The organism is Mesorhizobium sp. LNHC229A00, from assembly GCF_000502415.1.
GTDB lineage: Bacteria > Pseudomonadota > Alphaproteobacteria > Rhizobiales > Rhizobiaceae > Mesorhizobium.
The window spans coordinates 165905-221607 of sequence record NZ_AYWQ01000009.1; the positions used below are offsets into that span (position 1 = coordinate 165905).

The 55703-nt window shown below is 62.7% G+C and carries 54 protein-coding genes, 3 tRNA genes and 2 pseudogenes (1 of these 59 cut by a window edge); 31 read left to right on the plus strand and 28 right to left on the minus strand.

What is annotated here, in order from left to right; all coding sequences use genetic code 11:
• Positions 1–858, minus strand: partial view of a DUF3971 domain-containing protein gene (locus X742_RS150755; RefSeq protein WP_023773207.1) — the 5' end (the start) only. It extends 2523 nt beyond the left edge of the window; 858 of the gene's 3381 nt are visible here — the first part of the coding sequence; its start codon is at positions 856–858; the stop codon falls past the left edge of the window.
• Positions 859–953: 95 nt separating this feature from the next.
• Here X742_RS150755 and X742_RS150750 point away from each other — a divergent pair, with 95 nt between their 5' ends.
• On the plus strand, positions 954–1421 hold the full coding sequence (locus X742_RS150750) for a peroxiredoxin (protein ID WP_023773208.1): 468 nt from the start codon (positions 954–956) through the stop codon (positions 1419–1421).
• A 39-nt stretch (positions 1422–1460) separates the two neighbouring features.
• Here the strand turns inward: X742_RS150750 and X742_RS150745 are convergent, their stop codons facing one another.
• The gene (locus X742_RS150745) at positions 1461–2600 is read right to left on the minus strand and encodes a GNAT family N-acetyltransferase (protein WP_023773209.1); all 1140 of its coding nucleotides are present in this window, start codon (positions 2598–2600) and stop codon (positions 1461–1463) included.
• Positions 2597–3598, minus strand: a complete 1002-nt coding sequence (locus tag X742_RS150740) for a sterol desaturase family protein (RefSeq protein ID WP_023773210.1) — start codon at positions 3596–3598, stop codon at positions 2597–2599. The genes X742_RS150745 and X742_RS150740 overlap by 4 nt, the downstream gene beginning before the upstream one ends.
• A gap of 300 nt (positions 3599–3898) precedes the next feature.
• On the opposite strand from X742_RS150740, the gene X742_RS150735 reads away from it, so the two are divergent.
• The 6 genes from X742_RS150735 to X742_RS150710 all read left to right on the plus strand — a co-directional run bounded on the left by X742_RS150735 (position 3899) and on the right by X742_RS150710 (position 10298).
• Positions 3899–5203 (plus strand): M23 family metallopeptidase, encoded by a 1305-nt coding sequence (locus X742_RS150735; RefSeq protein WP_023773211.1) that lies wholly within the window; start codon positions 3899–3901, stop codon positions 5201–5203.
• A 191-nt stretch (positions 5204–5394) separates the two neighbouring features.
• A complete protein-coding gene (locus X742_RS150730; RefSeq protein ID WP_023773212.1) occupies positions 5395–6561 on the plus strand; it encodes an ROK family transcriptional regulator in 1167 nt (388 codons plus the stop codon).
• Entirely contained in the window at positions 6558–7331 is a 774-nt protein-coding gene (locus tag X742_RS150725; protein WP_023773213.1) for an ATP-binding cassette domain-containing protein, read from the plus strand. The genes X742_RS150730 and X742_RS150725 overlap by 4 nt, the downstream gene beginning before the upstream one ends.
• A 30-nt stretch (positions 7332–7361) precedes the next feature.
• Positions 7362–8402 carry a sugar ABC transporter substrate-binding protein gene (locus X742_RS150720; protein WP_023773214.1) on the plus strand — a complete coding sequence of 347 codons (1041 nt, stop codon included), beginning with the start codon at positions 7362–7364 and terminating at the stop codon, positions 8400–8402.
• Positions 8403–8518: 116 nt separating this feature from the next.
• Positions 8519–9514, plus strand: a complete 996-nt coding sequence (locus tag X742_RS150715; RefSeq protein WP_023773215.1) for an ABC transporter permease — start codon at positions 8519–8521, stop codon at positions 9512–9514.
• 13 nt (positions 9515–9527) lie between these two features.
• Positions 9528–10298 carry an SDR family NAD(P)-dependent oxidoreductase gene (locus tag X742_RS150710; protein WP_023773216.1) on the plus strand — a complete coding sequence of 257 codons (771 nt, stop codon included), beginning with the start codon at positions 9528–9530 and terminating at the stop codon, positions 10296–10298.
• A gap of 52 nt (positions 10299–10350) precedes the next feature.
• Here X742_RS150710 and X742_RS150705 read toward each other — a convergent pair.
• Positions 10351–10426, minus strand: a tRNA-Val gene (locus tag X742_RS150705).
• A 217-nt stretch (positions 10427–10643) separates the two neighbouring features.
• On the opposite strand from X742_RS150705, the gene X742_RS150700 reads away from it, so the two are divergent.
• Both X742_RS150700 and X742_RS150695 read left to right on the plus strand, forming a co-directional pair.
• A tRNA-Asp gene (locus X742_RS150700) sits at positions 10644–10720 on the plus strand.
• Between the two features lie 306 nt (positions 10721–11026).
• The gene (locus tag X742_RS150695) at positions 11027–11542 is read left to right on the plus strand and encodes a hypothetical protein (protein WP_023773217.1); all 516 of its coding nucleotides are present in this window, start codon (positions 11027–11029) and stop codon (positions 11540–11542) included.
• A 77-nt stretch (positions 11543–11619) separates the two neighbouring features.
• Here X742_RS150695 and rbsK read toward each other — a convergent pair whose 3' ends face one another.
• From rbsK to ugpC, 3 genes and pseudogenes are all read right to left on the minus strand, one after another.
• The gene (gene rbsK / locus X742_RS150690; protein ID WP_023773218.1) at positions 11620–12549 is read right to left on the minus strand and encodes a ribokinase; all 930 of its coding nucleotides are present in this window, start codon (positions 12547–12549) and stop codon (positions 11620–11622) included.
• Between the two features lie 4 nt (positions 12550–12553).
• Entirely contained in the window at positions 12554–13006 is a 453-nt protein-coding gene (locus X742_RS150685; protein ID WP_023773219.1) for an RbsD/FucU family protein, read from the minus strand.
• A 27-nt stretch (positions 13007–13033) separates the two neighbouring features.
• Positions 13034–14075 (minus strand): annotated as a pseudogene (ugpC, locus tag X742_RS01000000170280) (sn-glycerol-3-phosphate ABC transporter ATP-binding protein UgpC).
• A gap of 276 nt (positions 14076–14351) precedes the next feature.
• Between ugpC and X742_RS150680 the strand changes: the two are divergent.
• The 3 genes from X742_RS150680 to X742_RS150670 all read left to right on the plus strand — a co-directional run bounded on the left by X742_RS150680 (position 14352) and on the right by X742_RS150670 (position 18131).
• Positions 14352–16016, plus strand: coding sequence for a sugar ABC transporter substrate-binding protein (locus X742_RS150680; RefSeq protein WP_023773220.1), 1665 nt, complete (start codon positions 14352–14354; stop codon positions 16014–16016).
• Between the two features lie 69 nt (positions 16017–16085).
• The gene (locus tag X742_RS150675; RefSeq protein ID WP_031248099.1) at positions 16086–17207 is read left to right on the plus strand and encodes a sugar ABC transporter permease; all 1122 of its coding nucleotides are present in this window, start codon (positions 16086–16088) and stop codon (positions 17205–17207) included.
• Positions 17208–17213: 6 nt separating this feature from the next.
• On the plus strand, positions 17214–18131 hold the full coding sequence (locus tag X742_RS150670) for a carbohydrate ABC transporter permease (protein ID WP_023773222.1): 918 nt from the start codon (positions 17214–17216) through the stop codon (positions 18129–18131).
• 45 nt (positions 18132–18176) lie between these two features.
• Here the strand turns inward: X742_RS150670 and X742_RS150665 are convergent, their stop codons facing one another.
• Both X742_RS150665 and X742_RS150660 read right to left on the minus strand, forming a co-directional pair.
• The gene (locus X742_RS150665; protein ID WP_023773223.1) at positions 18177–18920 is read right to left on the minus strand and encodes a creatininase family protein; all 744 of its coding nucleotides are present in this window, start codon (positions 18918–18920) and stop codon (positions 18177–18179) included.
• A 3-nt stretch (positions 18921–18923) separates the two neighbouring features.
• On the minus strand, positions 18924–19490 hold the full coding sequence (locus X742_RS150660) for an SIS domain-containing protein (RefSeq protein ID WP_023773224.1): 567 nt from the start codon (positions 19488–19490) through the stop codon (positions 18924–18926).
• Between the two features lie 190 nt (positions 19491–19680).
• Here X742_RS150660 and X742_RS150655 point away from each other — a divergent pair, with 190 nt between their 5' ends.
• Positions 19681–20703 (plus strand): aldo/keto reductase, encoded by a 1023-nt coding sequence (locus X742_RS150655; protein WP_023773225.1) that lies wholly within the window; start codon positions 19681–19683, stop codon positions 20701–20703.
• Positions 20704–20789: 86 nt separating this feature from the next.
• On the opposite strand, the gene X742_RS150650 is transcribed toward X742_RS150655, so the two are convergent.
• From X742_RS150650 to clpP, 4 genes are all read right to left on the minus strand, one after another.
• The gene (locus X742_RS150650; RefSeq protein ID WP_015318196.1) at positions 20790–21062 is read right to left on the minus strand and encodes an HU family DNA-binding protein; all 273 of its coding nucleotides are present in this window, start codon (positions 21060–21062) and stop codon (positions 20790–20792) included.
• Between the two features lie 196 nt (positions 21063–21258).
• Positions 21259–23670 (minus strand): endopeptidase La, encoded by a 2412-nt coding sequence (lon, locus tag X742_RS150645; RefSeq protein WP_015318197.1) that lies wholly within the window; start codon positions 23668–23670, stop codon positions 21259–21261.
• A gap of 273 nt (positions 23671–23943) precedes the next feature.
• The gene (clpX, locus tag X742_RS150640) at positions 23944–25218 is read right to left on the minus strand and encodes an ATP-dependent Clp protease ATP-binding subunit ClpX (protein ID WP_013532190.1); all 1275 of its coding nucleotides are present in this window, start codon (positions 25216–25218) and stop codon (positions 23944–23946) included.
• A 295-nt stretch (positions 25219–25513) separates the two neighbouring features.
• The gene (gene clpP, locus X742_RS150635; protein ID WP_015318198.1) at positions 25514–26143 is read right to left on the minus strand and encodes an ATP-dependent Clp endopeptidase proteolytic subunit ClpP; all 630 of its coding nucleotides are present in this window, start codon (positions 26141–26143) and stop codon (positions 25514–25516) included.
• A gap of 332 nt (positions 26144–26475) precedes the next feature.
• Between clpP and X742_RS01000000170285 the strand changes: the two genes are divergently transcribed.
• Both X742_RS01000000170285 and X742_RS1000000174065 read left to right on the plus strand, forming a co-directional pair.
• Entirely contained in the window at positions 26476–26994 is a 519-nt protein-coding gene (locus X742_RS01000000170285; protein ID WP_245275569.1) for a hypothetical protein, read from the plus strand.
• Positions 26933–27145: pseudogene (locus tag X742_RS1000000174065) on the plus strand (hypothetical protein); the annotation flags it as partial. The gene X742_RS01000000170285 and the pseudogene X742_RS1000000174065, both read left to right, overlap by 62 nt.
• 2 nt (positions 27146–27147) lie before the next feature.
• Here X742_RS1000000174065 and X742_RS150630 read toward each other — a convergent pair.
• Positions 27148–28251, minus strand: coding sequence for an FAD-binding oxidoreductase (locus tag X742_RS150630; protein ID WP_023773226.1), 1104 nt, complete (start codon positions 28249–28251; stop codon positions 27148–27150).
• A gap of 104 nt (positions 28252–28355) precedes the next feature.
• Between X742_RS150630 and X742_RS150625 the strand changes: the two genes are divergently transcribed.
• Positions 28356–29609, plus strand: coding sequence for a cytochrome P450 (locus X742_RS150625; RefSeq protein ID WP_023773227.1), 1254 nt, complete (start codon positions 28356–28358; stop codon positions 29607–29609).
• 44 nt (positions 29610–29653) lie between these two features.
• Here X742_RS150625 and X742_RS150620 read toward each other — a convergent pair whose 3' ends face one another.
• The 6 genes from X742_RS150620 to X742_RS150595 all read right to left on the minus strand — a co-directional run bounded on the left by X742_RS150620 (position 29654) and on the right by X742_RS150595 (position 33987).
• On the minus strand, positions 29654–29998 hold the full coding sequence (locus X742_RS150620) for a cupin domain-containing protein (RefSeq protein WP_023773228.1): 345 nt from the start codon (positions 29996–29998) through the stop codon (positions 29654–29656).
• Positions 29999–30004: 6 nt separating this feature from the next.
• Positions 30005–31285 (minus strand): O-acetylhomoserine aminocarboxypropyltransferase, encoded by a 1281-nt coding sequence (locus tag X742_RS150615; protein WP_023773229.1) that lies wholly within the window; start codon positions 31283–31285, stop codon positions 30005–30007.
• Positions 31286–31441: 156 nt separating this feature from the next.
• Complete coding sequence (locus X742_RS150610) at positions 31442–31963, minus strand: CoA-binding protein (RefSeq protein ID WP_023773230.1); 522 nt, start codon at positions 31961–31963, stop codon at positions 31442–31444.
• Complete coding sequence (locus X742_RS150605) at positions 31960–32736, minus strand: AAA family ATPase (RefSeq protein ID WP_023773231.1); 777 nt, start codon at positions 32734–32736, stop codon at positions 31960–31962. Before X742_RS150605 ends, X742_RS150610 begins: the two co-directional genes overlap by 4 nt.
• Entirely contained in the window at positions 32736–33158 is a 423-nt protein-coding gene (locus X742_RS150600; protein WP_023773232.1) for a VOC family protein, read from the minus strand. Before X742_RS150600 ends, X742_RS150605 begins: the two co-directional genes overlap by 1 nt.
• Before the next feature lie 4 nt (positions 33159–33162).
• Positions 33163–33987 carry an enoyl-CoA hydratase gene (locus tag X742_RS150595; protein ID WP_023773233.1) on the minus strand — a complete coding sequence of 275 codons (825 nt, stop codon included), beginning with the start codon at positions 33985–33987 and terminating at the stop codon, positions 33163–33165.
• Positions 33988–34139: 152 nt separating this feature from the next.
• Here X742_RS150595 and X742_RS150590 point away from each other — a divergent pair, with 152 nt between their 5' ends.
• The 3 genes from X742_RS150590 (at position 34140) to rpsI (ending at position 35832) form a co-directional block, all read left to right on the plus strand.
• Positions 34140–34589 (plus strand): PaaI family thioesterase, encoded by a 450-nt coding sequence (locus X742_RS150590; RefSeq protein WP_023773234.1) that lies wholly within the window; start codon positions 34140–34142, stop codon positions 34587–34589.
• 294 nt (positions 34590–34883) lie between these two features.
• Entirely contained in the window at positions 34884–35348 is a 465-nt protein-coding gene (gene rplM / locus X742_RS150585) for a 50S ribosomal protein L13 (RefSeq protein WP_010915638.1), read from the plus strand.
• 1 nt (position 35349) lies between these two features.
• Positions 35350–35832: a 30S ribosomal protein S9 gene (gene rpsI, locus X742_RS150580; RefSeq protein WP_015318209.1), complete on the plus strand. Its 483-nt coding sequence runs from the start codon at positions 35350–35352 to the stop codon at positions 35830–35832.
• A gap of 98 nt (positions 35833–35930) precedes the next feature.
• Here rpsI and X742_RS150575 read toward each other — a convergent pair whose 3' ends face one another.
• Together X742_RS150575 and X742_RS150570 are read right to left on the minus strand one after the other, a co-directional pair.
• A complete protein-coding gene (locus X742_RS150575; protein WP_023773235.1) occupies positions 35931–36989 on the minus strand; it encodes a glycerophosphodiester phosphodiesterase family protein in 1059 nt (352 codons plus the stop codon).
• A gap of 297 nt (positions 36990–37286) precedes the next feature.
• Positions 37287–38495, minus strand: a complete 1209-nt coding sequence (locus X742_RS150570; protein ID WP_023773236.1) for an acyltransferase — start codon at positions 38493–38495, stop codon at positions 37287–37289.
• Between the two features lie 123 nt (positions 38496–38618).
• Between X742_RS150570 and speB the strand changes: the two genes are divergently transcribed.
• Genes speB through X742_RS150555 form a run of 3 tightly spaced genes read left to right on the plus strand, consistent with a single transcriptional unit; the run spans position 38619 to position 41422 of the window.
• Positions 38619–39626, plus strand: a complete 1008-nt coding sequence (gene speB / locus X742_RS150565) for an agmatinase (RefSeq protein ID WP_023773237.1) — start codon at positions 38619–38621, stop codon at positions 39624–39626.
• Between the two features lie 30 nt (positions 39627–39656).
• The gene (gene argC / locus X742_RS150560) at positions 39657–40583 is read left to right on the plus strand and encodes an N-acetyl-gamma-glutamyl-phosphate reductase (RefSeq protein WP_023773238.1); all 927 of its coding nucleotides are present in this window, start codon (positions 39657–39659) and stop codon (positions 40581–40583) included.
• The gene (locus X742_RS150555) at positions 40580–41422 is read left to right on the plus strand and encodes an aminoglycoside phosphotransferase family protein (RefSeq protein ID WP_198019221.1); all 843 of its coding nucleotides are present in this window, start codon (positions 40580–40582) and stop codon (positions 41420–41422) included. Before argC ends, X742_RS150555 begins: the two co-directional genes overlap by 4 nt.
• 130 nt (positions 41423–41552) lie before the next feature.
• Here the strand turns inward: X742_RS150555 and X742_RS150550 are convergent, their stop codons facing one another.
• Entirely contained in the window at positions 41553–42644 is a 1092-nt protein-coding gene (locus X742_RS150550; protein WP_023773240.1) for a COX15/CtaA family protein, read from the minus strand.
• 153 nt (positions 42645–42797) lie between these two features.
• Between X742_RS150550 and X742_RS150545 the strand changes: the two genes are divergently transcribed.
• Positions 42798–43013 (plus strand): DUF2842 domain-containing protein, encoded by a 216-nt coding sequence (locus X742_RS150545; protein WP_015318215.1) that lies wholly within the window; start codon positions 42798–42800, stop codon positions 43011–43013.
• Between the two features lie 23 nt (positions 43014–43036).
• On the opposite strand, the gene X742_RS150540 is transcribed toward X742_RS150545, so the two are convergent.
• A complete protein-coding gene (locus tag X742_RS150540) occupies positions 43037–44095 on the minus strand; it encodes a polysaccharide deacetylase family protein (protein WP_023773241.1) in 1059 nt (352 codons plus the stop codon).
• Positions 44096–44184: 89 nt separating this feature from the next.
• On the opposite strand from X742_RS150540, the gene X742_RS150535 reads away from it, so the two are divergent.
• The gene (locus X742_RS150535) at positions 44185–45414 is read left to right on the plus strand and encodes a GNAT family N-acetyltransferase (RefSeq protein WP_023773242.1); all 1230 of its coding nucleotides are present in this window, start codon (positions 44185–44187) and stop codon (positions 45412–45414) included.
• Between the two features lie 46 nt (positions 45415–45460).
• Here the strand turns inward: X742_RS150535 and X742_RS150530 are convergent, their stop codons facing one another.
• Entirely contained in the window at positions 45461–47779 is a 2319-nt protein-coding gene (locus X742_RS150530; protein WP_023773243.1) for a Wzz/FepE/Etk N-terminal domain-containing protein, read from the minus strand.
• A gap of 253 nt (positions 47780–48032) precedes the next feature.
• Here X742_RS150530 and X742_RS150525 point away from each other — a divergent pair, with 253 nt between their 5' ends.
• The 5 genes from X742_RS150525 (at position 48033) to X742_RS150505 (ending at position 52759) form a co-directional block, all read left to right on the plus strand.
• Positions 48033–48596, plus strand: a complete 564-nt coding sequence (locus tag X742_RS150525) for a polysaccharide biosynthesis/export family protein (RefSeq protein ID WP_023773244.1) — start codon at positions 48033–48035, stop codon at positions 48594–48596.
• Between the two features lie 10 nt (positions 48597–48606).
• Entirely contained in the window at positions 48607–49737 is a 1131-nt protein-coding gene (locus tag X742_RS150520) for a glycosyltransferase (protein ID WP_023773245.1), read from the plus strand.
• A gap of 87 nt (positions 49738–49824) precedes the next feature.
• A complete protein-coding gene (locus tag X742_RS150515; RefSeq protein ID WP_023773246.1) occupies positions 49825–51360 on the plus strand; it encodes an undecaprenyl-phosphate glucose phosphotransferase in 1536 nt (511 codons plus the stop codon).
• Complete coding sequence (locus X742_RS150510) at positions 51357–52646, plus strand: O-antigen ligase family protein (RefSeq protein WP_023773247.1); 1290 nt, start codon at positions 51357–51359, stop codon at positions 52644–52646. Before X742_RS150515 ends, X742_RS150510 begins: the two co-directional genes overlap by 4 nt.
• A 36-nt stretch (positions 52647–52682) precedes the next feature.
• Positions 52683–52759: transfer RNA gene (locus X742_RS150505), tRNA-Pro, on the plus strand.
• Positions 52760–52852: 93 nt separating this feature from the next.
• Here the strand turns inward: X742_RS150505 and X742_RS150500 are convergent.
• Positions 52853–53314 carry a YbaK/EbsC family protein gene (locus tag X742_RS150500; RefSeq protein WP_023773248.1) on the minus strand — a complete coding sequence of 154 codons (462 nt, stop codon included), beginning with the start codon at positions 53312–53314 and terminating at the stop codon, positions 52853–52855.
• A 203-nt stretch (positions 53315–53517) separates the two neighbouring features.
• Positions 53518–53802 carry a helix-turn-helix transcriptional regulator gene (locus X742_RS150495; protein WP_023773249.1) on the minus strand — a complete coding sequence of 95 codons (285 nt, stop codon included), beginning with the start codon at positions 53800–53802 and terminating at the stop codon, positions 53518–53520.
• A gap of 277 nt (positions 53803–54079) precedes the next feature.
• Here X742_RS150495 and X742_RS150490 point away from each other — a divergent pair, with 277 nt between their 5' ends.
• Entirely contained in the window at positions 54080–54694 is a 615-nt protein-coding gene (locus X742_RS150490; protein ID WP_023773250.1) for a hypothetical protein, read from the plus strand.
• A 186-nt stretch (positions 54695–54880) separates the two neighbouring features.
• Entirely contained in the window at positions 54881–55078 is a 198-nt protein-coding gene (locus X742_RS1000000172625) for a hypothetical protein (protein ID WP_084567499.1), read from the plus strand.
• Between the two features lie 241 nt (positions 55079–55319).
• On the opposite strand, the gene X742_RS150485 is transcribed toward X742_RS1000000172625, so the two are convergent.
• A complete protein-coding gene (locus tag X742_RS150485) occupies positions 55320–55622 on the minus strand; it encodes a hypothetical protein (protein ID WP_023773252.1) in 303 nt (100 codons plus the stop codon).
• Positions 55623–55703 lie beyond the last annotated feature (81 nt).

Below are 55703 nucleotides of genomic sequence, written 5' to 3' on the forward strand. Positions count from 1 at the left end.
GGCAGCGGTGGCGCCGGCATCCGCCAGATTGATGCTGGCATCCAACGCCGTCACCCGGTGCGCCGCGATATTACGGGTGGCGGAGGCTACAACGGTGACTGTCCTGCCGTCGACGTCGGCTTCGGAGGTGAACTCCATGCCGCCCGGCCCCGACTGAACCACGGTGGCGTCGGCGATCTTGATCAGCTTGATCGATCCAGCGTCGGGCAGCACGAACTCGACATTGCTGAGATCGATCCGGCGCATCGAATCTTCCCGCACGGCGTCGAGCGCACGATGGATGTAGCCGAACACCGCGTCCGACAGCTTCTCCGGATCGACGAGGCCGCTCTCGTTGCGCAGCGCCGCGGTCCAGTCGCCGCCGGACGGCATCGCGGCCATGACGATGCGGGCATCGGATATCCTGGCACTGGTCAGCCGCACCTCGCCCCACAAAAGCGGCACCAGGCGGATACCGAAGCGCACACGCCCGGCATCGGCCATGGGTTTGCCGTCCGATGTCTTCAGGCTGACATCGCTCACCTGCAGCGCCACGAAGCTCGAACTGTCGAGCGTGATGCGGGCGGGCCCGACCGCGACATCGACGTCGACGCCCGCCAGCCTCTCGATGGCGCTCTCCGCCTCGACGCGGAGCCGGTCCGAACCAATGCCGGAAAGGCCGACGAGATAGACCGCCGTCGCGGCCAGCAGCATGAACGCGACCACGCCGGCAAACACGCGCGAAAGGATGCGAAAACCGCGGCCGATCGCCGCCTGGCCAAGGGGCGGGACGCGGCACGCGGACGGCAGGGCCCCCAGGTCGGTGATTTCGTCCCGCCTGAACCGGATTTTCTCGTGCTGCGGTTGCTCCTGATCCACGCAATCTTCCGTTGTACAAACTCGCTCGTGGACGAATCCCCGGTCGACACTATATCGGTGTGGCTTCGCGCGTAACCTCAAACAAGGGCATCGATATGGCTGACCTGGAAGTAGCCGATCCCGCGCCGCAATTCGATCTGCCGCGGGACGGCGGCGGATCGCTCAGCCTGGCCGCATCCGCCGGCAAGCCAGTCGTGCTCTATTTCTATCCGCAGGACGATACGACAAGCTGCACGCAAGAGGCGATCAGCTTCTCGCGGTTGAAGCCGGAATTCGAGAAGGCCGGCGCTGTCGTCATCGGCCTGTCGCCCGACAGCGCCAAGAAGCACGACAAGTTCAAGTCGAAATATGATCTCACCATCGATCTTGCCGCCGACGAGGAGCGCAAGGTGATCGAGGCTTACAATCTGTGGGTCGAGAAATCGATGTACGGCCGCAGATACATGGGTGTCGAGCGCGCGACATTCTTGATCGGCAGTGACGGACGGATTGCCAAGATCTGGCGCAAGGTCCGGGTCAAGGGCCATGCCGAGGCCGTTCTGGAAGCCGTTCGCGCGCTTTGAGCGTCGCCAAAGCCCGCGACGCAAAAGACGATCATGGGGCTATTCGTCAGGCACCGCGTCGGCTTTCGGCTGCCGCCGCGTCTTCCAGGATTTCGAAACATGGTCCACATGGTCGGCCAGTGCGGCGAGATGACCGCGCAAGCCGCGCGCACCCATCATCGACGACAGCGCGACCGATTGCGTGGCGAAGCGGCGCTTGAAATCCTCGCCGCCGCAGAGAAAATCAATCGTGGCAAGGCCACGGTCGAGCGACCACTGGATATAGTCCATCATCAGCACCATACCCGGCGAGGCGCGCTCGTGTTCGGGGTCGTAGGTGGTGACGAAAGCCATCATCGTGCCGTGCTGCTCGAAGTTGATCGAGACAGCGATGATCGTGTCGTCAAGCTCAAGCACGAAGATGCGCAACAGCCCGAGGTCGGCCAGCACGGAAATAAGCGCGGTGAGAACCGGCGAGCCCTCATCGAACAGATCCGAAGCGCGGCCATGCCGAACGAGCCAGAGCCGCTTCAGCGTCGCCACCCGCTCGAGCACCGGCTCGCGCGGGTCATCCGCATCCAGCAAGCGGAAACGCAATGCGCCGCTCTCTTCCATGAACTTGCGGCCACGACGATAGTTCTGCCGGCCCTTTTTCGACAACGTCTCGAACCATTCCGCCCCACTCCGCCAGGGACCAGTGACACGATAGCTGATTTCACCGCGGTGGTTGGGCCGAAGCGCCTTGCCATGGGCCGGGCGCAGCAGGGCATGAACACCGGCATCCGGCAGCAGACGGTTGAGGTAGATCAGGTCGAAGCCGCCCTGATCGAAAACATACTGCCAAAGGCGGGAGATCGCCTGCGGGTCGCTGTCGGGTGCAACCAGCGCGTCACCATAGTCACTGTGGTCCTTCGCCGCCCATTCGAGCATGCGGATGCCGGAGCGCCTGAAGGTCGCGAGCGCTATCACGCCCTCGAGCCGGTCGCCGTTCCAGGCAAGCCCAATCCTGAGTGCGCGCCGCTCCTGATGCGGGGTGGTGCGCCACCAGGCCGCGATCCAGTCGGGATGCTGGAAGACAAACCCGCCAGCCCGCTGCCAGAGCGTGCTCCAGGCCGGTGCGATCTCGGCCAGGCGCCCCGCCGATGTCACGATTTCGAAGGTGTGTGTCCGCTGGATGGAAAGCGTGACGGGGGCGTTCATGGCCGTGTCCCTTCCGATGGTCGCGCGGTCCGTGGCTGTCGCTTTCCAGGCCGGATACGCCTGGCAATATGACCCCACATCCGCTTCAGCGGCATGACATAAAGGCCGGCGAGCGACTGGTAGTCGCGCACATCGCGGTCGACCAGTCCGAACTTGAAGTCCTCGTCGGGCCTCGGCACACACAATGTTCCAAAGAGCCGGTCCCAGAACGAGAAGAGCAGCCCGAAATTCTTGTCGTAGTGGCGTGGATCGACGCTGTGATGCAGCTGGTGCCAATGAGGACACAGGATCAAGTTGTTGAGCGGGCCGAACGAGATCTTGAAATGCGTGTGCCTGACAAAATCCATCATCAAGATGTTCCGCATCACATAGACGTTGACGCCAAAGACCGTCAGTTCGACAAGGTTAAGCGAAATCAACGACCAGAGGCCGAAGCACAGCCCCACGATGAGCCCGTCCCAGGCTCGGTTCATCAGCTCGTCGAGCGGATGGACCCTATCCTTGGTGATCCCGACCATCACCTCGGCCGAGTGATGCACCTTGTGCAGCTCCCAAAGCATCGGATAGCGATGCTGGGCGACGTGATAGAGATAATAGGAAATGTCGTAGGCGAGCAGCATGCTGATGGTGAAGATCAGCACCGTCACCGGTCCTGCCGGCCCCTCGATCAGAGGCGGCTGAAACTGGAACAGTGTCGAAAACAGCCAGTTGGTCCCGTAGCCCACCGCCGTGACGAAGACAATTCCGGCGGGCAGCATCAGGAAAGGCATCAGGGCCTTCTTGGTGACCCAGAACAGCAGGTCGGCTTTCGCGGAGGGATGGGTGATGACCTCATGGGGGACGACGAACTCGAAAAACTCCTTCCAGCTCTTCTCCTCGACCGTGCGCCAATAGGCCACGAGCGCGCTGACAAAGGCCGTCAGCAGCAAAAGCCCGGTCGCCAGCAGACTGGCGCCCGAAATCTTGTCGACGATCTTGCCAATCAGGTCGTCCAGCATTCCTACCGCCACGATGAATCCGAAATACCGGCAAGCCTTTACTCGAAAAAAGTCAATTAAACGCAATCGAATACAGTTAAGAAACCTGGACCTTGCTCAGCGCGTGACTGACCGCTGCTGGTGGAACATTGGGGCTCTTCGCCAACGATTTCGCGACGTAGCGCCGTCCCTGGCGATTCCCATGCAACCTCTTGCCTGCATTGCGGGCGTTCGGCGTGGCGCAGCTGATACGGCAAGCCTTTGTTAACCCTAATAATGTGTAATCAGGCTGTCGTGGTGTCGTAACGAAAGCTTGGTCCCGTGAACGCAACCGGTCAGTCCGCAGTCTTCGGCAGGCGCAAGGAACCGCATACGATCATCATCGCCCGGGGCGACCAGATCAGGCACTTCACGATCCGCCCCTGGTTGGCGGCATTCATTGGTTCAGCACTCGCCGCCATTGCCATCGGCTACCTCCTGGCCACATCCTATCTGGTTCTGCGTGACGACCTGATCGGCGCCACCACGGCGCGCCAGGCTCGCATGCAGCAGGCTTACGAGGACCGCATTTCGGCGCTTCGCGCCCAGGTCGACCGCATTACGAGCAGGCAGTTGCTCGACCAGCAATTGATGGAAACCAAAGTCAGCGAACTGCTCGAGCGCCAGACGCAGCTGAGCCAGCGGCATGGCCGTCTCGGCCCACTGCTCGAACGTGCCGAAGGTGAGGTCGGAACGGTGCCCGCCGAAGATCCGGCCGCGGCCGCCAAGCCGGACAAGGGCGCCGAGGTGACCGGCAGCATCGGCCAGCCAGCGCAGAACTACGCGATTGCCAGCTTGGGCGCAGACCTCGGCACCGCCGACACAAGGCCCTTCTCCTTGTGGTCGACCCGCACCGATCCGCTGCCCAGCGACTCAGCCGCCGATCACGCCGACAGGCTGTTCGTTTCGATTAACCAGTCGCTGAAATCCATCGAGAATGAACAGCTCAGCCGCATCAACACGCTCGCTGACAATGCCTATAAAAGCGCCGATGCCATCCAGCAGGCGCTGCGGACGGCCGGGCTGCCGGTCGACAGTGATTTCGGCAAGAACGAAAGCGATGTCGGCGGACCGCTGATTCCGCTCGACTCGTCGATGATCTTCGACAGCAAGGTCAAGGAACTGGACGAGGCGCTGGATGCGCTCGATCACCTAAAGAAGGAAGCGCGCCGGTTGCCGCTTGAAAACCCTGCCCCTGGCCACTCCGTCACCAGTCCGTTCGGCGTGCGCACCGATCCCATTCTCGGGACGGCCGCTTTGCATTCGGGCATGGATTTCAGGGCCCCGATCGGCATGGCGGCCAAGGTCACCGCGCCCGGCATCGTAACCAAGGCCGGCTGGAATGGCGGCTATGGCCGCATGGTCGAGATCGACCATGGCAATGGCTTTGCCACGCGCTACGGACATCTCAGCGAGATCGACGTGACGGTGGGCGAGAAGGTGGACGCCGGCGCCGTCATCGGCAAGACCGGCAGCAGCGGGCGCTCGACCGGCCCGCATCTGCACTATGAAGTGCGTCACAATGGCGAGGCGATCGATCCGCTGCGCTTCCTGACTGTCGGCAGGAAAGTCGCCCAGTATCTCTAACAAGATCGACCGCTGGCTTGCTGAATCCGGAGCCGTCGGTGCCGGTCAGGCACACCTCTCCTCGTCATGCGGTATCCCGCACCGCCGTAAACCGTCATATCCGCGGCTCCCCGCGTTCCGAATCATTTTTGAATTCCATTTGACTGAATAAATATTTGATGCGAACCTTACGTCAGGTGGAGGCGCAAGGCATGGCATTGCGGGGGACCAATCAGGAGTTCGGGCGGCCGTACAACCGGCGCATCGTGCTTGAGTCCATCCGCCGTCATGGCCCGATTGCACGTGGCGACATCGCCAGGCACGTCGGGCTCACCGTGCAGACCGTGTCGACCATCGTTCGCGAACTGGAGGAACAGGGCTACATCCTGTCCTTGCGCGAAGAGCCGAAGGGGCGTGGCCTGCCACCGGCGACGCTGCGCATCAACCCGGAAGGCGGCTATGCCGTCGGCATCCACCTGACGCCGCTTGGAATAGACGCCGCGCTGATCAATCTCAGCGGCGACGTCATCGAGAGTTCACGCCGCGAGGCGTCCAACGCGACGCCCGATCACGCGTTCGACCAGATTGGCGCCATGGTCCGCGACCTGACGGGCAAGCGGCCAGGCGGCCGCGTCATCGGCGTCGGCATGGCGCTTCCCGGCCCGTTCGATGTGGACTCCATGAGCTTTGTCGGCCCGACCACGATGACCGGCTGGAAGCATGTGGCGCTGCGTGAGCGGCTGACGGCCGCGACAAGATTGCCGGCGTTCTTCGAGAGCGACATGGCCGCCGCCGCGATGGGCGAGCGGCTTTATGGCATCGGAGCCCGCCATTCCGACTATTACTATCTCTATTTCGGCGTCGGACTTGGCGGCGCGATGATGCATGACGGCAGCGTTCTGCGCGGCGCCTGGGGCAATGCGGGCGAGATCGGCCACATTCCCGTGGTCCCCGATGGCGAGCTTTGCCCCTGCGGCAACCGAGGCTGCCTCGAGCGCTACCTGTCGCTCGAGGCGCGAGGCCGCCGGGCCGGCAACGACGCCGATTGGGTGGCGCAAGTCGGCCCGATCTTCCGCAACACCATCGCCATTATCGAAAACCTCTTCGATCCAGAGACGGTCGTGCTCGGCGGCCTGGCGGCATCGGAACTGCTCGAGCGCCTGGCGGACGCGGCCGAACCGCTGCACAATTCGGTTTCGGCACGCGCGGACCGCAAGACGCCGCGTGTCGTCGTCGCCGGCGGCGGCCAGCATGCCGTGCTGCGCGGTGCGGCGGCGCTCGCCGTTTCAGGGGTGTTGTCGCCACGCTTCGGCCAGATGTTCGCCGCCGAACGCGAGCGCGGCCGCGACATACTTTCGGCCAGGGAGATTGCCGCATGAGCGAACCTCTGCTGGTGCTCGACAACGTGACCAAGAACTACGGCGCGATCGAAGCGCTGAAGGGGATCAGCTTTTCCATCGGCAAGGGCGAAGTGGTGGCGTTGCTCGGCGACAATGGCGCCGGCAAGTCGACGCTGGTCAAGATCATATCTGGCGGTCTCGAACCGACCTCCGGCCGCATGCTGTTCGAGGGCAAGGAATTCCTGGCCCGGTCGCCGGCGGAAGCCAAGGCGGCGGGCATCGAGACCGTCTACCAGGACCTGTCGCTGTGCACAAATGTCGATGTGGTGGCCAATTTCTTCATGGGCCGCGAGATCACCAGGAAGGTGCTTGGCATTCCGGTGCTCGATGAGCGCGCCATGGAAGCCGTGGTCGGCAAGGCGCTGGCCAGCGCCGGGACCCGCATTCCTTCGCTGCGCACCAATGTCGAGCATCTCTCGGGCGGCCAGCGGCAGGCCATCGAGTTGAACCGCTTCGTGCATTGGGGCGGCAAGCTGGTGCTGCTCGACGAGCCGTTCGCCGCGCTTGGCGTCGAGCAGACGCGGCGCGGTCTCGACATGATCCGCCAGGTGGCGAGCCAGGGCATCGGCGTCGTCATCATCACCCATATCATGCAGCAGGCTTTTCAGGTCGCCGACCGGATCGTGGTCATCCGGCAAGGCGTCGTGGCAGGCGATGTCGCACGCAACAAGACAAGTCCCGATGCGGTGATCAACATGATCACCGGAGAGACGCTTGCCGGTGCCGGACCGGCGGGCCGAGGGACATAGAGGGGTCCGGCTTAACAGGGAGCCAACGACATGAAGCGAATACTTCTTGCTGTCTTCGGTATCCTGGCACTGGCCTTTGCCACGCTCACGCCGGCATTCGCCCAGTCCAAGGGTATTGTCTACTACATGGTGCCGACATTGCTCGACGAGTTCCAGACCGGCTCGGTGAGCGCGCTGGAGCTGTTCCTGAAACAGACCGGCTACGAGATGAAGACGCTGAACGCCGACAACAAGACCGACGCGCAGCAATCGCAGATGAACGACGTCATCGCGCTGAAGCCGGCGGCGATCATCCTGGCCGCCGTCGATTTTAATGCGCTGAAACCATCGATCGAGGCAGCGCGCGCCGCCGGCATTCCGGTGGTCGAGTTCGACCGCCAGATCACGTCGACACCGTCCGACTTCACGTCGGTCGCGGGCACTGTCGAGATCGGCTACGTCGCCGCAGAGCAGGCCGAAAAGCTTCTGAAAGCCAAGAACGGCTCGGTGAAGGGCAAGGTCCTGCAGGTGCTTGGCGATCCCGGCGATCCCTACACGCTGGACATCCAGAAGGGTTTCGAGGAGAAGATGAAGGCGTTCCCGGACGTCAAGATCATCTCGCTGCCGGCCATGCAATGGGAGGCCAGCAACGCCGGCACCATCGTTGCCGACCAGATGTTGGCCAACCCCGACATCGACCTGATCTTCAGCCATGCCGCACACTTGTCGGTCGCCGCCGTCGCCTCGCTCGAGGCCGCCGGCAAGAAGCCTGGCGACGTCATGCTGATGAGCTCGAACGGCGCACCGGTCGGCCTCGACCTGATCCGCAAGGGCTGGCTCAACGTCGAGGTCGAGCAGCCGCTTTACGCACAGGCCGCTGCCGTCGCCATGTTCATGGACAAGGTCGTCAAGAAGGAAGAGATCAAGCCCGGCGAATACGATGTGCTTGGCCTGAAATCGACCCTCACCAAGGAAGCCTGGGGCCCCAACATCAAGATTCCGGGTGCCGCGATCACCAAGGAAAACGTCGACAACCCGGCTTTCTGGGGCAACCAGAAGCCGCCGACGGATACCGTCAAGTCGGTCGAATAGACAGATGGCCCGACCGCTCCGGGCCATACCCGGCCCGGAGCCCTTCCCTGCCCGAATGAAACGAGACGCAGGCAACCTGCCGCGGCCTTGATCCCGCGCGCCAACCGGATCGACACATGAACCCTCGCACACGCCATGCCCTGGAGTTCGTCCTCGACAATCTCGTCTGGTTCATGCTGCTTTTTGTCCTGGTCGTCTTCTCGCTCTTCATCCCGAACTATTTCCAGCTCGGCATCTTCGCCAACATCATCGAGGCGTCGAGCGTGCTCGGCGTCATGTCGATCGGCCTGGCGCTGGTCATCATTGCCGGGCACATGGACCTGTCGGTCGAATCCGTCGCCGCGCTCAGCGCCATGGTGGTGGGCATCCTGTTTTGTTCCTCGGGCATCGGCCTCGGCGTGCGGTTGCACCCGGAATGGCTGATGGTTCCGGTCTCGCTGCTGCTGGCGCTGGCCGTCGGCGGCCTCATCGGCGCCTTCAACGGCTATCTCGTGGTCAAGGTCAAGATGAGCGCCTTCATCATCACGCTCGCCTCCTACATCTGGGTGCGCGGCCTGGTGCTGGTCATTTCGGGCGGCCGCTCGGCACAGGACCTGGCACCCGCCATCCGCTGGTTCGGCATCCAACGCCTGGTCGGCCTGCCGCTTACCGCCTGGATCGCGGTGGCCTGTTTCGTGGTGTTCTCGCTGATCATGGCCAAGACCCCGTTCGGCAGGCACCTGGTGATGATCGGCGGCAATGAAACCGCGACCTTCCGTGCCGGCATCCGGGTGAACCGCAACCTGATCATCGCCTTCGTGCTCGCCGGCGCCATCGCAGGGCTGGCCGGCTGGCTGCTGGCGATCCGCACCTCGGGCGCCACCGCCAATCTGGGCGTCGGCCTTCTGTTCAACGCCTTCGCGGCCGTGGTTATCGGCGGCGTCAGCCTGAAGGGCGGCGTCGGCACCTTGCCTGGCGTCTATGCCGGAGTGCTCCTGCTGTCGGCCATCAACACGGCGATCAACCTGATGGGCCTGCCCGCCAACTTCACCCAGGTCATCCATGGCCTCTTGGTGCTGGCCGCCGTGCTGCTCGACGCATTCAAGCAAACCATTCGCCAAAGACTGGCGTGACAGGACGGCTCGCATGACCGGACGATTGAACGACAAGGTGGCGCTGATCATCGGTGGCGCGCGCGGCATCGGCAAGGGCATCGCGCTGCGCTTCGCCGAGGAAGGTGCGAGGCTGGTGCTCGCCGACTCCGAGACCGAGGCCGGGCAGGCAAGTGCGGATGAGCTCGGCGTCCCCTTCATCCGCACCGATATCTCGCGAATGAGCGACGCCGAGGCCGCCGTGGCGCTTTCGTTGCAACACCATGGCCGCCTCGACATCATCGTCCAGAATGCCGGCATCTATCCCTGGCAGTTGATCGAGAATACCAGCGCCGACGACTGGGACCGCGTCATGGCGGTCAATTTGCGCGGCACCTTCAACGCCAGCCGCGCGGCCCTGGTGCCGATGAAGGCGCAGCGCTTTGGCCGCATGCTCTACACCTCCTCCATCACCGGCCCGCACGTCACCAGCCCCGGCCACGGCCACTATTCGGCTACGAAAGCAGGCATCAACGGCTTCATTCGCGCGGCAGCGCTTGAATTCTCCGGCTATGGCATAACCGTCAACGGCGTCGAACCCGGCAACATCCTCACCGAAGCCATCCAGGAGCACCGCGGCGCCGCCTATATCAAGAACATGGAGGATTCGATCCCGCTCGGCCGGCTCGGCAGCCCGCGCGACGTGGCCAACGCCTTCCTGTTCCTCGCCTCGGACGACGCCAGCTACATCACCGGGACGACCATCGTGGTCGACGGCGGGCAATTGCTGCCCGAGGGGAAGGATTTCCGTATGGTGCCGCCGTGATACCGCATTCGCCAGCGGCCGGCTCTCAGCTGACTTGAAATGCGGGTTTGAATGGTGGGCGATGACGGGCTCGAACCGCCGACATCTTCGGTGTAAACGAAGCGCTCTACCAACTGAGCTAATCGCCCGCTCCGGGCCGGACCTTTAAGCGGTCGGGACTTGCTTCGCAAGGCCAAATGAGTGCGGGATGCCCTGTTCGCAGGCCGGATTTGCGAACAAAATGCCGGCTGTCAAAAAACCTTCTCCTGTTTGGCGTTATGATGGTTTGGTGCGCTTGACACCCGGTAGCGAACCCCTTATCCAGCGCCCCAACGACGAACACGGCTGACACGTGCTCGTCAATGCGCGGGTGTAGCTCAGTTGGTTAGAGTGCCGGCCTGTCACGCCGGAGGTCGCGGGTTCGAGCCCCGTCACTCGCGCCATTTCCCTCAAGGATGATGATCCTTGGCTCCGGGGAAATGCCGACAAATTGTCAAAATTCTCTCCAGGAACAGCGTTCCGAAGGCCTTCTTCGGCAGGTTTTTCTTGGGTCTAAAAGCACCCATGCATGAGCGATGCCGTAACCACGACGCGATTCCTGTGGGTCGACAAGCAACGGACCAAGCGGCCCTGCAGACGCGACCGAATTGGTCGTTGCGAATCTGCTTGCGCAATCGCCCACAAAAGGCTCGATTCATGCCGCAGGCAGCCAGATTGGAGTATGCTGCCGGAATGGCATGGAGGACGTAATGTCAATTGCACCGAACATTTCCACGCGAACGATATTCACGCTGCTTTGCCTGGGCGGCGCGACGGCGGCCGCATCCGTCCTTTTTCCCGCCGCCGCGTCGGCCGACCGGCTGCAGCGATGCGCTCGCGAGGGGGAGATCTGCCGCCTGCCCTATCCCGCCGAGGTCGTCTACGGCGCCAGGGGCCGCACGACCTCGCGTTACATCGAGCGCAACGCGATACCCTGTTCGAACCGCATTTTCGGCGATCCCGCGCCAGGCAGGGAAAAGTTCTGCTTCATTGTGAAGCGCGACCGTGACGAGTCGAACGACGACTACGATCAGCCTCGCCGCGAGCAGTGGGCGGTCTGCGCCGAGGAAGGCGAATTCTGCGACTTCTATGGCCGCAAGGTGGTCAGGTATGGCGCCCGCGGCCGGTTCACGCAGGACGTGTTCCGCAATGGCGTTCAATGCGACAACGATGCATTCGGTGATCCCGCTCCCGACCAGGGAAAGCGCTGCTACGTCATGCAGTAGCTTCTCAATGCCCACTGGCACGGGACCCGGAGGCCAGAACGGTCTGGCTCCGGGGACCCCGCGAGCCCTGAGCAGCCTCAGCGCTTGGCCAGCAACGCCTCGACCTCCTGCAATGTCGGCATCGACGGTGCCGTGCCTGGTCGGGTCACCGAAATGCCAGCGACGGCGCAGGCGAAGCGCACCGCCTCCAGCGGCTCCACGCCTCGTGAGAGTGCTGCGGCCAGTCCGCCATTGAAGGCGTCCCCCGCGCCGGTGGTTTCGACGACAGGGCCGGCACTGATGGCGGAAATATGCTCGGAGCGATCCTTCGTGTGCAGGAGCGCGCCCTTGTCGCCCAGCGTGACGATGACCGTGCCGACGCCCTTTTCGAGCAGCTTGCCGGCGGCGGAGCGGGCCTCGTCGACCGACGAAACTTTCAGCCCCGTCAATTCCTCCGTCTCTGTCTCGTTCGGTGTAAGATAGTCGCACAGTGTGTAGATGCGGTCGGGAAGCTTTGCCGCCGGTGCCGGGTTGAGGATGGTCGTCACCCCGGCCCCGCGCGCGATCTCCAACGCCCGCATCGCGGCATCGATCGGCTGTTCGAGCTGCGTCACGAAAACTCCGGCGCCCCTGATAAGGTCGGCATTGGCTTCGATGTCCTCGGGCGTGATCAGCATGGCAGCGCCGGGGCTGACGATGATGGCATTGTTGCCGCTTCCCTCCTCGACGAAGATATAGGCGGCACCGGTGTAGCTGTCCGGCGTGTCGATGGCGGCGCTCTTCACGCCGGCATCCTTCCAAGTCCGCTTGGCCATGTCGGCGAAGGCATCGACACCGAGGCGGGTCAGGAAAGCGACGCCGGCCCCCAGCTTGCCAGCGGCCACGGCCTGGTTCGACCCCTTGCCGCCTGGCCCCAGCTTGAAGGAATTGCCAAGGATCGTTTCGCCCATGCGCGGCTGGCGCTCGGCCCTGTAGGCAGTGTCGGCGACAAACACACCGAGGATGACGACCGGCTTGCCCGAGGCCATGCCGCTACTCCGCATCCGGCGGCACGACGCCCTTGCGGAAGGCAAAGCAGCCGTAGAAGCGGCGTTCGCCGGTCTGGATGACGCAATAGGCCTGCTTGGCGCGCTCGTAGAAGGCGTAACGCTCGACCGGCACCATCGGCCAGGACTTGCCCTCCGCGGCGTCAATCTCTTTCTGGACTTCCTTCTGCACGGCTGGGATCTCGCCCGGCTTTCCGACGATCTCCATCCGGGCGGCGGAATCATCGACGAAGGTGTCCAGCGGGTAGAGCGACAGAACCGCCTTGACCACTTTCGCGGCCGGCGCATCGATGCGCAGCACCCGACCGAGCGCCGTCTGGCGCGCCACCGAATCGGACGGGAAGTTGGTGTCGGCGATGATCAGGTCGTCGCCATGCCCCATCGCCCGCAATGCCTGGAGCACGTCGGCATTGAGCAACGGATCGATCCCTTTGAGCATGATGGTCCTCGTGAAGTGCGTTTGAGATCAGAGACGCTTGCCGGTCTCGGCGTCGAACAGATGGATATGGTCGAGCCTTGGCCGAAGCTTCAGCGTATCGCCGGGCTTGAAGTCATGACGCTCACGGAACAGCGCCACCATCTCGCCGTCGCCGAAGCGGAGGAACACCAGGGTTTCCGAGCCGGTCGGCTCGACCACGGAAATCTTCGCCGGCACGCCATCGGGATGGATTTCGAGATGTTCGGGGCGCACGCCATAGACGACGGAGCGCCCTTCCTCGACGGTGTTGTTCGGAGCCACCGGGAATAGCGTTCCGGCAATCTCGACGCCGCCCTTGCGCCCGATACCCTTGAGCAGGTTCATCGACGGCGAGCCGATGAAGCCGGCAACGAAAAGGTTCGCCGGCCTGTCGAAAAGCTCCAGCGGCGCGCCGACCTGTTCGATGCGGCCATCGCGCATGACGACGATCTTGTCGGCCATCGTCATGGCTTCGATCTGGTCGTGGGTGACATAGATGGTGGTGGTCTTCAGCCGCTGGTGCAGTTCCTTGATCTCGGTGCGCATCTGCACGCGCAGCTTGGCGTCGAGGTTCGAAAGCGGCTCGTCGAACAGGAATACCTGCGGATTGCGCACGATGGCGCGCCCCATGGCGACGCGCTGACGCTGGCCGCCGGAAAGCTGGCGCGGGTAGCGCTTCAGATAGGGGCTGAGGTCGAGGATGTCGGCGGCGCGCTTGACCCGCTCGGCAACCACGGCCGGATCGGTCTTGCGCAGTTTGAGGGCGAAGGCCATGTTCTGCTCGACCGTCTTGTGCGGGTAGAGCGCATAGTTCTGGAACACCATGGCGATGTCGCGCTTGGCCGGCGGCAGATGGTTGACGATCCGGTCGCCGATGGCGATCGTGCCGCCGGAGACCGTCTCCAGCCCGGCAACCATCCNTTCAGACGTGTGCTCTTCCGATCTCGACAAGCACGACGAACTGGCCATCGGCGATGTCGACGCTGACTTCGTGCAGAACCTTGACGGTTCCAAACGCCTTGGCCACATTGCTGATCGCGACTTGAGCCATCGTTCCCCCATCGGCTCCACTGGCCGTAGGCGCAGAAGCTAACCAACGCGACCGGTCAGGGCAAGTCGGTCTCTTATAGATAAAAACCCGTCGTCGTTGACACGGCGTTTGGTTGTGAGAATAGTGGCGAGCGCCAATCCGAACGCCGGTTCTCTACCCGAAAAAACGGAACGCGAAGCGACGCAGGTTGGGGTCCTGATTTCGCTTCTAAAAGGCCAGCGCCCGGCACGATTGGCACTTTCGATTCACGACTAACGTTCTGGGAGGAAATAGTCCATGCGAGTAGGTCTTTACGACAAACTGGTACGTGCCGGCGCCACAAGGCGTGACATATTGAAGGGCGCGGCCTCGATGGCCGCGATCGCGGCGGCATCTGGCGCCGGACTTGGCGCGCTGACGCGCCCGGCTTCCGCCGCAAGCGAACTGCGCTCGAAAATCCTGCAGATCCCCGGGGTTGGCAAAGGCCAACCGACAGACGCCGATTTCCAGAAGGTCGGCGAGCTTTGCCTGGAGGCGACCAAGGCCAATGTCAAGGAAGGCGAGTTCGCCGGCGTCGAGCTCACCTTCATGGGCCTCAATAACCAGAACCTGCACAACGTCCTGTTCCGTGGTTTCCTGAAGCCGTGGGAAACCTATACCGGCGCCAAGATCAGCTGGATCGACCTGGCGCAGGCCGACTACAACGCCCGCCTGCAGCAGTCGATCGCCACCGGCACCGTCGACTTCGACATCATCGAGATGGGCGCGCCGTTCGAGGGCGACGTCTGCGGCAAGGGCCTGACTTCGGAGATGCCCGACTGGGTCAAGAAGCAGATCGACTTCGACGATCTCGTCAACTACCTCAAGCCGCCCGTCGGCACCTGGGATGGCAAGCAGTACCGGGTCACCATCGACGGCGACGCGCACAATTTCAACTACCGCACCGACGTGTTTGCCGACGCCGACCTCGCCAAGCAGTGGAAGGATGGCGGGGCGACGAGCGAATGGGGCGTGCCTAAGACCTGGCAAGAGGTTCAGGCAGTGACCAAGTTCCTGAAAGGCAAGAAGTTCAAGGGTCAGGACGTCTACGGCTATCTCGACGCGCCCAAGCCCTGGGGCGGGTTCGGCTTTTACTTCCTTGGCAGCCGTGCCACCGCCTACGCCAAGCACCCCGACGACAAGGCCTGGCTGTTCGACGCCGACACGATGAAGCCACGGGTCAACAATCCGGCCTGGGTACGCGCCATCCAGGACGTCATCGACGCCTTGCCGTCGGAGCCGGCCGACCAGATCAATGCCGACCCGAACACCACCGCCTTCCAGCAGTTCCTGGCCGGCACCGGCTCGATGATCCCCTGGTGGGGCGACGTCGGCTCGAACGTCAAGACCAATGACAGCTCGGTCATCGGCGATGTCACCGGCTTCTCGATCCTGCCGGGCTCCGACGATGTCTACAACTCCAAGACCGGCAAGTGGGAGAAGCTCGCCAGCGGCCCGAACAATGCGCCCAACTGCGCCTATCTCGGCTGGGGCGTCTATGTCATGGCCCGCGTCGATAGCGACGAAAAGAAAAAGAAGGCGGCATGGTCGGCCGCCGCCCATCTCGGCGGCAAGGACCTGTCGATCTGGACGGCGATGTATCCGTCGGGCTTCCAGCCCTATCGCAATTCGCACTTCGACATTCCGGAGTGGGTGGCGGCCGGCTACGACGAGGCGTTCATCACCTCGTATCTGAAGTCGGAAGGCGACAGCTACAACCACCCCAACGCGGCGATCGAGCCGCGCATCCCCGGCATCTTCCAGTATTACAGCGCCGCCGAGGATATCCTGGCCAACACCTTCGCCGGCAAGATGAAGGCGCAGGAAGGCGCCGATGCCATCGCAGCCGCCTGGGAGAAGCTGACCGACCAGATCGGCCGCGACAAGCAGATCAAGCTCTACAAGGCTTCGCTCGGCATGTAGGCTACGCTATGAACCGTGGTCCGGCGGCAACGCCGGCCCACAGCCTTCCCTTCCAAACGGGCGAGATTTGTGGCTGACCAGACTTCGACCGCGACCCGGTGGCCGGCAGACGCCACCCCCTATGATCTGATCCCGCCGGGCCGCAGGCGTCTGGGCTGGGCGCTGATGGCGATTGCCACGCTTGGCCTGCTGGCCACGATCGTGCTGCAGATTCTCTACAAGACCGAGGTCGATCCGATCGGCTTCGAGACATGGCGGCCCGTGGTCTACGCCTATGTGCTGTGGGGTGTGGCGATCGGCATCGGCCAGGTTCTGACACGTGGCGAGGACGGCCAGCGCGCGCTGTTCCTGCTGCCGGCCCTGTTGTTCACCATTGCGATGGTGATCTTCCCGACCCTGTTCGGCTTCTACATCGCGCTTACCGACTGGAATCTCTCCTCCTTCAGCGGCCGCCGGTTCAACGGGCTCGACAATTTCTGGCAGATGCTCGCCGATCCCTACTACCGCAACGCCCTGTTCAACATGGTGCTCTATGTCCTGGCGGTGCTGGTCGAATATGTCATCGCCTTTGGTCTGGCGCTGCTGCTCAACGCGCAGATCCGGGCTCGAAAATTCTTCCGGGTGGTGTTCCTGATGCCGCTCATGCTATCGCCGGTCGCGGTCTCGTGGATGATCGGCAAGTCGCTGATGGAATACCGCTTTGGACCGGCAGCCACGCTGGCGCGCCATCTCGGCTGGGAAGACCCCGCCTTCTTCTCGAACCCGATCACCGCCCGCATCTCGATCATGCTGCTGGACGCCTGGACCTTCATTCCATTCATGATGATCATGCTGCTGGCGGGGCTGCAGGCGATGTCGCGCGAGGTGCTGGAGGCGGCACGTGTCGACGGCGCCACGCCCTGGCAGACCTTCTGGCAGGTCACGTTCCCGCTGATGCTGCCGGTGTCGGTGACGGCGGTGATCCTGCGCATCATCTTCAAGCTGAAGCTTGCCGACATCATCATCACGGTCACCTCGGGCGGTCCGGGCGGCGCCACCGATTCGGTCTCGAGCTTCATCTATCGCGAGTACCGCGACCGCTCGAATGTCGGCTATGGCACCATGCTGGCGATGGCGTATCTCGTCATCATCGTGGTGTTCGTGACCTGGCTGTTGAAGTTCGCCAGCCGTTTCGTCCGCAATGTGAATTAGGTAGAGATGAGCGTTCAGACCACCGACTACGTTGCATCCGAAATCCGCTCGCCGGCGAGCTTCCTCGCCAGCCGCGTCTTCATCTATGGCGCGCTCGCCTGCTGGGGCTTCATCTGCCTGTTTCCAATCTATTGGACCATCACCACATCGTTCAAGACGGCGGTGGATGTCACGCAGGGCCACCTCATCCCGTTCGTCGACTTCCAGCCGGATTGGAAAGGCTGGCGATCGCTTGGCCTGTCGCCGGACTCGATCTTCCAGACATCGACCGTGCGCGACGAGTTCCTCAAGCGCTTCATGAATTCGGTCATCACCTCGGTTGGCGCGTCGAGCCTGGCGATCATCATCGGCAGCCTCGCCGCCTATGGCCTGACCCGCTACCGCTACCATTTCGCCTGGTTCAAGAACGAAGACATCTCCTTCTTCTTCCTGTCGCAGCTCATCCTGCCGCCGGTGGTGCTGGCCCTGCCCTTCCTGGTGCTCTACCGCGAAGTCGGATTGCTCGATACCCGTGTCGGGCTGATCCTGCTCTACACGCTGATGGTGCTGCCGATCGTGATCTGGATCATGCGCGACCAGTTCAATTCCATCCCCGTCGAACTAGAGGAAGCAGCCCTCGTCGACGGCCTGTCGATCTGGGGCGCCTTTTTCCGTATCGTCATGCCGATCGCGCTGCCGGGCATGGTGGCCGCCTTCATCCTGGCGATGGTGCTGTGCTGGAACGAATACTTCTTCGCCGCTCTTTTGACCTCGACGGACGCCAAGACTATCCCCGTCATGGTTGCCAGCCAGACGGGCTCGCAAGGCATCAACTGGTGGTCGATGGCGGCGCTTGCCACCGCGGCCATCGCGCCGCTTGCCGTTATCGGCATCGCGCTGGAGCGCTACCTGATCATGGGCATGACCGCTGGCGCGGTGAAGTGACCGGGCGTCTTCACCCTCCCCTCCCTGGGAGAAGGTCGCGCTAGTCTAGGACTTCAGGATCGCGCGCAGATGATCCATGATCATGGCGACGCCCTTCTGTCCAAGTGCTGCCGAACCATGCGCCGCAGTCGCCGTATACCAGCTTTTGTTGTCCGCGAAATGCGCGGCGTCCACCGCTTCCGGGCATAGCGCCAGCATCAGCGATGTCTCGCCGATGCCGGCATGGTCGAACGGATATTTGCCGTTCATGGCGGCAGGCATCAGCGGATGCACCTGCACCCAGTTGAAGAAGTTCTCGCCCTCGGCATGTCCGGCATAGTAGTCAGCCATCGTCTCGGAGCCCCACCAGCCCTCGCCACGCTGCTTCTCGAGGAAGCGGAAGATCGCCTGCCTGCCAGCTGTCTTGAAGGCGAGGTCCGTCGGCATGCCGGCGGCGAAATTCTCGGTCTGGTGATGAATGATGGCGTGGATGTTGCGAAACCCAATGCGCAGCAGGCTGTAGAACAGCGCCTCGCCAAATGGCGCCAGTTGATTGCCGCCGACCTGGACGGAGCCGCTGCCTTCCGGCGGTGCCACCGCGTAACTCGCCGCGCCATAGTAGAAGGGCGGCAGGATGACGACATCGCTTTCTTTTTCGAACAACTCTAGCGTCTTGACGACCGCCAGCGTGTCCATGCCGACGGCCATGTGCTCGCCATGGTATTCGAGCACGCCGAGCGGCAGCGCGACTGGCCAATTCTGGGCGATCGCCTTGCGGATCTGGTGCGGCAGCATCAGTTCATAGCGCATGATCTATTCCATGTTGGTGTGGCGGGCGCGCATGGCTTCCGGCAACGCCGCGGTCATGTCCCTGAGTTTCAGCACCATGATCTCGAACAGCAGGAACAACGCGCCCTCGAACACCGAGCCCATCGGCAGCACCGACGTCTTTTGCGGCCCCTGATCGTCGGCCATGGTCTGCGCCGGGATCAGCAGCGTCAAATCGGCCAGCCCTGCGGCGCTGCCGCCTGCCTGGGCGGTCAGGAGCAGGACGGTCGCGCCTGCCTGGCGCGCGATTCGCATCAGGGTGAGTACGGTCGAGGTTTCGCCGGGCCCGGAACTGACAAGCAGGACATCGCCCTGCCCTACAGGCGGGGTGGTCATGTCGCCGACGACCGAAACCGGCAGGCCCAGATGATAAAGCCGCATGGCGAAGCCCTTCACCTGCAAGGCCTCGCGGCCGCAGCCATGGACGACAATTTGTCTGGCACCGACCAGCATCCCACAGGCGGCGTCGATCCGATCGCCATCGACGCGCGCCAGCACCGCGCCAAGCTCGTCGAGCGCGGTCTTGAACATCTCCGAGCTGGAGTTGCTCACGGCCACGCCGCCTGCGTGCCGGCAATCGAATTGGATTGGCAATTCCTGATCACGCTTTTCCCCGGAACAGCTTGATTTCGTTCATGCTAGCAACCGGGAAAATGCGTGTCCAACGCTCAGCGGCGCTTTTGCCAAGCCACGAGCGTGATAGTGTCATGTCAGACAAAGCAATCCGGGAAAATTTCAAGATATGAAGACACGGCATTTCGACCGCATCGGCAATGGCGGCATCACCTTCTCGGAGCTGGGTTTCGGTACCGCGCCGCTCGGCAATCTTTACCGCCCCGTCTCGGACGAGGACGCCAATGCGACGCTAGAGGCCGCCTGGGCGACCGGCTGCCGCTACTATGACACCGCGCCCCTCTATGGGCTCGGCCTGTCGGAAACACGTCTCAACCCGTTCCTGCGCTCCAGGAGGCGCGACGACTACGTGCTGTCGAGCAAGGTCGGCCGCATCATGCGCGCCTGCCCGCCAGAAGAGCGCACCGGCATCGGCAAGTTCTTCGACACGCCGTCGCGCAAGGAGGTCTACGATTACAGCTATGACGGCGTCATGCGCTCGTTCGAGGCCTCGCTGGAGCGGCTTGGCGTCGACCGCATCGACATCCTGTTCGTGCACGATGTCGATATCTTCACCCACGGCAGCAAGGAGGCGTCCGACCGGCGCGTCGAGGAGTTCATGCGCTCGGGCTATTATGGCCTGCTCGCCTTGCGCGACCAAGGCGTCATCAAGGCGTTCGGCGGCGGCATCAACGAATGGCAGGTGGCCCAGACCCTGGCCGAGCGCGGCGATTTCGACCTGTTCCTGCTTGCCGGTCGCTATACGCTATTGGAACAGGAGGCGCTGACATCGTTCCTGCCGCTTTGCCAGAAACGCGGCATCGGCATCGTTCTCGGCGGACCATACAATTCCGGCATCCTGGCCACCGGACCGAAGCCCGGCGCTTACTACAATTATTCCGAGGCGCCGCAGGATGTGCTCGATCGCGTGACGCGCATCGAGGCCGTCTGCAAGCGCCATGGGGTCGGGTTGATCGAAGCCGCCCTGCAGTTCCCGCTGTTGCACCCGTCTGTGGTTTCGGTCATCCCCGGCGGTCAGCGGCCCGAAGAAGTCGAGAGCAATCGCTCGCTGCTGGACGCGAAACTCCCTGCATCGCTCTGGGCCGATCTCAAGAACGAAGGCCTCATGCGCGCCGACGCCCCGGCAGCTTGAGGAGCTACCGTCCGGCCCAATACGGATCCGAAAAAGAAAAGCCGGGCAAGCCCGGCTTTTCTGGTTTTTCAAAAATCAAAACGCGCTTAGTTGACGGCGTCCTTGAGACCTTTGCCGGCCGAGAACTTCGGCACGGTGCGCGCCGGGATCTTCACTTCGGCGCCGGTCTGCGGGTTGCGGCCGGTGGATGCGGCGCGCTTTGACACGGTGAAATTGCCAAAGCCGACAAGCCGGACATCGCCGCCCTTCTTCAGTTCGCCGGAGATGACAGAAAACACTGCATCGACCGCGGACTGCGCGTCACCCTTCGAAATGCTCGCGGCGTCGGCGACAGCGGACACCAGTTCGTTCTTGTTCATAAAAATTCCCTTCCATGAGAACACCGGAACTCACGACTCATCCGGCAGGAAACGGACTTTAGAAAGAAGCGTTCCCGCAACCAAGTCGAAAAGGCAGGAAAAAAGCGGAAAAAGCCCGGAATTCCGGGGTTTTTCACATGAAAAAGCCGGGCGCGAGGCCCGGCTTTCTGTTTGTGCGCTGCAACCTTAGAAAAAACTAATGCGCAAGCGACTTTCCAGCGTCATCGCTCGTGTCCGTGGAAGCCGGCGGATTGACCGGTTCGACCCATTCGATCGGCTCCGGCATCCGCACCAGCGCGTGGCGCAACACCTCACCGACGCGTGAGACCGGAATGATTTCCATGCCGTTCTTCACGTTATCCGGGATCTCCGCCAGATCCTTGGCGTTGTCTTCCGGGATCAGCACCTTCTTGATGCCGCCGCGCAACGCGGCGAGCAGCTTCTCCTTGAGGCCGCCGATCGGCAAGATACGACCGCGAAGCGTTATCTCGCCAGTCATCGCCACATCGGCCCGCACCGGAATGCCCGTCAGCACCGACACGATAGCCGTGGCCATGGCGGCACCGGCGGACGGACCGTCCTTCGGCGTGGCGCCTTCCGGCAAGTGCACGTGGATGTCGCGCTTGTCGAACAGCGGCGGCTCGATGCCGAAATCGATGGCGCGCGAGCGGACATAGGAGGCCGCCGCCGAGATCGATTCCTTCATCACGTCGCGCAGATTGCCGGTCACCGTCATGCGGCCCTTGCCAGGCATCATGACGCCTTCGACCGTCAGCAGCTCGCCGCCGACTTCCGTCCAGGCTAGACCGGTGACGACACCGACCTGATCGTCAGCCTCGACCTGGCCGAAGCGGTAGCGCTGAACACCGAGATAGTCGGCGAGGTTCGCGGCCGTGATGCTCACCGTTTTCTTCTTCGTCTTCAGGATCTCGGTCACCGCCTTGCGCCCAAGCTTCATCAGCTCGCGCTCCAGGCTTCTGACGCCCGCTTCACGGGTGTAGGTCTGGATGATGGCGCGGATCGCGTCCTCACCGACGGAGAACTCCTTTGGCTGCAGCGCGTGATCGCGGATCACCTTCGGCATCAGGTGCCGCTTGGCGATTTCGATCTTCTCGTCCTCGGTGTAGCCGGCGATACGGATGATCTCCATGCGGTCCATCAGGGGCGCAGGGATGTTCAGCGTGTTCGCCGTCGTCACGAACATCACGCTCGACAGGTCGTATTCGACCTCGAGGTAGTGGTCCATGAACGTCGAGTTCTGTTCGGGGTCGAGCACCTCGAGCAGCGCGGACGACGGGTCGCCACGGAAGTCCTGGCCCATCTTGTCGATCTCGTCGAGCAGGAACAGCGGGTTGGACTTCTTGGCCTTCTTCATCGACTGGATGACCTTGCCGGGCATCGAGCCGATATAGGTGCGCCGGTGGCCACGGATCTCGGCCTCGTCACGCACGCCGCCAAGCGCCATGCGGATGAATTCGCGACCGGTCGCCTTGGCGATCGACTTGCCGAGCGAGGTCTTGCCGACGCCGGGAGGGCCGACGAGGCACAGGATCGGCCCCTTGAGCTTCTTCTGGCGGCTTTGCACGGCAAGGTACTCGACGATGCGGTCCTTGACCTTGTCGAGGCCGAAGTGATCGGTATCGAGCACGTTCTGCGCATAGGCCAGGTCCTGCTTGACCTTGGAGTTCTTGCCCCACGGGATCGACAGCAGCCAATCGAGATAGTTGCGCACGACAGTCGATTCGGCCGACATCGGCGACATCGTCCTGAGCTTCTTCAATTCGGCGTCCGCCTTTTCGCGGGCCTCCTTGGAGAGCTTGGTCTTCTTGATGCGAGCCTCGATCTCGGCGGCCTCGTCGCGGCCGTCCTCGCCCTCGCCGAGCTCCTTCTGGATCGCCTTCATTTGCTCGTTGAGGTAGTATTCGCGCTGCGTCTTCTCCATCTGGCGCTTGACGCGCGAGCGGATGCGCTTCTCCACCTGCAGGACGGAGATTTCGGCTTCCATGAAGCCCATCGCCTTTTCCAGCCGCTCCTTGACGGAAAGCGTGGCCAGCATTTCCTGCTTTTCAGGGATCTTGATGGCAAGATGCGAGGCAACCGTGTCGGCGAGCTTGGAATAGTCGTCGATCTGGCTGGCGGCACCCACCACTTCGGGCGAGATCTTCTTGTTCAGCTTGACGTAGTTCTCGAAGTCGGTGACGACCGAGCGGGCCAGGGCCTCGACCTCGACCTCTTCCTCTTCCGGTTCGACCAGAGCCGTGGCCTTGGCCTCGTGGAAATCGGGACGGTCGGTGAAGGAGACGATTTTCGCACGCGAAGCGCCTTCGACCAGAACCTTGACGGTGCCGTCGGGCAGCTTCAACAATTGCAGCACATTGGCGAGCGTGCCGATGTCGAAGATCGCATCGGGCTCGGGATCGTCATCGGCGGCATTCATCTGGGTGGCAAGCAGGATCTGCTTTTCCTGACCCATCACCTCTTCCAGCGCCTTGATCGACTTTTCGCGCCCGACGAAGAGCGGAACGATCATATGCGGGAACACCACGATGTCGCGCAGTGGGAGGACCGCGAAGACGCCGTCGCTGGGAGCCTTGGATATTTTGGCCATTGTCCAACCTTTCATGTCGCGGCCACCATCAGGCCAACCGCGAATCTCATATTAACGACCGGGGATCGTTCCGCCTACCACCGTTTATGACGGGAGTTTTACAGCACAGAAATCGGGCACCTCGGCCTTCTCGTGCTAGGTGGAGGCAGGCGGGCCAAAGATCAAGAGTTAACATCGTCCGCAATCCACTCCATCCCGAATGTTTGCCGGTCCCTCACAGCAAAACGGCGCCGCAGGGGCGCCGTTCCACGAAATATTGGGCCAGGTGCCATATCAGGCGCTGACATTGCCCTTCTTTTCCTTCTGTTCGGAATAGATGTAGAGCGGCCGGGCGCTGCCGGTCACCACCTCTTCCGAAATCACAACCTCGCGCACACCTTCGAGCGCGGGCAATTCGAACATCGTGTCGAGCAGGATCGCTTCCATGATCGAACGCAGGCCGCGCGCGCCGGTCTTGCGCTCGATGGCGCGCTTGGCGATCGCCGAAAGCGCGTTCTCGTGGAAGGTCAGATCGACATTTTCCATCTCGAACAGGCGCTGGTACTGCTTGACCAGCGCATTCTTCGGCTCGGTCAGGATCTGGATCAGTGCTGGCTCGTCGAGATCCTCCAGCGTCGCCAGGACCGGCAGACGGCCGACGAACTCCGGAATGAGGCCGAATTTCAACAGATCCTCGGGCTCGACGAGGCGGAAAACATCACCCGTGCGGCGATCCTCCGGCGAGGCGACGACAGCTCCGAAGCCGATCGAGGTTTTCCTGCCGCGATCCGAAATGATCTTGTCCAGCCCGGCGAAGGCGCCGCCGCAGATGAACAGGATGTTGGCGGTGTCGACCTGCAGGAACTCCTGCTGTGGGTGCTTGCGGCCGCCCTGCGGCGGCACGGAGGCGACCGTGCCTTCCATGATCTTGAGCAGCGCCTGTTGCACGCCCTCGCCCGACACGTCGCGGGTGATCGAAGGATTGTCGGACTTGCGTGAAATCTTGTCGATCTCGTCGATGTAGACGATGCCGCGCTGGGCGCGCTCGACATTGTAGTCGGCCGACTGCAGCAGCTTCAGGATGATGTTCTCGACGTCTTCGCCGACGTAACCGGCCTCGGTCAGCGTCGTGGCGTCGGCCATGGTGAAGGGTACGTCGATGATACGGGCCAGCGTCTGTGCCAGCAGCGTCTTGCCGCAGCCAGTCGGGCCGATCAGCAGGATGTTGGACTTGGCCAGCTCGACATCGTTGTTCTTGCCGGCATGCGCGAGGCGCTTGTAGTGGTTGTGGACGGCCACCGACAGCACGCGCTTGGCGTAGGGCTGGCCGATGACATAGTCGTCGAGGACCTTGAGGATCTCCTGCGGGGTCGGCACGCCCTCGCGCGACTTCACCATCGAGGTCTTGTTCTCCTCGCGGATGATATCCATGCACAGCTCGACGCACTCGTCGCAGATGAACACCGTCGGGCCGGCGATCAGCTTGCGCACCTCGTGCTGGCTCTTGCCGCAAAACGAGCAATAAAGCGTGTTCTTGGAATCACCGCTGTTGTTGCCGACCTTGCTCATTTTCATGTCCTTTCATGGCCGCCCGCCGATCGTCTGGCTGAAAGGGCGCATACTCTATTTATCGCGGGAATCCGCCGCCGCCAGTCTTCCGGCTCCCGCAACGTATTCCGTACGAAACACAAATCAGAAAACGTGGCAATGATTCGCAGCTTCCCCTCGCAAAGCTAAGCCGTCGAAAATCAACATAGCCTTAACGTAGGCAATCCCGACCTCCGAGGGAACAGCCAATTGTGGCCGAAATGACGCAAGACACGCCAAAAGCGCGTGATGGTGCCATCCAACTGCCAACTAGCCTTTATGCCAACGCCCCCTCGGCCGCCTCGCGCGACGAAATGACCTTGTCGATCAGGCCAAAATCCTTGGCCTCGTCGGCGGTCATGAAATGGTCCCGGTCGAGCGTCTTCTCGATGTCCTCATAGCTCTTGCCGGTGTGCTTGACATAGACCTCGTTGAGGCGACGCTTCAGCTTGATGATGTCCTGGGCGTGACGCTCGATATCGGACGCCTGCCCCTGGAAGCCGCCGGACGGCTGGTGAACCATGATGCGGGCGTTGGGCGTGGCGAAACGCATGTCCTTGTGGCCGGCGGTCAGCAGCAGCGAGCCCATCGAGGCCGCCTGGCCGATGCACAGCGTCGACACGGCCGGCTTGATGAACTGCATGGTGTCGTAGATCGCCATGCCCGAGGTGACGACGCCGCCCGGCGAATTGATGTAGAGGTTGATTTCCTTCTTCGGGTTCTCGGCTTCGAGGAACAGGAGTTGCGCGCAGACCAGCGTCGCCATGCCGTCCTCGACCGGACCGGTGATGAAAATGATGCGCTCCTTGAGGAGGCGCGAGAAAATGTCGTAGGCCCGCTCGCCGCGATTGGTCTGTTCGACCACCATCGGAACGAGGTTCATGTAGGTTTCGACGGGATTCTTCATCAGTTATCTCTTGTCTCGCGTGGGATTCCGGCGCCGGACAGGCTGGCAGCTCGGGCAGAATCGGTTCTGGATCGTTAAGATGTAAATAGGATGCCGGCTCATCCTTGTGCAAGGCCGACCCGTCCTAGCCATCTGGGTAAGTCGAATCAAGCTTCCGGGCAAGAATTAGCAACAGCTGATGCCACGCCGACCTAAATACCGAGCCGGCTCCGCCAGGGTAGCAGTTTCTTAACCTCGTGGCTTAAGGAAATGCGCCAAAACGCTTTTCTCGGCACCGGCGTCCCCTACAATTCAACGTTGAACTTGTGCCTACAGTTCAAACGGGGAGTGCCATGTCTGGGAAAACCGCATGCTTCACCATTGCCGGGCTCACCATGCTCGGCTCGATTTCGCAAACGGCGGCCGGCGGTCGCGCTGTCGAATGCTACGAGCCCGTCCACACACCGGCCATTTACGACACCGTCTACGAAAACGTCATGGTCAGCCCTCCCGGCCAGCAGATCGTCGACTACGATCCGCCGATCCATGGCACGCGCGAGCGTGTGGTGATGACTGTGCCGGCCCAGGTTCGGTATGAGGTGGTGCCTGCGGTCACCAGGACAGTCTACCATACAGTGAGGGTCGATGGCGGCAGCTATTCCTGGGAATGGCGCGTCATCCATGGCCGCCGCGTGTTGTGCAAGGCTTGGCACAAGGCACGCTATGAACGCGTTGCCGAGACGGCGGTGATCCAGCCCGAGCGCACGCGGCGCGTCGTCATTCCGGCGCAATATGACAGCATCGCCGAGNGCCGAGACGGCGGTGATCCAGCCCGAGCGCACGCGGCGCGTCGTCATTCCGGCGCAATATGACAGCATCGCCGAGGAGGTGCTGGTGCGGCCCGAGCAAAGGCGCGTCATCGATATTCCCGCCGCCTACCAGACCGTCCCGCGCCGCGTGCTGGTGCGCGAAGGCTCATCCAGCTGGCGGCGGGTGCATATTCCAAGGCACTGCCAGGACTAGGCTTAGGCCACCTCGGCCCGCAGCCAGGCCTTAAGACCGGCGACATCGCCATCGCCAATGGCTTTGGCCACGCGACGCCCGACCGCCGCGCCGAACTTGTAGCCATGGCCCGAGCAAGCCGAGACGACCAGGCACTTGCCGGTCTCATGTGCCAGGAATTTCTCGTCCTCGGTGAACGTGTAGGCGCAGGTGACCACTTCGGTCACCTTGTACTCCTCGATGCGGGCGATCGGCGGCGAAAACAGGTTGCGTATCGCCTCGCCCTCGCCGGGCACCGGCTCGCGGTTCCAGTCGGCGTCGCTGGTCGGCACCTTATGCAGGCCCGAGCCGAATTTCATGCCGGCACCCCGCGTAAGCGGGATCATATAGCCGTCGGTCGTGCCGCCGACATCGAGAATGACGGGCGCCGCCTCCCAAGCGGCCCTGAGATCGGCTGGCGGGTCGACATAGGCGAGCGCGGTGCGAAAGGTTTTCAATTCGCCGCCGAGTTCGGGAAATAGCTTCAGCACCCAAGCGCCAGCGGCAACGACGATGCGGTCGGCCTGCATCGTCTCGCCGGATTCGAGCACGATATGGCCGGCCTCGGCATCGATCTCCGTCACCTTGCTGTGGTCGTAGACATTGGCTCCATTGGTACGCAGCCATTTAGCCAGCCCAGCCGCTATTTCGCGGCAATGCAGCGCGCCGCCCTCGGGCGAAAAATAGGCGTAGCGGAACGAGCCGGTCTCAAGGAACGGCCAGCGCTCCACGGCTGCGTCCGGTCCCAGCAATTCGTAAGGGAATTTTCCTTCTTCAAGGCCCTCGCGGTATTCCTCGGCCTCGTCGCCGGGCTCGCGCGAAACGCAGACGAAGCCCCGCGCGTCGAGGTGGTTCTCGCCGAGATCAGCCCACATCTCGTCCCAGGCCTCGTAGGCTTCAGTGATCAGCAGCCCATAGCCGGTTCCAGCGCGGTAGGCGCGGCGGATGATGCGGTGATGGTCGCCCGACGCCGCCAGCGGATTGGGGATCGGTCCCTGCTCGACGACCGACACGGCGTGGCCCGCCTTTACCAGCGACCATGCCGTGGACAGACCGGCGATACCCGCGCCGACAACGATCACATTCATCCGTTCAGACCTTCCGCAACCCTACTGGCTGGCTCAATGCATCGGGCTGTCGGACGCAACATACGGTCTGGAACCGGGCTGGCAAGCCGCGCTATGGGTCTGGCATGACCATATCGACGCTCTCCTATCTGGCCTTCGATCCAGCCACCCGCCGGCTCAGACTCGACCCCCGCGAACCGGCTTTCTTCCTGGATCCTTACGAGGCCTACGGCTTCCTGCACGAAGCTTCGAATGCTTTTTTCTGGGAAGAATTCGGCTTCTGGTGCTTTGGCGGCTTCGGCGATGTCAACCGGCTGTTGCGCGACCGCCGTTTCGGCCGCCAGAACCCGGCCGGCATCCCCGACAGCCGCGGTGTCGGCCGAGACAGGACCCATCTCGAGGCATTCGACGGCATCGAAGCCAATTCGATGCTGGAGCTGGAGCCGCCGGTGCATACGCGCCTGAGAACACTGGTCAACCGTGCTTTCGTCTCCCGTCAGGTCGAACGGTTGCGGCCGCGCGTCGAGGCGCTTGCCAACGAATTGATCGATCGTTTCGAACCTGGCAAGGCCGTCGACCTCCTGCCGGCCTTCGCGTCCCCGCTGCCGATCACCATCATCGCCGAAATGCTTGGGGTGCCGGTGGAGATGGGGCCGCGACTGCTCGACTGGTCACATCAAATGGTCGCGATGTATATCCATGGCCGCACCCGTGAGACCGAGGAGACGGCCAACCGTGCCGCGGGCGAATTTTCCGATTTCCTGCGCGGCTACGTGACCGAGCGGCGCAAAAAGCCGGGCGATGACCTGCTGTCGCTGCTGATCTCGGCTCAGGAGGACGGCCAGAAACTGTCAGAGGACGAGCTGGTCTCCTCGGCCATCCTGCTGCTCAACGCTGGCCATGAAGCAACCGTGCACCAGACAGGCAATGCCGTCCACTCCATCCTGGCACAAGGCGGCGACCCGCGCCGCTTCTTTACCTCGCCGGAGGCGACGGCAGCCACGGTCGAGGAATGCCTGCGTTTCGACGCGCCGCTGCACATGTTCATGCGCTATGCCTACGAGGAAATCGAAATCGCGCCCGGCATCGTCGTGCGGCCGGGCCAGACGATCGGACTTTTGCTTGGCATGGCCAATCATGATCCGCACGCCTTCGCCGGACCTCGGGCCTTCCGGCCGGAGCGGACCGACCAGAAGAATGTATCATTCGGCGCCGGTATCCATTTCTGCATCGGTGCGCCGCTGGCCCGCCTCGAACTGCAGGTTTCGCTGAGGACCTTGTTCGAGCGGCACCCACAACTGCATCTCGCCGAACAGCCACGCTTCCGCGACACTTACCACTTCCATGGGCTGGAACGACTTGCCGTCGATCTTGGCTAGCGAGTGCCCGGAAATCCGACGGGATTCTCGAATATGATCAAGCTTCAAAGCTTGATCACATACTCCTTGCGAGTCGTTTCAAGCACTTCCCAGCTGCCCTTGAAGCCCGGCCGCAGCACGAAGCTGTCACCGGCTTTGACGGTGCGCGCTTCGCCGCCCTCTTCGGCGATTACCGAAACACCTGAGAGAATGTGGCAGAACTCCCATTCGTCATAGACGATGCGCCACTTGCCGGGGGTCGATTCCCAGATGCCGGCATAGAGGCCGCCGTCGCGCTCCTCGACATTCCAGGTGCGGAATTTCGGATCGCCCGAGATCAGGCGATCCGGCGCCGGCGCACCGGATTCGGGCTCGACGCTTTTGGCGTCGACGGAAAGAAACGCGGTCATATCAGGTCAGACCTTGGCGAGTGCCTGTTCGAGGTCGGCGACAATGTCGGTGACATCCTCGATGCCGATGGACAGCCGCACCGTGTCCGGCCCGGCACCAGCCTTGACCTTCTGTTCGTCGGAAAGCTGCCTATGCGTGGTCGAGGCCGGATGGATGACCAGCGACTTGGTGTCGCCGACATTGGCCAGGTGCGAGAACAGTTCGAGTGCCTCGACGAATTTGATGCCGGCCTCGTAGCCGCCCTTCAGACCGAAGGTGAACACGGCGCCAGAGCCCAGCGGCGAATATTTCTTCTGTAGCGCGTTGTTCTTGTCGCTGGGCAGGCCGGGATAATTCACCCAGGCGACCTTGGGGTGATTGGACAGCCAGCCAGCGACGGTGATCGCATTGTCGCAATGGCGCTGCATGCGCAGCGGCAAGGTCTCGAGGCCGGTAAGGATAAGGAAAGCATTGAACGGCGAGATCGCCGGGCCGAGATCGCGCAGACCGAGCACGCGCGCGGCGATGGCAAAAGCGAAATTGCCGAAGGTCTCGTGCAGCACGAGGCCACCGTATTCGGGGCGCGGTTCCGACAGCATCGGGTATTTGCCCGACTTCGACCAGTCGAAGGTGCCACCGTCGACAATGACGCCGCCAATCGAATTGCCGTGGCCGCCCATGAACTTGGTCAGTGAATGCACGACGATGTCGGCGCCATGCTCGATCGGCCGGATGAGATAGGGGGAGGCCAGCGTGTTGTCGACGATCAGCGGCAATCCGTGCTTGCGGGCGATGTCGCCGATCTTCTCGATATCGACGAAGGTGCCGCCCGGATTGGCCAGGCTCTCGATGAAGATCGCCTTGGTCCTGTCGTCGATCTGGCTCTCGAAGGTCGAGATGTCGTTGGTTTCGGCCCAGCGCACCTCCCAGCCATAATTCTTGAAGGCATGGCCGAACTGGTTGATCGAACCACCGTAAAGCTTGTTGGCGGCGACGAAGTTGTCACCGGGCTGCATCAGATTGTGGAACACGATGACCTGCGCGGCATGGCCGGAGGCGACCGCAAGGGCGGCCGTGCCGCCCTCGAGGGCCGCGACGCGCTCTTCGAGCACTGCCTGGGTCGGGTTCATGATGCGGGTGTAGATGTTGCCGAACGCCTTTAGCCCGAACAGCGAAGCGGCGTGGTCGGCGTCATCGAAAACAAAGGAGGTCGTCTGGTAGATCGGCGTGGCGCGTGCGCCGGTCGCCGGATCGGGCTTGGCGCCGGCATGGACGGCGAGCGTGTTGAAACCGGGCGAACGGGTCACTGAAACCTCCCTTTGAACTTCTTAAATTAGCCGTGCATTCTTGGCGAAGGCGGCGTGCGAATGCAAAGAAGAAAATACCTTTCGGCGCCGGTCCTCCGATCACACCGCAAGATAATGCGGCATTCAGCGGAATAATTTTGCGCCTCTGCGCCGCGCCTATTTCTGACGCACGCCGAAACTCTGGAAGCCCTGGCGCATCAGCGGCTTCTTGGACGACAGGACGCCGGAGTTGACGCCGGTCCAGCCGATCTCGCCGGAGAGCTTGCCATACTCGATCTTGGGGCAGCGGTTCATCACCACCCTGATGCCGGCCGCTTCGCCACGGGCGGCTGTCTCGTCATGGCGCACGCCAAGCTGCATCCAGATGACTTTCGGCAAGGGATCGAGTTGCAACACCTCCTCGAGGACGCCAGGGACCGCCGCGGCATTGCGGAAAATATCGACCATGTCGATCGGCTCCGGTATGTCGGCCAGCCTGGCATAGGTCATTCGGCCGAGGATTTCCTTGCCGGCCTGGCCAGGATTGATCGGGAACACCGAAAACCCTTTGGCCAGCAGGTATTTCAGGACGAAATAGCTCGGCCTGACATCATTGGCCGACGCCCCGACCATAGCGATCGTCTTCACCGAATTGAGGATGCCACCGATATAGGCGTTGTCGTAGCTATCGTGATTCATGTCTCGCCCTCATACAACGCCTCGGCGAGAAAACCATCCGGGTCATTGCTGAAATCGCGCAGCATGCGGAAGTGGTCCGTATCACGAAAGTCGGCAGGCTCGAGCCCGAAGCGGCTGATGCGGAACAATTGCGCGCCGGGACAGGCCATCAATAGCGGCGAATGGGTCGCCATGATCACCTGCGCGGTGCCCGATTGGTCCATGCGCCGCAGCATCTTCAGCAATTCGATCTGGCGCGTCGGCGAAAGCGCGCTCTCGGGCTCGTCGAGAATATAGATGCCTTGCCTGCGGCAGCGCTCCTCGAAGAAGTGGATAAAGCCTTCGCCATGCGACCAGGACAGAAAGTCGGGCGGTATTCCGCCGGATTCCCTGGCCGCCTCGTCGAGGTAACGGGCAACGGAATAGAAGGATTCGGCGCGGAAGAACCAACCGGCAGTAACCTTCGGCAGCCAGTGGCAACGAAACGCATCAGCTAGCGCGGCCCCGCTCTTGTCGACAGCGCGGGAGTGGTCGACCGGCCGGTAGCCCTTGCCGCCTCCAGCTTCGTCATAACCGGCCAGCGCGCCGATGGCCTCCAGCAGCGTGGATTTACCGGTGCCGTTCTCGCCGACGATGATGGTGATGGGCGTGGTGAATTCGAGCTCGAACGCGTGGCGGCGAAACAGCGGCAGGTTCCAGGGATATTTTTCCCAGTCAGCCGCCCGCTCGGCATCGAGCAAAATCCGTTTGAGGTACGGTGCCTTGAGCCGTGTCAGTTGCTTGCGGTAGGCCATCAATCAGGCAGCGAAATCGTGCCGTCGTCCGCGATCGGAAAGGCCGGATTGTGCGCCACCTCCCAAACATGCCCGTCGGCATCGGCGAAATAGCCGTACCAGCCGCCCCAGAAGGCGCGGCCAGCCGGCTTGACGATATGGCCGCCAGCCTTCTCGGCCATGGCGAGCACTTCGTCGACCTCGGCGTCGGAGCGGGTGTTGTAGGCGAGATAGACCGCCGAGGGCGCCTGGGCGAAGGTGGTGCCGGAGTCCTCCTCGGCGCTGGGGCGCGGGAACAGGCCGAGGATGGCGCCGCCCATCTGGAAGAAGGCAACGCCGTCGGTAATTCCTGCGTGGCGCTTCAGACCCATCGCCTCGTAGAAGCGCACGGCGCGATCCAGATTGTCGGTGGCGATGGTGATGATGGAAATGCGCGGTTCCATGATCCTATTCGTCCGTCCATTCCGCCTTGCGCTTGCCGATGAAGGCGCCGATGCCCTCTTCCGCGTCCCGCGCCAGCATGTTCTCGACCATGACCCGGCCGGTATAGGCATAGGCATCGGCCAAGCCCATCTCGGCCTGCGCGTAAAAAGCTTCCTTGCCGGTCTTGATCACCAAAGACGATTTGGAAGCAATGGTTTGCGCGTATTTGGTGACTATCTGATTCAGGTACTCGCGTGGCACGACGCGGTTCACGAGGCCGAACTCCTTGGCGGTCGCGGCGTCGATCGTCTCGCCGGTCAAGAGCATTTCCATCGCCTGCTTGCGCGAGACGTTGCGCGACAGCGCCACCATCGGCGTCGAACAGAACAGGCCGATGTTGACGCCCGGCGTGCAGAAGGTCGCCTCGTGCGAGGCGATCGCCAGGTCGCAGCTGGCGACCAATTGCAGGCCGGCGGCTGTCGCCAGACCATCCACCTCGGCGATGACAGGCAAGGGATGGCGCACGATCGTCTGCATCAGCATGGCGCAAGCGGCAAAGGTCTCTTCGAAGAAGGCCTTGCCGCGATCGGCATCGGCACGCCGCGCGGTCATTTCCTTGAGGTCGTGGCCGGCGCAGAACACCTTGCCGGCCGCCGACAGCACAATCACGCGAACGGCCTTGTCCGCCTTGGCGCGTTCCAACTCAGCCACGAGCGCCGCCATCACCGAAAGCGACAGGGCATTGGCGGGCGGATTGGCGAGCGTCAGGCGCAGCACGCCCTTCTCCTGTCTTGTCGTGACCGGGCCCTCGTCGGCGGCAGCAGGCTTGATGGCAAGGATTTCGGCCATGGCTAAGGTCTCCGCGATTCCGGTCGTGCTGGCAGTATCTAATATCGGATCGGGTTTCGTCCAACACCCATCGCTTGCGCCAGGGTGATGTATATGTTGCCAGAAACACCCGGCAGCGCCCATACAGGCTTGGCGCAGAACGAGAGACCGACATGCCCGCCCACACCAACCTCAAGCCGGTGCTGACCGCTGCGCAGATCAATTTGTTGATGGAAACCGTCTTTCCCCAACTCAATGAGAGTGCCGCCGCCTACGAGGCGATCGACGTGTTTCCAGGCGGCTGCATCGTACGGCTCAATGCCGGCGAACGGCATTTGCGTCCCGGCGGCACGGTGTCCGGCCCCGCCCTGTTCACGCTGGCCGACATTGGCGGCTATGTCTGCGTGCTCAGCCATGCCGGGCCGGACGCGCTCTCGGTCACCACGAACCTCAACATCAATTTCGTGCGAAAGGCCGAGGCCGGACCGATCGATGGCCATTGCCGCATCCTGAAGCTCGGCAAGAGCCTGATGGTGTTCGATATTGACATCGTCGCCGGCCCGGAAGGACACACGATCGCGCATGCCACGGGCACCTACTCGATCCCGCCGCGGCAATCGTAACGATTGAACGTCTCGGCGATGTCGCAAAATAAGCTGGCGTTGACAGCGCGTTTGGTACGCCGGCAAGCGTGGTAAAATAATACCTTTTATACAAATAGCTGTATTTGCTTAGTTTTCTTGGCTATCTGCTTTTGCTATCGCCTTGACGCGATCCCTCCCCTCGCCTATAAGCCCTCACGAAACAGCGGCCCGCAAAGGCCGCCGTTTTATTATTGGCACCGGGCAAACGCTTTTCGCCAATCCAAGCAACAAGAAACGCCTTCGCTTTGAAGGTCAGAACCGAGAGCAGAAAACATGACAACCTTTTCGCAGAAGCCTGCGGATGTGGTGAAGAAGTGGATCCTGATCGACGCCGAAGGTCTCGTCGTTGGTCGTCTCGCCACTGTCATCGCCAATCATCTTCGCGGCAAGCACAAGCCGACCTTCACCCCGCATGTCGACGACGGCGACAATGTCATCGTCATCAATGCCGACAAGGTGGTGTTCACCGGCAAGAAGTTCACCGACAAGGTCTATTACTGGCACACCGGCCACCCCGGCGGCATCAAGGAGCGCACCGCGCGCCAGCTGCTCGAGGGCCGCTTCCCCGAGCGTGTCGTCGAGAAGGCCGTTGAGCGCATGGTTCCGCGTGGCCCGCTCGGCCGCCGCCAGATGAAGAACCTGCGCGTCTATGCAGGTGCCGAGCATCCGCATGTCGCCCAGCAGCCAGAAGTCCTCGACGTGGCCAAGCTGAATTCCAAGAACAAGAAGGTCGCATAAGATGGCTGAGCTTTCCTCGCTCGCAGAACTGGGCGCCGCCACCGGCAATACCAACACGCAGGCCGCCGCCCCCGTCCACGTCCAGAAGCTCGACAAGTCGGGCCGCGCCTACGCCACCGGCAAGCGCAAGAACGCCATCGCGCGCGTCTGGGTGAAGCCGGGTTCCGGCAAGATCGTCGTCAACGACAAGGAATTCGCGACCTATTTCGCGCGTCCGGTCCTGCAGATGATCCTCAACCAGCCGATCATCGCGTCCAACCGTTCGGGCCAGTACGACATCATCGCCACCGTCGTCGGCGGCGGGCTTTCCGGCCAGGCCGGCGCGGTGCGTCACGGCATCTCGAAGGCGCTGACCTATTACGAGCCGGCGCTGCGCGCCGTGCTCAAGAAGGGCGGCTTCCTGACCCGCGACAGCCGCGTCGTCGAGCGCAAGAAATACGGCAAGGCGAAGGCCCGCCGCTCCTTCCAGTTTTCCAAGCGCTAAGGCGCGCTTGGGGCGAAGTTCTCGAAGCGCTAAGCGTTTCGACGTTCCAGACAATCGAAAAGGCCGCCTCCGGGCGGCCTTTTGCTTGATGCGACGGATCAATTGATGCTGGCGGTCGCGGCCGGCTCGATGCGTTCGCCCGTGCCGGCATAGGGCACCCGACAACCATTCGCCGCAAGCCAGCCGATCGCCGCTTTCGGCTCGTCGGTCTGGATGATGGTGGCGCCACGATCGGCCCAGAAGCCCCAGGTTTCGCGCGGCAAGCTGGCCTGGACCGCCAGTTCGTCGCCACGGCCGCCGGCGAGGAAGCCGCCTGGTTTGTTGACGATGGCATAGGTGTCGGCCCAGATGTGCCAGTCACCCCTTACCGCCTCGGCGCGCATGCGCGTGCTGAACAGCGGCCCGCCGGTTTCGGTCAACGTCTCGGCGCCCGCCCGCCAGTTGATCAGTTCGATCGCGCGCGGCGCGAAAGCGTGGTCGACCGTCGAGGCGAAGCCGGCATCATGCACCGCGTCGTCGGCGATGATCGGCATGAACTGGAAGCCACCGCCTGCCGCGGCCATGGCCGCCTTCACCGTGCTGATCCTGTTCTGGTTCCAAAGGTTTTCCTTGACGATAACCTGCTCGGCCATGCCGAGGTCGCGCGTTACCGCGATCATGCCCGGGAGGTCGCCGACTTCGAGCTTGTTGTCGAGATTGATGAGGATCCTGTCCCGTGTCGCCATCAGCATCTCGCGCAACGTCGAGACGGTCTCGTTGGTGACGGCATGGGTGCCCTCGATCACCAGCCGGCATCTCTTCAATTCGGCCAGCGTGTAGTTGATGACCTCGCCCTTGCACGTCGTCGTGCGGTCGAGCCAGCTGTCATGCATGACGATGAACGCGCCGTCCTTCGAGCGCCGGATGTCGACCTCGACGATTTCGGCGCCGATCGCGATCGAGCCTTCCACGGCGGCAAGCGAGTTTTCCGCATAGAGCGTCTTGCCGGCCTGCATGCTGCCGGCGCGATGGGCGGCCACCATGATATGGTCGCGCCACTGATTGGCATGTTCGAAACGGTCGAGGATCTGCCTGGCGCGGGTTTCGCCGGCCAAGGCCTGACCGGAGGCTGCAGAAAGTGCCGTGGAAAGCAGAAGGCTCAGCCAGATCGTCCGCATCGAGAATCGCTCCTTGCCGGATCGAGCCGGGGATAGGCGACATCGGTGACACCCCCGTGAACGAAGCCGGCTAAAGCGCGTCGCGTCGAACGGTTTCAGGCGATGCGCTTTACAGCACGTCGCGGCGAATCGGATTGGCCCGACCTGCTGTAAGCTTCTGATTTATGCATGTCGTTGTCCCGGAACCGGGGATACTTCCGGGCAAGATGCATTAGGTCTTGTTTCTATGCCTGCCGTCTTGCCAAAACCGACCTCACTTTTGGGCGACATGCATTGGCGGTCGGCCGGCGACGCGAGTCAGATACGCTTCGACAGCCTGCGGAACCAGGCCATTGCAGGCATTTCGATCAGGCGCCAAGTCACCCACGACACGGCGATGGTGGCGGCGAGCATGACGACGATCGCCACGGTTCCCGTCCAGCCGGCGCCAAAGCCGGTCGCGGGCTCGCCACGCAGTAGGATGTCGCCAACCAGGCCGAGGCCGAGTTTGCGCTCGACCAGCCCGGCGACATTGATCAGGCGCGCCTGAACGAAGATGTGGACCATGTAGATCGAATAGGACAGCGCGCCGAGCGTCAGCATGAACGGCGTCCTCAGCAACGCGCTGATCCAGCCGCCTTCATGGGCGAAGAGAAACAGTGCCAAGGCGAACACCAGGGGCGCGGCAATGCCGGCGTTATTGTCGCCCGCCAGCGAGACAAAGAGAGCGATGACGGCCACCATGACGATTTCGGCAACAGTCCAGCTCATCCGCGGGCGGTTCGCGGCCAGAACCTGTCGCGCCCTTGCAATGGAATCATGCTGAAACCAGGCCAGCAGGGCGCCGAGCGAGAAGCCGTAGAGGCAGCGGATGAAGCCGAAATCATAGGACACATCCATATGATGCGTGGAGAAGCCGAGCAGGAACAGCGGCGCGGTAATGGCGGCGGCGACGAACCATATCCAGGCGCGTGCGCCAGCGACGAAGACCACGCCGGCAAACAGCAGATAGGCAAAGAATTCGGCCGAGATGCTCCAGCTCGGGGCGTTCCAGGTCAACCTATCCTCGAAGCCGACACCTTGCAGCAAAAGGAGATTGGCGGCCAAGCTCTTGAGGTCGAAGCCGCCGGTGAAGGGAGCAGCCCCCGTGCCATGCAGCCGGGGCAGCACCAGCCGCAACAGCTCGAAGGCGGCAAAGGCGGCAAGCATGACCAGATGCAGCGGATAGATGCGGCCGAAACGGACCAGCGCGAAGCGGCAGACCTCCTCCGTCCGGCCTAGCCGATCGGCATAGCTGGAGGCGATGACGAAGCCGGAGAGGACGAAGAAGAAGTCGACGAAGAGATAGGACGAACCGATAAAGCTGCTCTGCGAGACCGTCGAGGCGGTCGGGAAATGAAACAGCGCGACCAGCAACGCGCAGATGCCGCGCCACGAATCGAGAACTCGAAACCGATCGCTGGCGATCGTACCGGTGTGGGTCGACACCACGGCATCCGACGGATTAAGAAACGCGGTCTGCGTCATGATGATACAAGTCCTGTCTTGCCGTGGCACCCGGGCGGCGCGGTTTCGTCTCCCCAAGCCGTGACTGGCATCTTCCATGCCGGTTCTATAGTTGTTGCACCCCGATGAAAACGAGGACCCGTAATGGCGACCAACACCATCGACCATGCCTTCACCGCCCGCTCCAAAACGGGTGGCGCCCTCGAGCCGACCTACTCCGGCGCGCTGTCTTTCATGCGGCGCAAATACACCAAGGACGTGAAGGGCGCCGATGCGGTGGTGTGGGGCATTCCGTTTGACGCCGCCGTCACCAACCGGCCTGGCGCCCGGTTCGGACCGCAGGCGATCCGCCGCGCCTCCGCGATCCTCGACAACGACCCGCAATACCCGTTCTCGCGCGATCTGTTCGAACACCTTGCCGTGGTCGATTATGGCGATTGCCTGCTCGATTCGGGCAACCACCAGAAGACGCCAGGCACGATCGAGCGCGAAGCGGCCAAAATCCTGAAATCGGGCGCCTTCCTGCTGACGCTCGGCGGAGACCATTTCATCACTTGGCCGCTGCTCAAGGCGCACGCCGCCATCCACGGACCGCTGGCCCTGGTGCAGTTCGACGCCCATCAGGACACATGGCCCGATGACGGCAAGCGCATCGACCATGGTTCCTTCGTCGGCCGCGCGGTCAAGGAAGGCATCGTCGATCCCGATCGCTCGATCCAGATCGGCATTCGCACCCATGCGCCCGACACGTTCGGCATCAAGATTCTCCATGGCCATGAAATCGAGGAAATGCGCGCCTCCGACATCGCCTACGCCATCGTCGATCGCACCGGTGGCAAGAAGACGTATCTGACCTTCGACATCGACTGCCTCGATCCGGCCTATGCGCCGGGAACCGGCACGCCGGTTTCGGGCGGCCCGTCGTCGGCGAAGATCCTGTCGACGCTGCGCCAGCTCAACCAGGTCGATATCGTCGGGGCCGATGTCGTGGAGGTTGCGCCGGCCTATGATCACGCCGATATAACGGCGATCGCCGGCTCGATGGTGGCCATGCAATATCTTGGCCTGCTAGCCGAGCGAAAGGCCCGGATCGTGGAGCTGAACAACGGCAACCACAATGGCGCCGCGGTCAATCATGGCAACGGCATATAGTTTTGAGATATCAGGGAATTTGATCAGGCAATGAAACCGAAAATCTTCATCGACGGCGAGCACGGCACTACCGGCCTCCAGATCCGGGCGCTGCTTGCCGAGCGCGGCGATCTGGAGATCATTTCCATCCCGGTCGAGCGCCGCAAGGAAACGGCCGCGCGCGCCGAATTCCTCAACGCCGCCGATATCGCGATCCTGTGCCTGCCCGACGATGCGGCCAAGGAAAGCGTCTCGCTGATCGCCAACGAAACCACCAAGGTCATCGATGCGTCGACCGCGCATCGAGTGGCCGAAGGCTGGGAATATGGCTTCGCCGAACTGGACAAGGAGCAGGCGAAAAAGATCGCCACGGCCAAGCGCGTCGCCAATCCCGGCTGCTGGCCGCAGGGGCCGATCGCGACGCTCAGGCCACTGGTCACCGCGGGCCTGTTGCCGGCGAGTTTCCCGGTCGCGGTCAACGGCATTACGGGGTATTCGGGCGGCGGGCGCCCGATGATCGAGGACTACGTCGCCAAGGGCGAGGACGCCTCGGAATTCCTGCCCTATGGCCTGACCCTGCAGCACAAGCACGTGCCGGAATTGAAAGCCTATGCGAAGCTATCGCATGATCCGATCATGCAGCCGGCGGTGGGCAATTTCGCGCAAGGCATGATCACGGTGGTGCCGCTGCAGCTCGGTGGCCTCGACCGCGTGCCGACGGGCGCCGAACTTCACACCGCCATTTCGGACCATTTCGCCGCGATCAAGGGCGGTGTGGTCGAGGTGGCGCCCTATGCGCATCTGGAACGCGTGCCTGACATCGATCCGGAGATCTACAACGGCACCAACCGCATGAAGCTCTATGTCTTTGCCAACGACAGCAGAGCCCAGGCGCTGCTGCTGGCGGTCTATGACAATCTCGGCAAGGGCGCTTCGGGTGCGGCCGTCCAGAACATGGACCTGATGCTCGGTCTCTGATGGACGCACCAGCCTTTCCAGCGCGCTGGAAGGTCAGCGAACCGGAACTCGTGGCCGAGACCTTTTCGAGCCGCATCTGGAAGGTGCGGCTTGAGGACGGGTCACCTGCCATCGTGAAGGCACTGAAGCCGTTCGACGACGTTGCAGACGAGTTGCGCGGCGAGCATTTCCTTGCCTGGCGGCGCGGCGAAGGAGCGGTGCGGCTTCTCGGCCGCGACGGGCATTCCATGCTGCTCGAATATGGCGGGGACACACTTCTGTCGCAGGTTCTCGACGAACAAGGCAACAATGCAGCGACCGCCATCGCGGCGGATGTGATGGCGAAATTGTTTTCGCCATCTGATCACCCCTACCCGCCCGAGCTTCAGCCGCTGAGGGAGCGGTTCGCCAGTCTTTTCAAGAAGGCCGCACGCGATCGTGACCTCGGCGATCACAGCCTCTATGTCGAGGCCGCGGCCATCGCGGATCGACTGCTGGCCAATCCGCATGAGATCAGGCCACTGCATGGCGACCTGCATCACGAGAACATCCTGCGGGGACCGCGCGGCTGGCTGGCGATCGATCCGAAGGGCGTGCTCGGCGATCCCGGCTTCGACGCCGCCAACATGTTTTACAACCCGCTCGATCGCGATGCACTTTGCCTAGCCCTGGAGCGGATCGCGCTTATGGCCGAAATCTTTGCCCGGACGCTGGGGCAATCACCGGCAGCGATACTGGACCACGCCTTCGCCTATGGCTGCCTGTCCGCGGCCTGGCACCATGAGGACGGCAATGCGATCGAGGAGAACCGCGAACTGTCGGTCGCCATGGCGATCCAGACGGTGCGGGCCCGTTTCTGAATCACGGAAGGCCAGGCGGCCAAGGCCGGCCATGACAAATCGGCACCATCCGCCGCCGCCCTGCGTCAGGCCGAATTCGACGGCGAGAAGAAGACGCAGTCGAACGAATTCTGGATGTGATCGGCGGCACTCAACGTCCGACGGCAATCTCGTTGGGCAAGGGATAGGCGCCCTTGGTGCCGCGCCAATGCGCTGCGGCAAAGCCCAGCACGACGAGCGCAAAAGCCTGATGGGTCAGCGCCATGTGCAAGGGCACCTGCATCAGCAGCGTACAAATACCGATCGAAGCCTGCACCAGCACCAGAACGAACAACAGTGTCGCGCGTCGCGCGTGCGTCGAGCCGGGCAGCCGCCGACGCGTGGCGATCAGGTGCCAGAGCGCGACGGCAAACACCGTATAGGCGCCAAGCCGGTGGATGAACTGCACCGTTTTCGGGCTTTCGAAGAAATTGCGCCACGCCGGCTCGAGGATGAGCAGATCGCCGGGGATGATCCGGCCGTCCATCAGCGGCCACGTGTTGTAGCTCATGCCGGCGTCGAGACCGGCGACCAGACCGCCGATATAGATCTGGACCAGCGCCAAAAGCACGATGAAACCGGCCAGACGCTGCGTCGAGCGATCGGCCGCGGGTTCGGAATGCGGCGCCAGGCCACGCGCGACGACCATGGTCGCGGTGAAGATCAGTGCCGCCAGCGTGAGATGCGTCGCCAGCCTGTACTGGCTCACCGAGACGCGGTCGGCCAGTCCGGATGCCACCATCCACCAGCCGATGGCCCCCTGAAGGCCGCCGAGAAGCAGAATGCCGACCAGTTTCGGCCCAAGGCCGCGCTCGATGCGACGCGTCGCCCAGAAGACCAGCAGCGGCAAGGCAAAGACCAGACCGACGCTGCGCGCCAGCAGGCGATGCGCCCATTCCCACCAGAAGATCGACTTGAACGCCTCGACGCTCATGCCCTTGTTGAGTTCGGTGTATTGCGGGATCTGTTGATAGCGCTGGAATTCCTCCTGCCACTCGGCGTCGTTGAGCGGCGGGATGACGCCGTGGATCGGCTGCCATTCGGTGATCGAAAGGCCGGATTGGGTCAACCGCGTGGCGCCGCCAACCAGCACCAGCGCGAACAGCACCAGGAGCACGACGTAAAGCCAGCCGCGCACGAGTGCCCGGTTGTGCAGATCGCGGTCGCGGGCCTGATAGGGCGCGGCGGCAGTGATGGCGGCCATGGATATGTCCCGGCAGGTTGAATGTCGCGGATTGGTGAACCATCGCACTCCGGCTGGCAAGGCCGCGCAGCGCGGCACGCCGTCGCGCCCGGCGTCGTGGGTTGCGCGTGCCCCGCGTTCGGCCTAAGCGGTAGCCATCAACGAGGCCAAGACATGCCAATTCGCCTGAAAAAACTGATCGGAATGTTCCTGCTGTTGGCGCTGGTCATCATCTACGCGCTGGTCGCCTCGATCTTCGCCGTCGCCCGCCTGTCGGAATCGGGCGCGCTGGTGCAATTCCTGTTTTTCCTCGTCAGCGGCCTGCTTTGGGTGCTGCCGGCGATGGGCATCATCAAATGGCTGATGCTGGAGCCGCGGACTAAGCGCTGAGCCCTGCCCGGTCAGGCCGTACGTCAGACGGTAACAAGCATCTTGCCGGCATTGGCGAGCGGGGTCGTCACGCCCGACAGCATAGTGCGGATGTGGGCGAGGCTCTGGTAGCGGCCATTGACCGAAATGCGCGGCAGGGCATGCAGGAAGCCGGCATGTTCGGCGCGCAGCACGCCGTGGCGGGTGGTCACCGCGGAGGCATAGCCGGCGTCGCGCGCAAAGCCCACTTCGCGGCAGCCGACGGCGCTGGCATAGCCATAGGGATAGGCAAAATGGCTCGGCTCCTCGCCAAGCCCGGTCCGCAGCATGTCCTTGACGGCGCCGATCTCGCGCCGCGCATCAGCCTCGGAAAGCCGCTTCAGATTGCTGTGGTTGATCGTGTGGGCGCCTATCGTCACCAGCGGGTGCGCGGCGACGGCGCGGATCTCATCCCAGGTCATCAGCGTGCGCAGGCGCGGGGCGTCGGCGTCGACGCCATGCGACGCGGCGAGACCGCGCAGCACGGTCCGCAGGTCTTCCTCGCGAACCTCGGTGGTGAAATAGGCATGCAGGCGGGCGATGGCCTGATGTTTCCTGGCGGGGGTCGCGCAATCGATCACCGCAGGGCCGTTCGATGTGGCCAAGGTCAGCCGGTCGCATGCCTTGACGATGTCCTCCACCACATCCCACCAAAGGTGGGCGGAGCCATCGATCAGCCCGGGCGCCACATAGATGGTGAGCGGCGCGCCATGCTTTTCCAGCACCGGCAGGGCCTCGGTCATGTTGTCGCGATAGGCATCGTCGGCGGTGATGGTGGCGAACCGGCCGCCCTTGCCGCCCGCCTTGATACGCTCCACCGCTTCATCCATCGAAACGAAGGCATAGCCGCCCGCTTTCATGTCGGCGATCACCGCATCGAGAAAACTGGGCGCGATGTTGAGGTGCCGGTTGACGCTGTCGGGCTTTTCGGGCATCGCCGTCACGCGATGCAGCATCAGGATGGCGCCGATGCCGCCGACAAACGGCCTGGCCAGCGGTGCGAGGCCGGTATAACGGGCGACGTTGAGCGCCAGTTTCCGGATTGCCTCCCCACCGTCGATCATTCATTCACCTTTTGCGCCTAGGCTAACCAAGCACGGAATACGCCCGAGCGCCCCCCAAATCGGGATCAATACGCCTTAAGGATTGAGGTATGGTTGACGCGACCGCGTCATTTGATGGCAAGCGGCTCGCGTCGAGCCACGCCTCGCCACGCACACTGCCCAGAAATGCCGCGGGGCCGTCGGTTTCCATTGCCGCCGCCGAGGGGCTCGCGGCATATGCGACGTTCTGTCGTTCGGCGCTCTGTGCTCCGGCGCAAACTGGGGCATGGGTGTTCAACTGGGCCGCCGAGGTCAAGCCCGATCTGCTCATTGCCACGCTGGAACTGGAGGGCAAGCCGGCCTTCGCACTGGCGCTGGAGGTGGTCAAGCGCGGCCCGTTGCGGGTCGCCCAGTTCATGGGCGGCCGCCACGCCAACGGCAATTTCTGCGCCGTCGAACCGCAATGGCTGGCCAGCGGCGACCTCACGGCCATCCGGTCGATGTTCGCGACGATCGCCAAATTCCGGCCCGACATAGATCTCATCGCGCTGGAAAGATTGCTCCCCGATCTTGACGGCATCGCCAATCCGCTGGCATCGCTCGATCACTTCGCCAGCCCCAATCTTTCGCTGGCCGTCGACCTCAGCGGCGGGTTCGATGCGCTGCTGCTGCGCGCCAGCGGCAAGCGCAAACGCAAGAAGCATCGCTCGCAAACGCGCAAGTTCGAGGCTGTCGGTAGCTACCGGCGCATCGAGGCGAGCAGCGCCGACGACGTGGAGAGGCTGCTCGACGCGTTCTTCGAGATGAAGGAACAGCGCTTCCGCAAGATGGGCATCGCCAACGTCTTCGGTGACGACCGGACACGCGCCTTCTTCCAGGGCCTGTTCAAGCAAGCACTTGCCGACGACAAGCCTTGCTTCGTCGTGCACGGGCTGGAAGTCGCCGGCAAGCTGCGCGCCGTCACCGGAACGAGCCGCTCGGGCAGCAGGCTGATCTGCGAGTTCGGAGCGATCGCCGAGGATGATCTTGCCCACACCAGCCCGGGCGACTTCCTGTTCTTCGACAACATCCAGGATGCCTGCCGGAGCGGGTTCGCGGTTTATGATTTCTCCGTCGGAGACGAACCTTACAAACGGTTATGGTGCGATATCGAAACCCGGCATTTCGAGGTCCTCGTCCCGCTGACGCTCAAGGGCCGTGCGCTGGGACAGGCGCTTCGCCAGGGCGCGCGGCTGAAGGCCTTTGTCAAGAACAGCCCGACAATCTGGAAGCTCGCCAAGCTTCTGCGCCGCAAGGCAGCCGGCCAGGCGCCACTGGCCGCCGGCGACGACGACAACTAGGCCTGCCGCGGCTTGCGGCCAGGCGTGCCTTTGAACGGCGGCTCTTTCAGGCAGCCGAACGCCGCCCCGGCACCGGATTGCCTGGCGGCTCATGGCCGAGCGGCGTCACCAGCGTCAGGTCGGGATAGCCGCTCTCGATCAGCTTGACCGCGGCCTGCGTCACCTCGTCGTCGGCCTCCAGCATGGACAAGAACACCTCGGTGGCCTCGCCGCCCAGACGGCTGATGCCTTGTGCATCGGCCGGCCCGCACTCGACCACCACCAGATCGTAGGCTGTTGTCAGCGACTGCATGATGATCGGCAGCCGATCGGCCGCACGCATGGCACGGACCGGATCGGCGGTACCGACGGGGATGACATGGCAGTCGGAATAGAGGTCGCCATGGATCACTTCGCTGAACTGCGCCTGCGAGGCCAGCAGATTGGTGATACCGGGGAAAAGCCCGCTGTCCAGCATCGGGCGCGAGGCAGCCCCCGAGGCAGTCAGGTCGAGCAGCAGGACGCGCAGTCCGGCGTCGGAAACCTCGCGCGCCACCAGGACCGCCGACGCCGCCGCTTCATCGCCCTCGGGGGAAACGAAGATGGCGCGCGCGGCCCCGCTGGCGATCAGCTTCTCGGCTGCCTTCTCGACGTCGATCTCACCGAGCACGGAGCGCGGCCGCCGAACCTCCACGGGTTCCGGCTCAGCCATGGGCTCAGGCTCTGCCACGGGTTCAGATTTGGTCAAGGGTTCGGATTTGGCCAAGGGTTCAGGCTCGGCGACAGGCTCCGCTGTGGCGACGGGCTCGACCTCGGCGGCAGGCCGCGGCCGGGCCGGTGTTTCGGTGACCGTTTCGGGCCATGATACGTCGGCGGTGCGATTGGCGCGCTCAGTGGCGGCAGCCGGTTCGAGGCGGGTGGGCGGCTCCTGATAGGCGGCCGGCGGCATTATCACCTCGTCGATCGGTTCAAACCGCGCGCCCCTGGCCGGGCGCATGGCACGGCCCGAGAAAAGCTCCCGCAGCAGCGTGAACACGGCCGCCAGCAGAAGGGAAGCCGCGGCGGCAGCGCCAACGATCGGCCCGACCTTGGGGAAGTACGGCTCGGCGGGGATCGAAGCCGGTGAGGCGATGCGGGCGTCGACCGGGATATAGTTGCGATCCTGACGCGACGCCGCCTCACGATAATTGGTCAGGTAAAGTTCGAGCTGCTGGCGCTTGGCGGCGGCATCGCGCTGCAGCGCGTCGAGACCGACCTGCTGTTCGCCGGCCTGCGCCGAAGCGGCCTTGAGCGTGTTGACGTCGGCGACCAGCTGGCTTTCGCGCGCCTTTGCGGCGTCGGCCTGCATCGCCAGGCCCTTCATGATCTTTTGGGCTTCGCTGCGGATCTGCGCATCGAGATCGGCCAGTTGCGATTTGGCCGCGCGAATACGCGGATGATTGTCGAGCAGCGTCGTCGACAGATCGGCGATGTTGGCGCGCAGCTCGACCTGGCGCTCCCGCAAGCGCTGGATCAGATCGGAAGACAGCACTTCCGGCAACGAATCCAGCGATCCGCCATTCTGCAGCGCCTTGCGCACGCTCTCGGCAGTGCCTTCGGCCGCGGCCCGGTTGGCCCGCACCCGCGACAACTCGGTCGACAGCTCGGCCAGTTGCTGGGTGGCCAGGGTGGAATTGTTGCCGCCCATCAGGAGGTCGGACTGGGAGCGGTAAGCCGCGACCTTGGCTTCGGCATCCCTGACCTGCTTGGACAGGTCGGCGATCTCGGGCGCCAGAAAGTCGGCGGCGGCGGTGTTCGATTCGCTCTTGGCCGCGCCCTGCCCCGCAATGTAAGCGGCGGCAATGCCATCGGGGATGGCGGCCGCGAGCTTCGGATCTTCCGAGGAGAACTCGATGGCAATGATGCGAGTCTTTTCAACGCCGTACACGTTGAGCTTCTCGCGCATCTTCTTCAGGACACGTTCATCGGCCGGAACATCCATCGGGTCGTTCTTCAGGCCAAGCAGGATCAGCACGCGGCTCAGCGACGACATGTCGATCGTCTCGTCGAACTCGGGCAGTCGCGACAGGCCGAGCTTCTGGGCGACCTGCTTGAGGATCTCGTTGGACGAAATTATCTGGACCTGGGTGGCAACGCCTTGCTCGTCGAGGATCGGCTTGTCGCTGTCCGGATTGCTGCTGGCGGGCCGCGTGTAGACCGATTCTCGCGGGGCGATCTCCACCTGCGTCTGGGCCTTGTAATGGCGGGTCGCGAACGACGCAGCTACGAATGCAAGCCCCGTCACCACCACAACGAAGACCAGAATCCGCAGCCAGTTGCGTCCCAGGCTGGCGAAGAGCTGCCTAAGATCAACGTCGACGTCTGCGGCCGCGGATTGAACGGACATGCATCCCTACTCCGAAACTGGATCAGGGTGCACCGTAAACAACTATGGTAACCCAGCCGTTAAGATCACGGTAAGCTTCCGTTAGGATTTGCTGGGGCAGACAAAAAAATCGATAAAATAGCGAAACCTTGCCTGCTAAAACGCTATTGGGGCGCTCCTTTACCGGCCATTAACCCTAACAGGATGATAACGGACCCGATCCCAGATGTTTGCTGCGACATCGCAGCGGCCAGTCGAAGGTACCTGTCCGGTCATGAAAAGCACTGCTTCCCTCTTTCGCGCACTGCTTGCCATTTCGATGCTCGCCGGCTGTTCCAGCTACCGGCCGACGCCGGCCGCCTTCCACGAGGTCCTCGAACAGCCGTATCGCCTCGGCGCAGGCGACCGGGTCCGCGTCACAGTGTTCGAACAGGACGGCCTGACCAACAGCTACAGCGTCGACCAGTCCGGTTACATCTCCTTCCCGCTCGTCGGCGCCATACCGGCACGAGGCCATACCGCGCAGCAGATGGAAAAAGAGATCGCCGACAAATTGCGGCAGGGCTATCTGCGCGACCCCGACGTCTCGGTCGAGATCGATCGTTACCGGCCGATCTTCGTCATGGGCGAAGTGGGCGCCGCCGGCCAGTATTCCTACGTGCCCGGCCTGACGGTCCAGAAAGCCATCGCCATTGCCGGGGGCTTCACGCCACGCGCCAACCAGGAGAGCGTCGACATCACCCGCGATATCAACGGCAAGGTGATAACCGGCCGTGTGGTCACCTCCGATCCCCTGCTGCCGGGAGATACCGTCTACGTCCGCGAACGCCTGTTCTGACAGACACCTCGTGGCGGACAAGCTCAGGATCGTCCACTGCTTTCGCTCACCCGTGGGAGGAATTTTCCGGCACGTGCGCGACCTGGCGGAAGCGCAGGTCGCCGCCGGCCACATGGTCGGCATCGTCTGCGACTCGACCACGGGCGGTGAATTCGAGGAGCGTCTTTTCGGGCAGATGAAGGAGATGCTGGCGCTCGGCATCCATCGTACGCCAATGCAGCGCCATGTCGGGCCGGGCGACCTCGCCTCGGCCCGGCGCACCTACAGGATCATCAAGGAATTGCGGCCGGACGTGCTGCATGGGCACGGCGCCAAGGGTGGCGCCTATGCCCGTCTGTTCGGCTCATTGTTGCGGGTATCAAGGTCTCGCGTAGCCCGCCTCTATTCGCCGCATGGCGGCTCTCTCCACTATGACGAGAGCACAGCCACCGGAAAGCTGTTCTTCGCGCTCGAGCATCTCATGGCGCGCTTCACCGATTGCCTGCTGTTCGTCTCCGACTACGAGCGGCGGACCTACCGCAGGAAGGTGGGCGAACCGCCGATTCCGAACACGCTGGTCTACAATGGACTTCGCACCACCGAATTCGAGCCGGTAGCCACCAGGGCCGATGCGGCAGATCTGCTCTATATTGGCATGATGCGGGACCTCAAGGGCCCGGATATCTTCATCGATGCCCTGGCCGCCGCCGCTCCCCGGCTCGGCCGCGCACCGAGTGCCGTAATGGTCGGCGACGGCGACGACCTGCCCCGCTACCACGCGCAGGTGAAACGCCTCGGGCTTGAAGGCAATGTCCGCTTCCTGCCGCCAATGCCGGCCCGGCAGGCATTTGTGCTGGGGGCGGTCGTCGTCGTTCCTTCGCGCGCGGAAGCCATGCCCTATACCGTGCTGGAGGCACTTGCCGCGGCAAGACCTGTCATCGCGACCTCGGTTGGCGGCATACCGGAGATTTTCGGTTCAGGCTCCCCCGCCCTGATTAGGCCGGATCCGGCCGAACTCGCCGACAAAATGAGCCAGGCGCTGGGCAACCTTGCCGCCTATCGCGAATTGATGCCTGACGAATCCACGCTCAGGGCGCGCTTCGGCGCCGACGTCATGGCCGCCGCAATCGAGAAGGCCTACTTCGCCGCGCTCGAAAGTTAGCTCGGGCCCTTCCAAAGCCACAGGTTGTTTCAAGGGTTTCTTAGCTCTCTTTTGCTAATCACCCTGGGGAAGCTTGCGGACTGTTCCATGAACGAGATCGACCCCGCGCACCGCTTTTCATCAGAAGCGGTGCGTCACTTCGACGGCCCTGCCGATGGCGACAAGCCCGGCGGCATGAACGACGTTGCCCGGCAGGTCGCGTCGCAATACCGGCGCGATACGATGTCGCCGATCATGGTCAGCGGCGTGCTGCGCATGGTCGAATTCGCGGTGCTGCTGGTCTCGGGGCTCGGCGTCTATTTCTACTATGTCGGGTTCTTCAATTATCTCGCCTGGCAATATCCGCTGACGATCGCCGCCGCATCGTTCCTCGCCGTGGTGCTGCTCGATGTCACCGACTGCTACCAAGTGGTGTCCCTGATGCGGCCGATCGCCAATTTTGGGCGCATCCTGCTGGTCTGGGCCGGCACCTTCGCCCTGATGGCGCTGACGGCATTCGCCATGAAGATGTCGCAAGATTATTCGCGCCTGCTGTTCGGCACCTGGTTCGTCGTCGCCTTCGTCTGCCTCTTCGGCCTCAGGCTGGTGATGTCGAGGCTGATCCGGCGCTGGGCGCGCGATGGCAGCATGGAACGGCGCGCCGTCATCGTTGGCGGCGGCAAGGCGGCGGAAGTGCTCATCCGCTCGGTGGAAAAGCAGCCTTACAACGACATTCGCATCTGCGGCATCTTCGATGATCGCAACGACAAGCGTTCGCCATCCCTCGTCGCAGGCTATCCCAAGCTCGGCACCATTTCGGAACTGATCGAATTCGCCCGCATCGCCCGCATCGACATGCTGATCGTGTCGTTGCCGCTGACCGCCGAATCGCGCGTGCTGCAGTTGCTGAAGAAACTTTGGGTGCTGCCGGTCGATATCCGGCTGTCGGCGCATTCCAATGCGCTGCAATTCCGTCCGCGCGCCTATTCCTACATCGGTTCAGTGCCGATGCTCGACATCTTCGACAAGCCGATCAACGATTGGGATTCAGTCGCCAAGCGCGCCTTCGACATCATCTTCAGCCTCATCGGCATCGTCGTGTTCTCGCCTGTGATGCTGGCCGCCGCGATCGCCATCAAGCTCGACAGCAAGGGACCGGTGCTGTTCAAGCAGAAGCGGCATGGCTTCAACAACGAGATCATCGAGGTCTACAAGTTCCGCTCCATGTACACCGACCGGTCGGATCCGACCGCCAAGCAGACGGTGACCAAGAACGATCCGCGCGTCACCCCTGTCGGCCGCTTCATCCGCAAGACCTCTATCGACGAACTGCCGCAGTTCTTCAACTCGCTGCTGGGCTCGCTGTCGCTCATCGGTCCGCGCCCGCACGCCATTGCCGCCCAGTCGCACAACCTGCTCTACAACGAGGTGGTGGACGGCTATTTCGCGCGCCATAAGGTCAAGCCGGGGGTCACCGGCTGGGCGCAGATCAATGGCTGGCGCGGCGAGATGGACACCAATGAAAAGATCCGCATGCGGACGGAATACGACCTCTACTACATCGAGAACTGGTCGCTGCTTTTCGACCTGCGCATCCTGTTCCTGACGCCGGTCCGGCTCTTGAACACGGAAAACGCCTATTGAGCGCGATCAGCCATGATCTGCCGCGCGCGGCAGTCAACGCCAAGCTGATCACGCTGATCTCCTCGAGCGCGGTCGTGCTCGGCATTCTTTTGTCGGGCTTCGTCATCAGCGAGCCGGCGCCTTACGAAATCTACATGTCCGCGCTGATCGCCATCTGGGCGCTGTTCGGCCTGAGGATATCGCGCGCGGCCGTGCCGCTTCTGGTTCTGCTGGTGACGATGAACATCGGCGGCATGATTTCCATGACGCAGATGGCGGATCTCGCCAACACCCCGCTTTATCTTGCCGTGTCGCTGTTTCTCGCTTTCAGCGCGGTGTTTTTCGCATCTGTTACGGCCATGCAGCCGAACCTCTACCGGTTGATCTTCAATGCCTATGTCCTTTCGGCGGTGGCGACGTCGCTGCTTGGCATGGCGGGCTATTTCCATGCCTTCCCCGATGCCGAAATCTTCACCAAATACGACCGCGCCGCCGGCGCCTTCCAGGACCCGAATGTGTTCGGGCCGTTCCTGGTGCTGCCCGGCATCTATCTGCTCTATTTGCTGCTGACGGGCCCGATCACACGCATGCCGCTGCTGGCTGTGCCGCTGCTGATCATCAGCGCCGGCATTTTCTTCTCCTTCTCGCGTGGTGCCTGGGGCATGTTCGCGGTCTCGGCCATCCTGCTCACCGGCTGCCTGTTCCTGCAGAGCGCCAGCGGCATGTTCCGGCTCCGCGTGGTGATCATGACGCTCGCCGCGCTGTCGCTGCTGGCCATCGCCGTCATCGTCATCTTGCAACTGCCCGGTGTGTCGGACATGTTCTCCAACCGCGCGCATCTGGAACAGAGCTACGACACCGCACGCCTGGGCCGCTTCGCCCGCTACACGCTCGGTTTCCAGATGGCGATGGAGCACCCGTTCGGCATCGGGCCGCTGGTCTTCGGCACCATCTTCGGCGAGGACACACACGACATCTGGCTGAAGATGCTGATGGACTATGGCTGGATCGGCTTCGTCTCGTTCCTAACGCTGATCGTCTGGACGATCTCAGCCGGATTCCGCATCCTGCTGCGCGATCGGCCGTGGCAGCCTTACCTCCTATGCGCCTACGTCGCCTTCATCGGCAATGTCGGGCTCGGCACCTTCATCGACATCGACCACTGGCGCCATGTGTATCTGCTGCTCGGTTTGATCTGGGGTGCCATAGCGCTCGAATACCGCCATCAGCGGCTATTGCGGCCGGTATTGCCGGGTCCACCAGGCATCACATCCGCACCGGCGCGATTAACGCCGAATTTCGGTTGACCCGAGCCGGGTTATCACGATACATCGCGACCGGTCCGGAGTGTAGCGCAGCCCGGTAGCGCACTTGACTGGGGGTCAAGGGGTCGTCGGTTCGAATCCGGCCACTCCGACCATTTCGAAGCTGGACTTGCCCCCAAAAGTCCGCCCTGCCGCATCACCCAATTTTCGAATCGCGCGTTCCTTTGCCCGCCGGGTCGGATCCGGCACTAGGCTTGGCACACATCGACCCACTCGGCGCCAGTCAAATCAACCATGCGCTGCGGTGGGATGCGCACAGCGGCGTTGGTGGCGCCGGCGGCGGGGACGACCTCGGCGAATTCGCGCAGCGAGACGTCGCAATAGACCGGCAGCGGCGACGGCAGGCCGAATGGGCAGACGCCGCCGACCGGATGGCTGGTGGCAGCGACAACCTCTTGCGCGTCCAGCATGCGCGGCTTGCCGCCGAACCGGTCCTTGAATTTGCGGTTGTCCAGCCTGGCGATGCCGCTGGTCACGACAAGCATGGTGCGGTCACCGACGCGAAGGCAGATCGTCTTGGCGATCTGTGCCGGCAATACACCATGCGCCTCCGCCGCCAGGACCACCGTCGCCGAACTTGATTGTGTGACGACGACCTCGATATCAGGCGCGCGAGCCGCGAAGAAGGCACTGACGGAACCCAGGCTCATATCGAAAAACTCACGGTTCAGACCCGCTGCACGGCAGATGCGATTTGGCGCGGATTTGGGGGCCGCACGCATAAACGCGTGCGATCTCCAAATCGGCAAGCTCTGCAAATTGGCAAGCCCGGCCTACCGGCGAATGCCATGGTGTCCACAAGAAACCGCCAAGCGGACCTTGGCGGGTTTTCCGCGCATGCCTGGCGCCGATTCTATGCCTGAGGCCGGCCTTGTGCGGCCGGCGTCCGCACGGCGGAAGCAATCGGAGTGTCGTGAGGCAGACGAAGCGCGGACGCAATACGACGCAGCTTCGCCGGGTCGGCCGCCCGGCCGCGCTCGATGTCCTCGATCTCTTCGACCGAGAGACCGCAGGTCAGCGAAAGCGCTTCGAGGCTGTATCCGCGCGTTTCCCGCATTGCCCTGAGGGCGTTGTAATCCGGCCCGATCTCGTTGGCTAATGGTTGGGAGGGGGCGTGGCTTTTTGCATTGTTGGGCATTGGCAACTCCGTTGGCTGAAAGCGTTTGATCAAAATGGGATGTTGCCTGAGACGAGCAGGAAGATGCCCTCTCGTCAGCGATTTGCCAAGCGCCAATCTGGCCGTCACGGCATCGTGACCCGGATGCCCATGCATCTGCCTCGCCCTGTTCTGATCAAGTTGTTTTGAACGCGCGAAGGGGTTTTGCCCGGCAGTTTCGCCCCACCCGTTCGTTATCTCGACGTCGCTGGCGTGAAACCATTTCCTTCCAGCCAGCCTTTCCAAAAAGGATACTCCAATGAACCTCAAGACACCTCTCCTCGTGCTCGGCACGATTTCCATGCTTTCCGGCATCGGTGTGGCCAGCACGCAGGCGGCGGACACATTGCGCGTGCGCGGCACGGTGGTCAGTTTCGTGCCGTCGTTGCTGACCGTGAAAACCCGTCAAGGCGACACGGCCGCGATCAAGCTGAAAGACGGGTGGAAGCTTTCAGGCGTCGCGAACGCATCGGCGAAAGACATCAAGCAGGGCGATTTCGTCGGCATCGCCTCCGTCTCTAAGGCCGACGGCGGCAGCGGCGCGCTGGAAGTGGTGGTCTTTCCCGCGGCCTTGAAAGGCACTGGAGAGGGTGATCGCCCCTGGGACCTGGAGCCGAACAGTCGCATGACCAACGGCACCGTCGCGGACGTCACCGACATAAACGGGCGTGCCGTGACGCTGACCTATGACAATGGGCAGACGAAGAATATCTCGATCCCCGACGGCACGCCTGTCGTGACTTTTGCGCCGGCCGCCCCGACCGATCTCAAGCCAAGCGCGACGGTCTTCGTTACCGCTCAGCGCGAGACGGACGGCACGCTGAGTTCCAGCCGCGTCGTGGTCGGAAACAATGGTGTGATCCCGCCAATGTAAGCCAAAGCAGCCGGCTTTCGACCCTGGCGATCATGGGGCAGGAAGCCGGTTCCTCGGAAACAGTTCAGAAACAAGATTCTACAATCGGGAAATACTGACGAAAAAATTCAGGAGCGTAATTCCGTTCGCGGCGTCGGGGATATCGGCCCGATCGGTACCTGCCCGCGAAAAAAAGGAAACGATCCAATGAAGAAATCCCTCCTCTCGGCCCTCGGGCTTGCAGCTGCAATCGCTTTCGCGGTGCCGGTGGTCGGCGCGACAAGCGCGGACGCGGCCCCTATGGCAAAGCATCATCACCATCGTCACCACCATCATCACCGTCACCATCATCGCCACCACCATCATCATCATCACCACATGAAGAAGATGGGCAACAAGGCCTAAGCATTGCCAACGAGAAGACCGGCCCTGGCTTCTTGTCCAAGGCTGGTTTTCTCCTGGTCACAATCCCAAGGCCGGGACTTCTGGACAAACCCGGCGATCGCCGCGGAAATCGTGCGGCTCGACACGCGTCGGCCAGATTCCGGAGCGGTATCGCAATTCGCTGACATCAATGGGAAAGGCGCCCGCGACTGGAGGGCGAGCCGCCATTTTCTCTCTGGAAATTCTTGTCCTGGGGTAGCAGTCAGCGCCGGCTGAACAGCAGGCTGGCCACCAAACCGAGTACGACAAGGCCGACCGCAGCGGCGGCCGCCGGATGGTCGCGTGCCGATTTCTCGATCACCCTGCCCTGTTTGCGGATTGCCGGCATAGCATCGCGCAGACGCTCCGCAAGATCCGAATAGGTATCAAGAGCAGCATCACGGCCGTCTTCATAGTAAGCGCCACCCCGCTTCGACACTGCCTTGCGCAACGCGGCGAGCTCCCTCGAGAGAGCCGCGACCTGCTTTTCGAGGTCGATGTCCGATAGGGTCGAAAATGATGGCATCATGCGTTTCCTTGTCTTGCAGAAGGAAACGTAACGCCTCATCCCAAAGCGAGTTCCAGTTCCGAGGCTTTAAAGCGCTTC

What these genes read in the sequence shown, in the direction of transcription:
- X742_RS150750 (WP_023773208.1), top strand. Translation starts at nt 954, where the DNA reads ATGGCTGACCTGGAAGTAGCCGATCCCGCGCCGCAATTCGATCTGCCG.
- X742_RS150745 (WP_023773209.1), bottom strand. Translation starts at nt 2,600, where the DNA reads ATGAACGCCCCCGTCACGCTTTCCATCCAGCGGACACACACCTTCGAA.
- X742_RS150740 (WP_023773210.1), bottom strand. Translation starts at nt 3,598, where the DNA reads ATGCTGGACGACCTGATTGGCAAGATCGTCGACAAGATTTCGGGCGCC.
- X742_RS150730 (WP_023773212.1), top strand. Translation starts at nt 5,395, where the DNA reads ATGGCATTGCGGGGGACCAATCAGGAGTTCGGGCGGCCGTACAACCGG.
- X742_RS150725 (WP_023773213.1), top strand. Translation starts at nt 6,558, where the DNA reads ATGAGCGAACCTCTGCTGGTGCTCGACAACGTGACCAAGAACTACGGC.
- X742_RS150720 (WP_023773214.1), top strand. Translation starts at nt 7,362, where the DNA reads ATGAAGCGAATACTTCTTGCTGTCTTCGGTATCCTGGCACTGGCCTTT.
- X742_RS150715 (WP_023773215.1), top strand. Translation starts at nt 8,519, where the DNA reads ATGAACCCTCGCACACGCCATGCCCTGGAGTTCGTCCTCGACAATCTC.
- X742_RS150710 (WP_023773216.1), top strand. Translation starts at nt 9,528, where the DNA reads ATGACCGGACGATTGAACGACAAGGTGGCGCTGATCATCGGTGGCGCG.
- X742_RS150695 (WP_023773217.1), top strand. Translation starts at nt 11,027, where the DNA reads ATGTCAATTGCACCGAACATTTCCACGCGAACGATATTCACGCTGCTT.
- rbsK (WP_023773218.1), bottom strand. Translation starts at nt 12,549, where the DNA reads ATGGCCTCGGGCAAGCCGGTCGTCATCCTCGGTGTGTTTGTCGCCGAC.
- X742_RS150685 (WP_023773219.1), bottom strand. Translation starts at nt 13,006, where the DNA reads ATGCTCAAAGGGATCGATCCGTTGCTCAATGCCGACGTGCTCCAGGCA.
- X742_RS150680 (WP_023773220.1), top strand. Translation starts at nt 14,352, where the DNA reads ATGCGAGTAGGTCTTTACGACAAACTGGTACGTGCCGGCGCCACAAGG.
- X742_RS150670 (WP_023773222.1), top strand. Translation starts at nt 17,214, where the DNA reads ATGAGCGTTCAGACCACCGACTACGTTGCATCCGAAATCCGCTCGCCG.
- X742_RS150665 (WP_023773223.1), bottom strand. Translation starts at nt 18,920, where the DNA reads ATGCGCTATGAACTGATGCTGCCGCACCAGATCCGCAAGGCGATCGCC.
- X742_RS150655 (WP_023773225.1), top strand. Translation starts at nt 19,681, where the DNA reads ATGAAGACACGGCATTTCGACCGCATCGGCAATGGCGGCATCACCTTC.
- X742_RS150650 (WP_015318196.1), bottom strand. Translation starts at nt 21,062, where the DNA reads ATGAACAAGAACGAACTGGTGTCCGCTGTCGCCGACGCCGCGAGCATT.
- lon (WP_015318197.1), bottom strand. Translation starts at nt 23,670, where the DNA reads ATGGCCAAAATATCCAAGGCTCCCAGCGACGGCGTCTTCGCGGTCCTC.
- clpX (WP_013532190.1), bottom strand. Translation starts at nt 25,218, where the DNA reads ATGAGCAAGGTCGGCAACAACAGCGGTGATTCCAAGAACACGCTTTAT.
- clpP (WP_015318198.1), bottom strand. Translation starts at nt 26,143, where the DNA reads ATGAAGAATCCCGTCGAAACCTACATGAACCTCGTTCCGATGGTGGTC.
- X742_RS150630 (WP_023773226.1), bottom strand. Translation starts at nt 28,251, where the DNA reads ATGAATGTGATCGTTGTCGGCGCGGGTATCGCCGGTCTGTCCACGGCA.
- X742_RS150625 (WP_023773227.1), top strand. Translation starts at nt 28,356, where the DNA reads ATGACCATATCGACGCTCTCCTATCTGGCCTTCGATCCAGCCACCCGC.
- X742_RS150620 (WP_023773228.1), bottom strand. Translation starts at nt 29,998, where the DNA reads ATGACCGCGTTTCTTTCCGTCGACGCCAAAAGCGTCGAGCCCGAATCC.
- X742_RS150610 (WP_023773230.1), bottom strand. Translation starts at nt 31,963, where the DNA reads ATGAATCACGATAGCTACGACAACGCCTATATCGGTGGCATCCTCAAT.
- X742_RS150605 (WP_023773231.1), bottom strand. Translation starts at nt 32,736, where the DNA reads ATGGCCTACCGCAAGCAACTGACACGGCTCAAGGCACCGTACCTCAAA.
- X742_RS150600 (WP_023773232.1), bottom strand. Translation starts at nt 33,158, where the DNA reads ATGGAACCGCGCATTTCCATCATCACCATCGCCACCGACAATCTGGAT.
- X742_RS150595 (WP_023773233.1), bottom strand. Translation starts at nt 33,987, where the DNA reads ATGGCCGAAATCCTTGCCATCAAGCCTGCTGCCGCCGACGAGGGCCCG.
- X742_RS150590 (WP_023773234.1), top strand. Translation starts at nt 34,140, where the DNA reads ATGCCCGCCCACACCAACCTCAAGCCGGTGCTGACCGCTGCGCAGATC.
- rplM (WP_010915638.1), top strand. Translation starts at nt 34,884, where the DNA reads ATGACAACCTTTTCGCAGAAGCCTGCGGATGTGGTGAAGAAGTGGATC.
- rpsI (WP_015318209.1), top strand. Translation starts at nt 35,350, where the DNA reads ATGGCTGAGCTTTCCTCGCTCGCAGAACTGGGCGCCGCCACCGGCAAT.
- X742_RS150575 (WP_023773235.1), bottom strand. Translation starts at nt 36,989, where the DNA reads ATGCGGACGATCTGGCTGAGCCTTCTGCTTTCCACGGCACTTTCTGCA.
- X742_RS150570 (WP_023773236.1), bottom strand. Translation starts at nt 38,495, where the DNA reads ATGACGCAGACCGCGTTTCTTAATCCGTCGGATGCCGTGGTGTCGACC.
- speB (WP_023773237.1), top strand. Translation starts at nt 38,619, where the DNA reads ATGGCGACCAACACCATCGACCATGCCTTCACCGCCCGCTCCAAAACG.
- argC (WP_023773238.1), top strand. Translation starts at nt 39,657, where the DNA reads ATGAAACCGAAAATCTTCATCGACGGCGAGCACGGCACTACCGGCCTC.
- X742_RS150550 (WP_023773240.1), bottom strand. Translation starts at nt 42,644, where the DNA reads ATGGCCGCCATCACTGCCGCCGCGCCCTATCAGGCCCGCGACCGCGAT.
- X742_RS150545 (WP_015318215.1), top strand. Translation starts at nt 42,798, where the DNA reads ATGCCAATTCGCCTGAAAAAACTGATCGGAATGTTCCTGCTGTTGGCG.
- X742_RS150540 (WP_023773241.1), bottom strand. Translation starts at nt 44,095, where the DNA reads ATGATCGACGGTGGGGAGGCAATCCGGAAACTGGCGCTCAACGTCGCC.
- X742_RS150535 (WP_023773242.1), top strand. Translation starts at nt 44,185, where the DNA reads ATGGTTGACGCGACCGCGTCATTTGATGGCAAGCGGCTCGCGTCGAGC.
- X742_RS150530 (WP_023773243.1), bottom strand. Translation starts at nt 47,779, where the DNA reads ATGTCCGTTCAATCCGCGGCCGCAGACGTCGACGTTGATCTTAGGCAG.
- X742_RS150525 (WP_023773244.1), top strand. Translation starts at nt 48,033, where the DNA reads ATGAAAAGCACTGCTTCCCTCTTTCGCGCACTGCTTGCCATTTCGATG.
- X742_RS150515 (WP_023773246.1), top strand. Translation starts at nt 49,825, where the DNA reads ATGAACGAGATCGACCCCGCGCACCGCTTTTCATCAGAAGCGGTGCGT.
- X742_RS150500 (WP_023773248.1), bottom strand. Translation starts at nt 53,314, where the DNA reads ATGAGCCTGGGTTCCGTCAGTGCCTTCTTCGCGGCTCGCGCGCCTGAT.
- X742_RS150495 (WP_023773249.1), bottom strand. Translation starts at nt 53,802, where the DNA reads ATGCCCAACAATGCAAAAAGCCACGCCCCCTCCCAACCATTAGCCAAC.
- X742_RS150490 (WP_023773250.1), top strand. Translation starts at nt 54,080, where the DNA reads ATGAACCTCAAGACACCTCTCCTCGTGCTCGGCACGATTTCCATGCTT.
- X742_RS1000000172625 (WP_084567499.1), top strand. Translation starts at nt 54,881, where the DNA reads ATGAAGAAATCCCTCCTCTCGGCCCTCGGGCTTGCAGCTGCAATCGCT.
- X742_RS150485 (WP_023773252.1), bottom strand. Translation starts at nt 55,622, where the DNA reads ATGCCATCATTTTCGACCCTATCGGACATCGACCTCGAAAAGCAGGTC.